A 53939-nucleotide genomic window follows, 5' to 3' on the forward strand; every position below is an offset into this window, starting at 1 on the left:
AGGCTATCCGTACGAGGAGACGCCCTTCCGCGGCACTCGATGTTCGAGGGCGTGAGCCCTCCGGCTTGACGGCATAGCAACGTGAGGTGTCTACGAGTTCAGGATGCGCCCGAACTGAGGAACGGGGGACGGGGCGGGCCCGCCGCGACACGGGTCAGGACACCCGGCACAGGATCTCGCCGTGCGGGACCATGAACCAGGCGTCCTCCTGACCGCCCCACTCCCGCCAGGCCTCCGCGATCGACTCCAGCTCGGCGGCGGTCGCGTGTCCGCCGGCCACGGCCAGGTCGGCGTAGCCGGAGGCGGTCGTACGGTCCGCCCACAGGCCGCTCCACCAGTCCCGTTCCTCGGGGGTGGCGAAACACCAGGTGGCGGCCGTCGTCGTGATCTCGGTGAAGCCGGCCCGCCGGGCCCAGGAGAACAGCCGCCGTCCCGCGTCCGGTTCCCCGCCGTTGGCACGGGCGACCCGGTGGTACAGGTCCAGCCAGCCGTCCAGGGCGGGTCGCTCGGGGAACCAGGTGAAGGCCCCGTAGTCGCTGTCGCGGGCCGCGACGACGCCGCCGGGCCGGCAGACCCGGCGCATCTCGCGCAGCGCCTGGACCGGATCCCCGACGTGCTGCAGCACCTGGTGGGCGTGGACGACGTCGAAGGAGTCGTCGGGGAAGTCCAGGGCGTGGACGTCGGCGACCCTGAACTCGACGTTCGTCAGGCCGCGTTCGGCGGCCACCCCACGGGCCTTCGCCAGTACGTCCTCGGCGGCGTCGACCCCGGTGACCCGGCCCGGCGCGACCAGCGCGGCCAGGTCGGCCGTGATGGTGCCGGGCCCGCAGCCCACGTCCAGGACGTCCAGGCCGGGGCGCAGTTCGGACAGCAGGTAGGCGGCGGAGTTGGCGGCGGTCCGCCAGTTGTGCGAGCGCAGGACCGACTCGTGGTGGCCGTGCGTGTAGACGGCGGTCTCAGAGGCCGCGGGCTGCGCGGAGGCGTGCGTCATCGAAGCGACTCCCTCGGTGTGGGTGCGTGCCTCCACCGTACGCACGACGGCCGCATAGTGAGACCCCTGTCTTGCCATTCGGACGGACGGTCACTCCAACAGGTCCCGCCGGTAACGGAGTTCCTCCAGGACCCGGCCGCCCGTCTCCTCCCGCACCACCGCGCCGTCCGCCCGCCACCCCGCCGCCTCGTAGAACCTCCGCCCCCGCGCGTTGCCCGCGAACACCCACAGCACCGCCGCCCGGAACCCGGCCGCGACGAGCGCCTCGGTGGACGCCGACATGAGCGCCCGCCCGACACCCGTGCCCCAGACCTCCGGCAGGGCGTACAGGGCCGCCAGCTCGGCCGTGCCGTCCGGGCGGGGCCGGAGACAGGAGAACGCGACCACCCGCCCGTCGTCCCCCGTCGCCACCAGCACCGTGGGCCGCTCCGGCGCCACGAGGCGGGCGCGCCAGACGCCGGCGCGCTCCTCCGTGTCGAGAGCGTCGAGATACGGGTCGGGGACCAGGCCGCGGTAGGCGGCCCGCCAGGACCGGACGTGCACGGCGGCGAGCGCCGCGGCGTCTTCGGGAAGCGCTTCACGTATCGACATGCCGCATTCTGGCCCGGGGGTGCCCCGGGCGCCCGCGGATTCCCGAGGGTCCCGACCTTCCCGGCCTTCTCGACCTCCCTGACCTCCCTGATTTTCTTGACCTCCCCGGCCTTCCCGACCTGACGAAGCCTTGTATGACAGCCCCGTGAACAGGCCGTCCGAGCCGTCCCCGCGCCCCTAGGGTGGGCCCGCCGCCGCCCGGTGGCGCGCCTCTCCCACCGCCGAGGAGCCCCGTGCCGTACTCGCCCGCGCCCGCCCGCCGCTCCCTGCTGAAGCTGTTCGCCGCGGGGCCCGCGGCCTCCGCCCTCGGCGGGCTCGCCGCCTCCGCCCCTGCGTACGCTGGTCCCATGGACGTCGTGGCGGATGCCGCGCCCGGCATCGTCAAAGCCCTCCCGCCGGAGCACTTCACGGTCCGCGGGACGAATGCCGAGGCCCGCTACGAGACCTTCGCCGACACCGGCCTCCTCACCCCCGTCGACCGCTTCTTCGTCCGCAACCACACCTCCACCCCCGTCCTCGACGCCGCCGACTGGCGGCTGACCCTCTGGGGCGACGGACTCCACGGCCGGAGCCCGGTCCACTTCACCTACGGGCAGCTGCGGGACCTGCCCTCCGTCACCCGTACGGCCCTGATCGAGTGCGCCGGAAACGGCCGCAGCCTCTACACCACCCAGCAGGGCGAGCCGGTCACCGGCACCCCCTGGACCCTCGGCGCCGTCGGAGCCGCCCGCTGGCGCGGCGTCCGTCTCGCCGACGTGCTCCGGCGCGCCGGGATCGCCCACGACGCCGTCGACCTCCAGCCCCGCGGCCTGGACGACCCGTACGTCTCCGGCGGCGTCGACTTCGGCCGGGTCCGCCGCCCGCTGCCGGTCGCCAAGGCGCTCGACGACGTGATCCTCGCGTACGAGATGAACGGCGAGCCGCTCCCGTACGACCACGGGCACCCGGTCCGCCTCGTCGTGCCCTCCTGGGTCGGCATCGCGTCCATCAAATGGCTCGGCGACATCGAGGTCTCCAGCAAGCCGCTCTCCTCGCCCTGGTCCACCACCTGGTACCGCCTCTTCGGCGACGCCCACCCCGCCGGCGGCAGCGCCCCGATCAGCCGCCAGACCCTCAAGTCCGCCTACCAGCTGCCCTTCGGCGCCACCCTGGAGGCCGACCGTCTCCACCGGCTCACCGGCCGGGCCTGGTCCGCCCTCGCGCCCGTGCGGACCGTGGAGGTCTCCACCGACGGCGGTGCCCACTGGCGGCACGCCCAGCTCCACGACACCCCGCGCCGCGACGGGTGGGTCCGCTGGAGCGTGCCGTGGCGCCCGCACGCCACCGGGCAGGTCACGCTGCTCTCCCGCACCACCGACGCCGCCGGCAACACCCAGCCCGAGCGCGCCGTGCACAACACCCAGGGGTACCTCTTCAACGCGGTCGTGCGCCACCCGGTCACCGTCGTCCGAAGGAGCGGAGACCGCTCCTGAAGGGGCGGGAGCCGTGCCTGGGGGAAGAAAAGCACGCCTGAAGGGGCGAGAGCCGTGCCTGGAGGGCAGAAAACCGCCCCTGAAGGGGCGAGAACGCCCGAATCTTCGTATAAAGGGCACGGGGGTGCCCACCGGCGCCCCCGTGCGCTCAGGAGGTACGGGACATGCGGCAGACGGCACCGGAAGGCCGCGGGCCGGTGCGCTACGGACCTCCCGCACCCGACACCGGCCTCCCCGTCCTGCCCGGACTCGCCGGGCTGCTCGCCGCCGCCGCCGGACGGACCACCCCCGAACCGCCCGGCGGCGGGCCCGTCCTGCGCGAGGCCGCCGCCGGCTACTGGTGGCGGCGCGGCCTGCGCACCCACCCCGAGGACGTGGTGGCCGCACCCGGCGCCCCCGCGCTCCTCCTGGCCCTGATCGCCGCCCACGGCGGCGACCTCCTGCTTCCCCGCCCCTGCCCCGCCTGGTGGACCCCGCAGGCCCGGCTCCTCGGCCGCCCGGCCTACCACGTGCCCACGCCCGCCGAGGCGGGCGGCGTCCCCGATCCGTACGCCCTCCTGGAGACCGTCCGCCGGATCCGCGCCGAGGGCGGCGACCCCCGGCTCGTGCTGCTCTCCGTCGCCGACGACCCCACCGCCACCGTCGCCGCCCCGGAGCTCGTCCGCGAGGCCTGCGAGGCGGCCGTCGCCGAGGGCCTGCACGTCATCAGCGACGAGACCTGGCGCGACACCCTCCACCGGCCGGGCGGCGCCGTGCTGCTCAGCCCCGCCGAGATGTGCCCCGACGACGTCACCGTCCTCACCGACCTCGGCGGCGCCCTCACCCCCGCCGCCTGGCCCTGCGCCGTCGCCCGCTTCCCGCCCACCGACCCGTCCCGCGCCGACCGCTGGACCGACCGCAGGGCCCGCGTCCTCGACGTGCTCACCGCCCTCGGAGCCCTCGTCCCCGGGCCCGTGGCCCCCGCCATGGCCCACGCCCTCGACGAACCCGAGGACGTCACCGTACGGGCCCGGCGCGCCGCCGCCGTCCACGGACGGCTCGCCGGGGCCGCGCACCGCGCCGTCCTCGCCGCCGGCGCCCTGGCCCGGCCGCCGCAGGCCGGCCGCCACCTCTACGCCGACCTCGGACCGCTGCGCGCCGGGCTCGCCGCCCGGGGCGTCACCGACTCCCTGGAGCTGGAGAGTCACCTCACCGCGCGGCTCGGCGCCCCGGCGACCGGCGGCCACCGCTTCGGCGACGAACTCGGCGCGCTGCGCGTCAGATTCGGCACCGGCATGTTCCTGGGCGCCACCGAGGAGGAGTGCGCCGAGGCCCTCGGGGCATCCGACCCCGTGGAACTGCCGCACGTCGCCCGGGCGTTGGAGTCCTTCGGAGGAGCCCTGGAGGAACTCCGATGACCGGGCCCGGGCGTCGGCGCCCCGCGACCACCGCCCCTCCCCGACGCACCGAGCACGAGCGGAACGGAGCCCGCAGATGACCGAACGGACGGCACCCCCCGCCCGGGCCGGACAGGCCCCGGCCCCGCACCACCCCGGCCGGGTCCCGCTCCCCGCCCCCGTCCTGCAGCCCGTCGGCCGGCTGCGGCAGGACTGGCCCCGCACCTTCGCCGACCGGCTCACCGCGCCCCTCCCCGGTGTCCGGGCCCTGGCGCGCTTCGCCCGCGAAGGAGCCGTACGCCCCGGCCCCGAGGGCCTCCGCGACATCCCCCTGCTGCCCTTCGAGCCCGGCCCGCTGCCGCCCGCCGGGCCCGACACCCTCGCCGTCACCTGGGCCGGGCACGCCAGCTGGGTCCTGCGCGTCGGCGGACTGACCGTCCTCACCGACCCGGTCTGGTCCCGCCGCATCTTCGGCACGCCGGCCCGCATCACCCCCGTCGGGGTCCGCTGGGAGGACCTGCCGGCCGTCGACGCCGTCGTCATCAGCCACAACCACTTCGACCACCTCGACGGCCCCACCCTCAAGCGGCTGCCCCGGCACACCCCGGTCTTCGTCCCGGCCGGACTCGGCCGCTGGTTCACCCGCCGCCGGTTCAGCCGCGTGACCGAGCTCGACTGGTGGGAGGCGGCCGAACTCGACGGGGTGCGCTTCGACTTCGTCCCCGCCCACCACTGGTCCAAGCGCACCCTCCTGGACACCTGCCGGTCCCTGTGGGGCGGCTGGATTCTCACCGACCGGGCCGGGCACCGGGTCCACTTCGCCGGGGACACCGGCTACGGCCACTGGTTCGCCGAGATCGGCCGCCGCTACCCCGGCATCGACCTGGCGCTGCTCCCGATCGGCGCGTACGCCCCGCGCTGGTGGCTCAGCGACGTCCACACCGATCCCGAGGAGGCGGTCCGCGCCTACCAGGACCTCGGCGCGCGGCGGATGGCGCCCATGCACTGGGCCACGTTCGTGCTGTCCTCCGAGCCGGTCCTCGAACCCCTCACCCGGGTCAGGGCCGCCTGGGAGAAGGCCGGCCTGCCCCGCGAGGACCTCTGGGACCTGCCGGTCGGAGCCTCACGGGTGCTCGTGCCCTGACGGGCCGGGGCCGGGCCCCATGGGTACGCGTGTCCTGGCGGGCCGGGCCCCATAGGTACGCGTGTCCTGGCGGGCCGGGCCGGTCCTCACGGGTGCCCGTGTCCCGGCGGGGCCTCCGGCCGGGTGCCCCGGAGTCGCCGCCACAGCGCCGGGACCGCGCTGATCAGCACCGTCAGGCCCACCGCCGCGACCACGCCCTGCCAGGGCTCGGGGAAGAGCGAGCCGCCCAGGATCCCGATCAGCTGGTACGTCGCCGCCCACACCAGGCACGCCGCCGCGTCCCCCCGTACGAAGCGGCGCAGCGGCATCTGGGCGAGCAGGCACGCCAGCATCACCGGGATCCGGCCGGCCGGCACCAGCCGGGACAGCACCAGCACCGACACCTGGTGCGTGTCAAGCCGCTCCTGCGCGTGCGCGAGCCGCTCCGGCGTCACCCGGGAGCGCAGCGCGGCGAGCCACCGCGAGCCGTTGCGGGAACGGACCCCGCGCTGCCCGAGCCAGTAGAGCGCCGTGTCGCCGAGGAACGCGGCGGACGCCGCCACCAGGAAGACGAAGAGCAGCGAGAACGGCGAGGACTGGTGGAAGGCGACCACCGCCGCCGAACTGACGATCGCGCCCGTCGGCACGACCGGCACCAGCGCGCCGAGCGCCACGAGCAGGAACAGCGAGGGATAGCCGACCGCCTGCTGCGTCGACTCCGGCGGCAGCTCGCGCACCGCCCCCACGAGCCCACCGATCACCGCGCGACCTCCGGCCGCACCCGGTCGCCGTGGCCGAGGAGGTGGACCGCCACCTTCGGCGCGAGCCGGGCCGCGTGCCGGACGAACTCGTCGCCCGGCGCGTGGAACTCGTGCGGCCGGACCCCGTCGAGCCCGATCGGCCAGTACGTGCCGTAGTGCACCGGCACCGCCGCCGCCGGCGAGAGCGCGGCGAGCGCCTGGGCCGCCCGCCCCGCGTCCAGGTGGCCGTGCCCCAGGTAGGGCCCCCAGCCGCCGACCGGCAGCAGGGCCACGTCCACCGGGCCCACCGCGTCCGCCATGCCGTCGAACAGGCCGGTGTCCCCGGCGAAGTACGTGCGCGCCTCGCCCTCCACGACGTACCCGAGCGCGGGGGAGCGGTGCGGTCCCACGGGCAGCCGCCGCCCGTCGTGGAGCGCCGGGACGGCCCGTACCGTCAGGCCCTCCACCGTCACCGCGTCACCCGGCTCCACCTCGGTCAGCCGCAGCCCGTCCCGGTCGAGCCTGCGCAGCCCGGAGACGGCGGCGGGCGCGCCGCGCGGCACGAGCACCCGCGTCCCCGGCGCGAGCCGGGCGAGCGAGGGGAGGTGGAGGTGGTCGGCGTGCAGGTGCGAGACGAGGACGGCCTCGGCGCGGGCGGCCTCGGGCGGCGGCGGGGCGCCGCGCCGCCGGCGCAGGTGGGCGAGCCGCCGCGCGAACAGCGGATCGGTGAGGAAGCGGACCCCGGAGTCCTCGACCGTGCAGGTGGCGTGCCCCCACCAGGTGACCTCCACCGGCATGCCGCCCCTCCGCTGTCCGTCTCGTCAGGCGTCTGTCGTAACGAGGGTAGATGTCCGGAGCGTCCTCCGGAGGATGTCCGGGCGTCGCCTTCCGGCAGTAGGGTCGGTCCATGGACGACGTTCGGGTGGCGGCGATCGCCAGCCTCACCCCGCTCGAAGAGCTCGACAGCGACCCCTTCCTGGTCGACACGCGGGGCCAGCACGCGGTGTGCGCCCGCTGGGCCGACGACAAGGGCTACGTGCTCGCCCGCCAGCTGTTCTGCTACGGAATCCGCCCGGACCACGCGGCCCTCTGGGCCGATGTGGAGGCCGGGACGGTGGACCTCTTCGTGGCCCCCAACGAGCGGGTCCTCGCCCGCGCGTTGACCTCCGTGCCGGGCTTCCGCGCCGAGTGCGAGCGGCGCGGTGTGCGGGTGGAGACCGTGGGACTTGACGAACCTCCGTACGACAAGGCGGCCAAGGCGGGCGTGCACCGCCGGCTCTCGATGCCCACCGCGGGGTACGACGGCTCCTGAGACCGTCCCCGCGGACCGGCTCCTCGCTGACCCCCTCCCTCGACGCGGGTCCCCGCACGTCCCGTTCTCGGCGCGGATCTCCACCTCCTCCGCCCGATCGCGGCCGTTGTGCCACGCTTGAGGCAGGAAACGGGCGAAAGGCGAAGCGGGCGTGGGTGACGGGCGATGGGGTGGCGCCGACCGCTGGCGGTCCGCGGGCAGGACTCTGGTGCGGGTGCTCGTGGTCTGGGCGGTGTCCACGCTCACGATGCTCCTCCTCGCCGGGCTGCTGCCCGACTTCCAGCTCCAGTCCGCCGACGGCGACAGCTTCACCAGGACCGCCCTCACCGCCGCCACGGCCGCCGGCGCGTTCGGTCTGCTCGGCGCGCTCGTCTGGCCGTTGATCGTGCGGGCCCTGCTGCTCGTCCCGGCCCTCCTCCTCGGCCTGCTCGTCTTCTTCCTCAACGGCTCGCTGCTGCTCGTCACCCTGTGGCTGATCCCCGACGGCCGCGGCGCCGCGGCCCCCGAGACCGCCGTCGTGGTGGCCGCCGTCATGTCCGCCGTCGCCTCCGCCACCTCCACGGCCCTCGCCGTCCGCGACGACGACGCCTACCGGCGCCGGCTCTACCGGCTCACCGGCCGCACCCGCCCCCGCGATCCCGGCGACACGGCGGGGTCCGTGCCCGGCACGGTCTTCCTCCAGCTCGACGGCGTCGGCCACCACGTGCTGCGCGGCGCCGTCGCCGACGGCCTCATGCCGACCGTGGCGGGGTGGCTGGAGGCCGGCCACCGGCTCACCCCGTGGCGCACCGACTGGTCCAGCCAGACCGGCGCCAGCCAGCTCGGCATCCTGCACGGCTCCAACGAGGACGTGCCCGCCTTCCGCTGGTACGAGAAGGACACCGGCCGCCTCATGGTGGCGAACCGCCCGGCGAGCGCCGTCGAGCTCCAGCGCAGGGCCGTGCGCCGCACCGGGGACGGCGGCCTGCTCACCGTCGACGGGGCCTCCCGGGGCAACCTCTTCAGCGGCGGCGCCGACCAGCTCGCCCTCGTCCTGTCGATGGCCGCCCGGCGCGGCCGCCGCAACCGCTCCCGGGCCGGCTACTTCGCGTACTTCTCCGACCCGGCCAACGCCGTCCGCACCGCCGGATCGCTCGTCGCCGAGTGCGTCCGGGAGGTGTACCAGTCGACGCGGGCGCGGCTGCGCCGGGAGACGCCGAGGGTCTCGCGCGGCGGCACGTACCCCTTCGTCCGCGCCTTCGCGACGGTCGTCGAGCGGGACGTGGTGGTCTCCGCGGTGATGGGGGACATGCTGGCCGGGCGGACCGCCGTCTACGCCGACCTCGTCGCGTACGACGAGGTGGCGCACCACTCGGGGCCGCACGGCCGCGACACGGACCAGGTCCTGGCGCGCCTCGACCGGGCGATCGCGCTCATCGCCACCGTCGCCGAGCACGCCCCGCGTCCGTACCGGATCGTGCTCCTCTCCGACCACGGGCAGAGCCCCGGAGAGACCTTCGAGTCGGCGTACGGGCTGACGCTCAAGGACCTCGTGCGGGCCGGGTGCGGGCTGCCGGTGCCGCGTCGCGTGCGGCGGACGCGCAGCGGGAGCGAGGCGCGGGACGCGGCCCGGGACGCGCTGCGCAGCGCGCTGCACCGGCCGGTGGACGAGAGCGGCGAGACGGCCAGGGAGCTGCCCGCCCGGCCCTCCGAGCCGGTGGTCCTGGCCTCGGGCAATCTGGGGCTCGTCTCCTTCCCCGACGTGCCGCACCGGATGACCCGGGAGGAGATCGACCGGCGCCATCCGGCCCTCCTGCGCACCCTCGCGCACCATCCGGGCGTCGGTTTCGTGCTGGTGGCGAGTGCCGAGCACGGCTCGGTGGTGCTCGCCCGCGACGGGGTGGAGGTGCCGGTCGCCGAGCTCGCGGACGACGGACCGCTCGCGGTCTTCGGGCGGGGCGCGGCGCGGGCGGTGCGGCGCACGGACGGCTTCCCGCACGTCGCGGACATCATGGTCAACTCCATGTACGACCCGGCGACGGGGAGCGTGCACGCCTTCGAGGAGCAGATCGGCTCGCACGGCGGTCTCGGCGGGGAGCAGTCGCACGCCTTCCTCCTGTCGCCGCCGGACCTGTCGCCGCCGGTCGGGGCGGGGGAGGAGCTGGTCGGGGCGGAGCAGGTGCACCGGGTGCTGCGGCGCTGGCTGCGCGAGTCCTCGGGCCCTCAGGTGCCGCTCGGTCCGGCGGCGTCGGTGGAGATTTCCCCGTCCGGACGCGAAACGGAATCAATTCTTCCGGCCGAGGGGCCGATCGCGCCGGACAAAAACCACTGATTTGGACGCCTGTTCGCCGCTACCGGACGATGGTCCGGATTTGTACGACGGAAGGCGCACCACCCCATGAGCACGGCCACCACAACTCCACAGCGGGACCCGGCACGGCGAGACCCGGCACGGCGGACCGACGACAAGCACGCCCGCCGCTTCGGCCTCCCCATCGCGACCGCCCTGGTCATGGGCAACATCATCGGCGGCGGAATCTTCCTGCTGCCCGCCTCCGTCGCCCCCTACGGCACCATCAGCCTCGTCGCCTTCGGCGTCCTCACCCTCGGCGCGATCGCCCTCGCCCTCGTCTTCGGCCGGCTCGCCCACCGCCTGCCGCAGACCGGCGGGCCCTACGTCTACGCGCGCGCCGCCTTCGGCGACTTCGCCGGCTTCCTCGCCGCCTGGTCGTACTGGATCACCGCCTGGGTCTCCAACGCCGCCCTCGCCGTCGCCGCCGTCGGCTACCTCGACGTCCTCGTGCCCGTCCACGGGTCCAAGCCCGCCACCATCGCCGCCGCCCTGCTCTTCCAGTGGCTGCCCGCACTCGCCAACCTGGCCGGCACCCGCTACGTCGGCGCCGTACAGATCGTCGCGACCGTGCTCAAGTTCGTCCCGCTGATCCTCGTCGCCGTCGGTGGCCTGTTCTTCTTCGACAGCGCCAACCTCGGCCCGTTCCACCCGAGCGAGGGCGGCGCGCTCGGCGCGGTCTCCGCCTCCGCCGCGATCCTGCTCTTCAGCTACCTCGGCGTCGAGTCCGCCGCCGTCAGCGCCGGCGAGGTCCGCGACCCCCGCCGCAACGTCGGCCGCGCCACCGTCCTCGGCACCCTCGGCGCCGCCGCGGTCTACCTCCTCGGAACCCTCGCCGTCTTCGGCACCGTCGCCCACGACAAGCTGGTCGCGTCCACCGCGCCCTTCTCCGACGCCGTGAACGCCATGTTCGGCGGTTCCTGGGGCGGCGCGGCCGTCGCCTGCATGGCCATGGTCTCCATGCTGGGCGCCCTCAACGGCTGGACCCTGCTGAGCGCCCAGGCCCCCTACGCGGCCGCCCGCGACGGACTCTTCCCGAAGGTGTTCACGGTCAAGCGGCGCGGCGTTCCGACCGTCGGCGTCCTCGTCACCGTCGTCCTCGCCTCGTTCCTGACGGTCTACAACTACACGGCCGGCACGAAGGGCGTCTTCGAGATCCTCGTCCTCGTCACCACCTTCACCGCCACCGTGCCCTACCTGCTGTCCACGGCAGCCCAGGTCTACTTCCTGTTCTCCGGCCGGTCCGATGAGGTCTCCCGGGCCCGGCTCGCCCGCGACGCCGTCCTCGCCCTCGCCGCCTTCGGCTTCTCCCTCTGGCTGGTCGCCGGCTCCGGCTACGCCGCCGTCTACCAGGGCGTCCTGTTCCTCTTCGCCGGCGTGCTCGTGTACGCCTGGATGGCGGCCCGCAGGCAGCGCGCCGCGTCCGGGGCGATGACCGCCGGGGCGGTGAATCCGGGGCCCTGACGTAGGCCGCTCGGGCGGATCACCGGCCGGGGGAGCCGTACCGGCACCGCGGCGGGGCAGTACGGATCTCCGTGAGCCCCGCGCACCAGACGCCCGCCGCGCCCGCCGCCCCGGCGGGACACCGGGCGTGCCCGGCCCGGGGCCGGCACCGCTGGATCGCGCTCCTCCTCGTCCTCGCCGCGCTGTTCGGCGCCGGGGCCGCCGCCGCGCTCCCCGGCGCCGAGACGCGCGCCGCGGCCACCGCCCCGGCCTCCGACCCGGGCGGCGAGACCCACGACCCGGTCGGCGCCGTGACCGGACTCCCCGGCCGGACCCGCACCCCTCGCACGCCCCTCCGCCGCGTCGGACCCGGGCCCCGGCCCCACGGCCCCCGGGGCCGTCGCCGGACTCCGGCCCCCGCCCCCGTACCCGCCCCGCGCGGCGACGCGCTCCGGTGCGTGGTGATGCGCTGCTGAGAGGCCCCGCCTCCCCGCAGTACCCCCCCACATCACCCCCGCACCACGAGGAGTTCCGTCATGCCCGCCGACCCGTACGCCGTCCTCCAGGCCCTGCTGCGCGCCGAGGCCGCGCGCGCCCTGCGCACCGCCCCCGAGCCCGGATCCCCGGCACCCGCCCGAGCCGTCGAGCCGGCCGCCCGGCCCTCCGGGCGCCCCGCCCGCACACCCGAACCGAACGCCGACCGGGAGGACCGCCTGCGCTGAAACCCGGCCCGGCGCGGTCACCGCCGCGCCGGGCACCGGCCGGCCGGGTGTCAGGCCGTCTCCACCGCCCCGAGCGTCCGCGTGGCCCGCCTGGAGTGCAGCCCCACGAGGAGCGCCGCCGCCGCGGCGAGGACCGCGAGCGCCACCAGGGCCGGGACGAGGCCGACCAGCGGACCCGCCGCCAGGCAGCACACCCCGCCCACGGCCAGGGCGGTCGGCCGCCGCCCCGAGGTCCGCAGCACGATCGCGGCGGCGCCCAGCAGATAGACGCCGACGCCCCCGGTCAGGGACCAGGCCACGGCACCGTGCAGCGGTTCGGCGAGCCCGTAGTGCGCGGTGTCGGCGACCTGCTGCAGGACCTTCTTCATCCCGAGCGCGCAGAGCACGACCCCGGCGACCAGCGGCAGGTGCAGGAACGTGTAGACGTCCCGCGCGAACCGGGTGCGGTCGTCGCCGTCCAGCCCGGTGAGACGGTGCTCGGCGGCCTCGCCGAGCTGCCGGAAGTACAGCCGCCACAGCCCGGCCGAGAGCAGCAGCCCGGCGGCCGAGGCGCCGAGCACGGCGTACGAGAGGGGGGAGTCGGAGACGCCGACGCCCATCGCCACGATGGACTCGCCCAGGGCGATGATCACGATCAGACCGTGCCGCTCGGCGAAGTGCCCGGGGGAGTTGACCCGCCAGCCGGAGGAACCGGTGACGTAGATCCCGCCGTAGTCGACGGCCACCGCCCCCAGCCACCACAGGAGCTGGACCCGCCCGTCGTACGCGCAGCCTATGAGCAGCAGCACCAGCGGCGGCAGCACGGACGCCAAGGCCGTACGCCGCAGGGTCGCCCGCAGCGCGGTGTCACCCGGGCTGGAGAGCCAGTACGAGGTCAGGTGCAGGACGCGCACCGCGCCGTAACAGAGCACGAACACCAGGGGCGCCGAGAGCCCGCCGGGCTCGTCGGCGAAGACGTCCGGGACGGCGAGGGACACGATCAGGACGACGGCCATGACCGTGACGAGCACGCCGAACACCGCACCGGAATCGGCCCGTACGACATTGCCCAGCCAGGCGAAGGCGCACCAGCACCACCACAGCAGCGCGAGCACGACCATCGCGCCCACCATCCGCACCGGTGAGGGCGCGGCCGCCATGAGGGCGGTGACCTGGGTGATCGCATACACGAACACCAGGTCGAAGAAGAGCTCCGCGGGCGTCACCTTGTGATCGTCCCCGGTGGCCACCATGGCCCGTTCCCTGTTCCACGCCATCTGCGTCCTCCCCCTTCGGAGCGCCGGTTCCGGCCACCCCGGCGGGAAGACTACTCACACCGGCGGGAGCGGCGACGCGGTTGTCCACAGCCCGGCATGACCCGTCAGGTAATCGACCCCCTCCGCGCCGCCCGGCATGCTCGTGGACACCGGGACCCGGGCGGCGCACTCCGCTCGGGCTCCGGGCCCGCCACCAGCACGAACGTCCCCCTCTGGAGGGTGATCCGCCATGTCCCGGACCCTGCTCGCCGGCCTCGCCCGCACCACCCGCCCCCACTCCGCGGTGCGTCGCTTCCTCGCCCTCGACGCCGTCGTCACCGGAGCCAACGGGATCGCCTACCTCGCCGCCTCCGGCCCCCTCGGCGAACTCCTCGGCGTCGACGCCGGGCTCCTCCTCGAACTCGGCCTCTTCCTCACCGCGTTCGCCGCGGGCGTCGCCTGGCTCGCGAGCCGCCCGCAGCCCCCGGCGCCCGCCGTGAAGCTCGTCGTCGACGCCAACGTGATCTGGGCCGTCCTCAGCGTCGTCGCCCTCGTCGCCTGGCTGGAGCCGACCACCGCCGGCCTGCTCTGGACCCCGGTGCAGGCGGCCACCGTCGCCGGCTTCGCCGGACTCCAGTGGGCGGCCCTCAGGGCGGTCACGCGTTGAGCGAGCGCAGGTACGCGACCGTCTCCGGGTCGGCCGGGAGGAACGTCTCGATGGCCAGCTCGGCGACGGTCACGTCCATCGGCGTGTTGAACGTCGAGATCGACGACACGAACGACAGCACCCGCCCGTCGTGCTCGATCCGCAGCGGCAGCGCGAAGTACGGGTACGGCTCCGCGTCCGGCCGGTCCTCCGGATCGGTCCGCTCGGGCAGCGGATAGGCCGCCACCTCCTCGTACAGCTCCCGCAGCGGCTCCGAGCGGGCCAGCGCGATCTGACGCTCCATCTGGGCCAGGAGGTGGCCCCGCCACTCCCGCAGGTTCCGGATCCGGGGCGCCAGGCCCTCCGGGTGCAGGGTGAGCCGCATCGCGTTCATCGGCGGGGCCAGCAGGTGCTCCGGAACCCCGTCGAGCAGCAGCCCGATCCCCCGGTTGGCCGCCACCACCGTGTACGTGCCGTCCACCACCAGGGCCGGGTACGGCTCGTAGCCGTCGAGCAGCTGCTGGATGCCCCAGCGCAGCGTCTCCAGACGCGGCGCGTCCAGCGGCGACTCCGCGTACCGGGGCGCGTACCCCGCCGCGAGCAGCAGCGCGTTCCGCTCCCGCACCGGCACCTCCAGGTGCTCGGCGAGCTTCAGGACCATCTCCTCGCTCGGCCGGGAGCGGCCCGTCTCCACGAACGAGATGTGCCGTGCCGAGGAGTCCGCGCGCAGCGCCAGCTCCAGCTGACTCAGCCTCCGCTGCTCGCGCCATCCGCGCAGCAGCGGCCCCACCCCCGTGTCGGTCACGACAGTTGTCATGGCCAGACGGTATCTCAGAGGGGGAGCCCGGGTAGTTTCCCCCCGGGGCCCCTGTCCGTCACCCCGCCACCCGCACCACCCGACCGGAGGGAGCACCGCCGTGCCCACACAGCCGCTGTCGCAGAAGGAGATCGAGGACCGCCTCAGGGAGCTTCCCGGCTGGTCCCTCGACGCCGACCGGCTCACCCGGACCTACCGGCTCGGCGACCACTTCGCGGCGACCGCGCTCGTCGTCCACGTGGCCCAGATCCAGCAGGAGCTGAACCACCACTCCGACCTCACCCTCGGCTACGACACGGTGGCCCTCGCCGTGAACACCCACGACGCCGGCGACGCCGTCACCGAGAAGGACTTCGCACTCGCCGAGCGCGTCGAGCGGATCGCCCCCGGCCACGGCGCGAACTGATCCCACGCGCTGACCTCTCTTACTGATCCCACGCACTGACCTCTCGCGCCGATCCCACGCACTGACCTCTCGCACCGAACCCTCCTGCTGAACGGCCGTACTGATCCCTCGTTAGGATCGCGGGCGTGGCGGAGACCGTGCTCGACTACGAGGCAGAGGCAGCGCACTACGACCGGACCCGCGGCGGGGTGCCCCGGGCCGAGGCGGCCGCCGAGGCCGTCCTGCGGCTCGTCCCGCCCGGCGCCCGCACCCTGCTCGACCTCGCCTGCGGCACCGGGCTCGTCACCGAGCGCCTCGTCCGGCCCGGTCTGCGGGTCTACGGGGCCGACGCCGCCCACGCCATGGTGCGGGTCGCCGCGGGCCGGGCGCCCGGCCGCGCCGTACGCGCCGACGCCCGGCGGCTGCCGCTGCCCGACGCCTCCCTGGACGCCGTCGCCGCCGTCTGGCTGCTGCACCTCGTCCCCTTCGCGACCGACATCGTCGCCGAGGCGGCCCGGGTGCTGCGCCCCGGCGGAGTCCTCGTCGTCACCGTCGACAAGGACGCGGCCCACGACGTCGGCAGCGACGTCGACGCGATCCTCCGCCCCCACCGCTCCGCCGGGGCGGCCTCCGACCGCGCCGACCTGATCACCGCCTCCGCGGCCGCCCACGGCCTCCACCCGGGCCCCGGCACCCGCTTCACCGGCCACGGGCAGGGCAGCACCCCGCGCGACACCGTCCGGAAGCTGCGCGCCGGGTACTTCGCCTCCTGGTTCACCGGGGACCCGGCGACCACCGAGACGCTCGCCGCCGCCCTGGCCGCCCTCCCGGACCAGGACCGCCGCCGCCCCGACCCCCGCTACCGGCTCGCGAGCTTCGTCAGGCGCGGCTGAACTCCGTCACCCGGTTCGTCACCCGCGCGTCGGTGTCCACGACCGCGAACGCCTGCTCCCGACGGGCCGTGCGGGCGCTGATCCCCGACCAGCGGAACCGCACCCGCACGGGCCGTCCCGAACTCCTTCCACCCGCTCCCCGGACCGAGGAAGTCCGCGAGGCGGCGGTTGCGGACCCGCCACCGTCCGCCGAGGAAGGCGAAGCCGTCGGCGGTCACGCGCGCCCTCCCGTCGTACCGGACGGCAGCGCGTCCGCGAGGTAGCCGGCGAGGTCCGGCACGTCCGGCGTCAGCATGTGGCGTACCCAGGCGTCCCGTTCGTGCCCGAGCGGCGGAAGCTCCCACACACAGCCGATCCACGAGCGGTCGACCCGGACGAAGTGCGTCGGATCGGTGTCGGGGCAGTCCAGGGCGGGCTGGCCGGCGGCCCCGCCGCCGAAGTGGAGCACGTTGTCCCACACCCAGCTGTACGCGTTGAGGTACGCGCCGCTGTCACCGCCCCGGTGCAGCACCACGAAGCCCGCCGCCGGGGTGCCGTCCGGCTCCGGCAGCAGCTCCGGAAGGAGCGCGTACGCCGCCTTCTCCACCTCCGGTTCGATCCCGGTCGGACCGGAGGCGACGTGGTAGCGCTTGAGGTGCCGTCCGGCGATCTCGACCGGCGGAAGGGCCAGGAGTCTCTTCTCTTCGAAAGCCATGGCTGGACCGTAAGGACCCTTCACTGACACCGTGTGTCAGTGAAGTCCAGCCGGCTCGTCTCGATCCTCCTCCTGCTCCAGACCCGCGGCCCGATGACGGCCGCCCGCCTCGCCGGCGAACTGGAGGTCTCCGTCCGCACCGTCTACCGGGACGTCGAAGCGCTGCAGGCCGCCGGAGTGCCCCTGTACGGGGACGCCGGGCACCGCGGCGGCTACCGGCTGCTCGCCGCGTACCGGCACGGCCTCGCCGAGCTGTACGCCCGCGAGGCGGAGGCGCTCGTCCTCGCCGGCCTGCCCGTCGCCGCCGACGAGCTGGGGCTCGGCCCCCACTTCGCGGACGCCCAGCTGAAACTGCGGGCCGCGCTGCCCGCGCCGCTGCGCGAGCACGTCGACCGGCTCCGGGCCCGCTTCCACATCGACGCACCCGGCTGGTACGCGGAGTCCACCGAGGCCCCGTTCCTGCCCGAGGTCGCCGACGCGGTCCGCGCCGGGCGGGTCCTGGACGTCCGCTACCGGCGCTGGAAGGAGCCCACCGACGTCGACCGGCGACTGGAGCCGTACGGACTCGTCCTCAAGGCCGGCCGCTGGTACCTGGTAGCCGGGCCCGGCCCGCGCACCTACCGCGTCGACCAGATCCTCGCCCTCACCGTCACCGACGAGGAGGCGGACATCCCGGCCGGCTTCGACCTCGCCGCCCACTGGCGGGCCGGTCAGGAGGACTTCCACAGCCGGCTCCACCAGGGCGAGGCACTCGTACGGATCTCCCCGCGCGGCGCCGCCCGGCTCACCGGCGCCGCCGCCCGGGCCCTCGCCGCCACCGGCACCCCCGAGCCCGACGGCTGGACGCGCGCCACCCTGCCCGTCGAATCGCCCGAACACGCCCACGCCGCCTTCCTCGGGCTCGGCGCGGAGGTGGAGGTCCTCGCTCCCGAGGACCTCCGCGACCGCATCGCCGCGACCGTGCGCGCCCTGGCCGCGCGGTACGCCTGAACCGGAACCGGGCCGCTCAGGCCCGCCGCCCGCCCCAGACCCCCGCCGCGAAGTCGGCGAAGGAGCGCGGCTCGCGGCCCAGGATCCGCTTCACCCCGTCCGTCGCCGAGGCGTTGTGGCCGTCGAGGAGCGTCGCGAACAGCCCCGCGAGCCACTCCGCCTCGGGGACCGGGAGCCCGAACCCGGCGAGCAGCCCGGCGTACTCGCCCTCGGACACCGGCCGGTAGACCACCGGGCGGCCCGAGGCGCGGGAGAGCTCCGCCGCCACCTCCGCGAAGCCGACCGGCCGGGGGCCCGTCACCTCGTGCACCCGTCCCGCGTGCCCGTCCGCCGTCAGCGTCTCCACGACGACGTCCGCCAGGTCGTCCGCGTCGACGAACGGCTCGGCCGTGTCACCGGCGGGAAAGACGACCGCGCCCTCGGCGACCCCCTCCGCGAGCAGCCCCTCGGAGAAGTTCTGCGCGAAGAACGAGGCCCGTACGACGGTGAGTCCGGCCCCGGAGGCGGCCGCCCGCAGGGCCTCCTCCGCCAGGACCGCCGCCGGCTCCCCGCGCCCGGAGAGAAGGGTGAGGCGCCGTACGCCGTTCTCCACGGCCAGCCGGCCGAAGGCGTCCATCGCCTCGACCGCGCCGGGGGCGGCCAGGTCCGGGTAGTAGGCCACGTACGCGGCGTCCGCGCCCCGCAGCGCCGGGGCCCAGGTCTCCGGGGCCTCCCAGTCGAAGACCGTCGCCCCGCTCCGGGACCCGGCGCGGACCGTCGCGCCGCGGGCGGTCAGCCGTTCGGCCACGCGCCGCCCGGTCTTGCCGGTGGCGCTGGTCACCAGGATCGTCGTGTTCCGCGTGTCGTCCGTGTGCGTCGTCATGGCTCAAGACTCCCGCCCGGAGCCCCGCCCGCCCATGCTCCGCAGTCTCGTCCGCCTACGTCTCCGTCTCGGGTCCCCGCCCCGCGCCCTACCCTTGCGCCCCATGGACGCACTCGCCGGACTCCTCGACGGGCCCCGCGCCAGGGGTGCCTTCCTGCTGCGCATGATCATGGAGCCGCCGTGGTCCGTGCGCATCGAGGACCGGGCCCCCGTCTGCCTCATGTGCGTCACCGGGGGCGAGGCCTGGATCGTCCCCGACACCGGCGACGCCGTCCTGCTGCGCCCGGGGGACATCGCGATCGCCCGCGGCCCCGAGCCGTACACCGTCGCCCACGCCCCCGACGCCCCGCCCCGCGCCAGGATCGGCCCCGACGGCGGCTGCACCACCCTCTCCGGGGAACCGCTCGCCGAGACCATGCGCCTCGGCGTCCGCACCTGGGGCAACGCCGCGGACGGCGGCACCACCGTCCTCGTCGGCACCTACCTGATGGACGGCGAGGTCGGCCGCCGGCTCCTCGACGCCCTGCCCGGCCTGGCGCACCTGCCCGCCGACGTGTGGAACTGCCCCCTCATGCCCTTCCTCGACGAGGAGATCTCCCGCGACGAACCCGGCCAGAGCGTCGTTCTCGACCGGCTCCTCGACCTGCTGCTCATCGCCGCCGTCCGCGCCTGGTTCTCCCGGCCGGGAGCCGAGGCCCCCGCCTGGTACCGCGCGATGGCCGACCCGGTGGTCGGCCGGGCGCTCCGGCTGCTCCAGAACGACCCCGCCCACCCGTGGACCGTCGCCTCGCTCGCCGCGAAGTCGGGTGCGTCCCGGGCCGCGCTCGCCCGCCGGTTCACCGAACTCGTCGGGGAGCCCCCGATGGCGTACCTCACCGGCTGGCGGCTCGCGCTCGCCGCCGATCTGCTCCGCGAGACGGACGCCACGGTCGAGTCCGTCGCCCGACAGGTCGGCTACAGCGGGGCGTTCGCCCTGAGCGCCGCCTTCAAGCGCGTACGGGGCATCAGCCCGCAGGAGCACCGGGGCCGCGGCTGACGGCACCGTGCGGTGTTGCCGGACCGGCAACATTTCTCGCGCCCGCGGCCGTCCCGGCGCACCCTGGGGCCATGAGCCAGCATCACGCGTCCCACCCCGGCCACCAGCACGGCCACGACCACGGCCACGGTCACCACGGCAGCACCCACCTCGACTGGAGCGAGATGGCGTCGCTCCTGGAGCGGCAGGCCGAGATCGCGAGCCCCGCGTACACGGAGGCCGCCGCCTGGCTGGGCACCCTCGCACCGGTGCAGGGCGTCCGCCGGATCCTCGACGTCGGCAGCGGTCCCGGCGTGGTGACCAGCCTGCTCGCCGAGGCCTTCCCGGCCGCCGAGGCGATCGCCGTCGACGGCGCCCCCGAACTCCTCACCCGGGCCCGGGACCGCGCCGAGGCGCGCGGCCTCGGCGCCCGGGTCTCCACCCGCCACGCCGAACTCCCCGAGGGGATCGCCGCCCTGGGGCAGGCCGACCTCGTCTGGGCGGGCAACTCCCTGCACCACATGGGCGACCAGAGCGCCGCGCTCGCCGAGTTCGCCGGCATCCTGAACCCCGGCGGCCTCGTCGTCCTCGTCGAGGGCGGCCTGCCCCGGCGGCACCTGCCCCAGAACATCGGGATCGGCAGGCCCGGCCTCGAAGCCCGCCTCGACGCCGCCCACACCGCGTGGTTCGGCGAGATGCGCGCCGAGCTCCCCGGCTCCAAGGACGAGCCGGACGACTGGCGGGCGCTGCTCGCCGGCGCCGGCCTCACCCCGGCCGGCACCCGCACGTTCCTCGTCGACGTCCCCGCGCCCGTCTCCCCGGCCGTCCGGGAACTCGTCCTCGCCCACTACGAGCGCCTCCGGGACGGCCTGGCCGCCCGGCTCGACGCCGACGACAAGGAGACGCTCGACCGGCTGCTCGACCCGGCCGACGCGCTGTCCCTGCACCACCGCACGGACCTGTTCCACCTCACCGCCCACACCGTGCACACCGCCCGCAAGGGCTGAGCCCGTACCGGCCCGGGCCAGGGTGGCGACCAGGCCGCCGCCCGCCCCGGCGGGCCGGCTGGCACGATGGGCCGGTGACCGATCCCGATCTCCCCACCCTGCTCGACGACCCCGCCCGGGTCCTGCGCCACGACCGCGCCGAGCTCCGCGCCCGTCTCGCCGCCCTGCCGGAAGAGCGGGGCGGCGTCGGCCGCGAGGTGTTCACCCAGGCCGAGGCGGTCTTCGGGAGCGCCCCGGCGACGCCCGCCGAGTTCGCCTCCTGGCTGCACTTCGCGGCGACCGTCCTCGGCCACCGGGAGTACGCCGAACACGTGGCGGCCGCCGAACCCGGGCTGCCGTGGCGGACGGTGTGGGCCTGGTGGCGGCCGGTCGGCGCCCACGAGGCCGCGCCGAACCTCAGCGGCGACCGCTCCGCCGAGGTGTACGAGGCCGACGGCACCCCGCTCCTGAAGGTCCGGGCCCTGTGGTGCGAGGACACCTGGTTCGACCTGGCCACCGGCGCCCCCCGGCCCGCGCCCGCCGAGGGCACGACCGAACCGTACGAGGAGGCCGAACCGGACGGGCCCTGGCTGTTCGACGGCGACGACGACTCCTGGGCGCTGCGCCACCCGGACGCCTGGGAGGAGCCGATCCCGCTGGACGGCGGCCGCTACGTCTTCCACGACGCGCGCGGAGTGGCCGTCGTGGAGCAGAACGACACCGCCCTCGCCGACTGGCCGACGGGCGGGGCCGATTCCTCCCGCCCGACGCCGGCGGACGGCGGGCCGTGGTTCCGGCCGGGCACGAGGAACGCCGACGGCCCGCTCACCGCCGCCCGGCTCGACGGGATCTTCGGCCCCTCCTGGGTGGTCCGCGTCCCGCCGGCCGATCTCCCCGACGCCCTCACGCACGCCCCGACCCGGACGCTGCTCGCCGAGGCCGGCCTGCCCCGCCACTGGGCGGCCGGCGTCACGTCCTTCGCCCTCGCGGACGAGCTGCTGGCCCCGGGTCCCGAAGGCCTGCTCCGCGTCGGGGAGTTCGACCTCGGGTACTGCGACCCGGGGGAGGTCTTCGTCCACCCCGCGACCGGCGCCGTCGGCCTGCGCCAGCCGGACGGCAGCCACGGGCCCGGCGGCGACGCCGTCTTCCCGCTCGTCCGCGACCTGGACTGCTTCGTCCGCTTCCTGGAGGGCGTCCGCCGCCACATGGGCGTCTGCTGGGACCCGTACCCCGGGGAGGAGGGCGTGAAGGACTTCCTCCGGGCGATGGCGGAGGTGGACGCCGGGGCGCTGGCCGACGGCGCGCCCGGCGCCGAGGTGTGGGAGCACCTCTTCGCCTCGATCACCGAACTCGGCGTGGACGGCTACTGAGGCGATGCGGCACACGCCTACCGGGGCGACGTGCCCCCGGGGCGACGCGGCACACGGCTACCGAGGCGACGCGACACCGGGGCGATGAGGCACACGGCTACCGGGGCGACGCGGTACGCGCTCACTGAGGCGGAGCGCCGCCGGGGCGACGCGGCACACGCCCACGGAGGCGACGCACCGCCGAAGCGGCGCGTCGCCTCCACCCCCTGCGACTCCTTCAGGCGCCGACGTTGAACTCCGCCGGGTTCGGGCCGAGTCGGCGGCTCTCGTCGAGGGCGGCGATCGCGTTCAGGTCCTCGGCGTCCAGCTCGAAGCCGAAGACGTCGATGTTCTCGCGGATGCGGGAGGGGGTGACCGACTTCGGGATCACCACGTTCCCCAGCTGGAGGTGCCAGCGCAGCACCACCTGGGCCGGCGTCCGCCCGTGCTTGTGGCCGATCGCCACGATCGCCGGGACCTCCAGGAGCCCCCTGCCCTGGCCGAGCGGCGACCACGCCTCGGTCGCGATGCCGTGCCGGGCGTGCACCTCGCGCGACTCCCGCTGGGCGAGCTGCGGGTGCAGCTCGATCTGGTTGACGGCGGGCACGACCGAGGTCTCGCCGATCAGCCGCTCCAGGTGCTCCGGCAGGAAGTTCGAGACGCCGATCGCCTTCGCGCGCCCGTCCGCGAGGATCTTCTCGAGCGCCCGGTACGTGTCGACGTACGCGTCCTTCGCCGGCACCGGCCAGTGGATCAGGTAGAGGTCGACGTAGTCGAGCCCCAGCCTGTCGAGCGAGGCGTCGAAGGCGCGCAGAGCCGAGTCGTGGCCCTGCTCGCTGTTCCACAGCTTGGTCGTGATGAACAGCTCCTCGCGGGCGATCCCCGACTCGGCGACGGCACGGCCGGTGCCCCGCTCGTTGTCGTAGATCGCGGCGGTGTCGATGGAGCGGTACCCGGCCTCCAGGGCGGTCGCCACGGCGGCCGTCGCCTCGTCGTCCGGCACCTGCCAGACGCCGAAGCCCAGCTGCGGCATGCGCACGCCGTTGTTCAGGAGGACCGAGGGAACGCTGCTGTCCGTGCTCACGTGGGGTGGATCCTTACGTCGTCGTGGTCGTACTCCCATGGTCAACGGACGAGCGACCGTACGCATTCCGGAGGGGGCCGGTCCGCTCGCCGGGGCGCCGGCGCCGGTGGTGCCGGCGCCCCGGCCGGTCCCGGCGTGCGCCGTTCGCCGTCAGCCGTACAGCGCGGCGACCTCCGCCGCGTACGCGCGCTCGATCGCCTTCCGCTTCAGCTTCAGCGAGGGCGTGAGCAGCCCGTGTTCCTCGCTGAACGGGTGCGCCAGGATCCGGAACGTCCGGATCGACTCCGCCTGGGAGACCAGCGTGTTCGCCGCCACCACCCCGCGCCGGATCTCCGTCTCCAGGGCGGGGTCGCGCACCAACTGGGCCGGGGAGAGCGGCGCCCGCCCCTGCATCGCGAGCCAGTGGTCCACCGCCTCCTGGTCGACCGTCACGAGAGCGGCGATGTACGGCCGGTCGTTGCCGACCACGATGCACTGGGCGATCAGCGGATGCGCCCGCACCCGCTCCTCCAGGGCGGTGGGGGAGACGCTCTTGCCGCCCGAGGTCACCAGGATCTCCTTCTTCCGCCCGGTGATCGTCAGATAGCCGTCCGCGTCGAGGACGCCGATGTCCCCGGTGGCCAGCCAGCCGTCGTTGAGGACGGCGGCCGTCGCCTCCGGGGCGTTCAGGTAGCCGGAGAAGACCTGGCCGCCGTGCAGCCACACCTCGCCGTCCTCCGCGATGTGGACCGTCGTCCCCGGGATCGGCTGGCCCACGGTGCCGTACTTGGTCCGTCCGGGCGGGTTCGCCGTGGCGGCGGCCGAGGACTCGGTGAGGCCGTACCCCTCGAAGATCGTGATGCCCGCGCCCGCGAAGAACAGCCCCTGCCTGCGGTCCATGGCCGAACCGCCCGACATCGCGTGCCGCACCCGCCCGCCCAGGGCAGCGCGCACCTTGACGTACACCGTCTTCTCGAAGAACTGGTGCTGCACGCGCAGCGCCGCCGACGGCCCCGGGCCGGTCCCGAAGGCCTTCTGCTCCAGCGCCTCCGCGTACGCGACCGCCACCTCGACGGCCTTGTCGAACGGGCCGGCCCTCCCCTCGCTCTCCGCCTTGCGGCGGGCCGCGTGGAAGACCTTCTCGAAGACGTACGGCACGGCCAGGACGAAGGTCGGCCGGAACGCGACCAGGTCCGGGAGGAGTTCGGCCGCCGCCATCACCGGCTGGTGCCCCAGCTTCACCCCGCCGCGGACCGCCGCGACCTCCACCATCCGCCCGAAGACGTGCGCGAGCGGCAGGAACAGCAGCGTCGAGGCCTGCTCGTCGGGCCGGGAGCGGAACACCGGCTCCCAGCGGCCCATCACCATGTCCGTCTCGAACATCAGGTTCGCGTGGGTGATCACACAGCCCTTGGGGCGGCCGGTCGTCCCCGAGGTGTAGATGACGGTCGCGATCGTCTCCGGGGTCACCGCCCGCCGGTGCCGGTGCACGACCTCCTCGTCGATGTCCGCGCCCGCCGCCGTCAGCTCGCCCACCGCGTCCGCGTCCAGCTGCCACAGCCGCTGGAGCCGGGGCAGCCGGTCGATCACCGAACCGATCGTCATCGCGTGGTCCTCGTGCTCCACCACGCAGGCCGTGACCTCGGCGTCGTGCAGCATCCAGAAGACCTGCTCGGCGGAGGAGGTCGGATAGACCGGCACGGGCTGCGCGCCCAGCGTCCACAGCGCGAAGTCGAAGAGCGTCCACTCGTACCGGGTCCGGGCCATGATCGCGACCCGGTCGCCGAACCGCACGCCCTCCGCGATCAGCCCCTTCGCGAGGCCCACCACCTCGTCCCGGAACCGCTCGGCCGTCACGTCGTGCCACGACCCGTCCGGGCCCTTCCGGCCGAAGGCGACCCGGTGGGGGTCGGCGAGGGCGTGGTCGAACACGGCGTCCGCCAGACCGCCGACCTGAGGCGCCGCCTCGACGGGCGGCACGGTGAACTCGCGCACTGACCTGCTCCTCGACGGCTCGGTGGCTGGAAAAGCCCGTTGTCGCACTCCGTACGGCGCCGGTGACGGTACCCCACCCGACCGGTCGGCGGGAGGGCCTTCACCAAGCCGGGACATTCCGTGTTCTCACAGGTCAGGGCAGGTGAGGCGGTCAAGTCGAGGACGGCTCGGTGAGGTTACCGACCAGACGGTACGCCCTCCGGCGGGGAATCTCCACGGAATCTGTACCGGCCGCTCACTCCCCCACCCCGAAGCGCCCCCGTGGCGTCTTCTCGCCGCTCACCGGGCACACCGGGCGGCCGGTGCCGCGGCCCCCGCTCAGCGCGGCCGGTGCAGCCGGTCGCCGCCCGCCAGGATCGCCTCCGCGAGGGCGTCCGCCGCCTCCTGGGTCTCCCCGCCCCGGCGCCCCTTGCGCAGCACGAAGCCCACGTCCCCGAGCTCCGGGAGCCCCGCGCGGGCCGGCACCGGGACGAGCCCCGGCGGCACCAGGCCCCGCGTGTGCGCCATCACCCCGAGCCCCGCGCGGGCCGCCGCCACGTTCGCGCTCAGGCTGGAGCTCGTGCACGCGATCCGCCACGCCCGGCCCTGCGCCTCCAGAGCCTCCAGGGCCCGCGCCCGGGTGATCCCCGGCGGCGGGTACAGGATCAGCGGCACCGGGCGGTCCGGATCCAGCCGCAGTCCCGGCGCCCCGATCCAGACGAGCGCGTCCTCCCAGACCAGCCGGCCCTCGCTCTCGGTCCCGCGCCGCTTGGCCAGGATCAGATCGAGCCGGCCGGCCGCGAGCCGGGCCTGGAGCGTCCCGGACAGTTCGACCGTCAGCTCCAGGTCGACCTCGGGGTGCTCGCGCCGGAAGGACTCCAGGATCTCCGGCAGCCGGGTCGTCACGAAGTCCTCCGACGCCCCGAACCGCAACCGCCCGCGCAGCCGCGTCCCGCCGAAGAAGGCCGCCGCCCGCTCGTGCGCCTGGAGGATCGTGCGCGCGAAACCGAGCATCGCCTCGCCGTCCTCCGTCAGCTCCACGCGATGCGTGTCCCGGGCGAACAGCGGGCGCCCCGTCGCCTCCTCCAGGCGCCGCACGTGCTGGCTGACGGTCGACTGGCGCAGCCCGAGCCGGTCCGCGGCCCGGGTGAAGCTCAGCGTCTGGGCCACGGCGAGGAAGGTGCGCAGCTGGGTGGGCTCGTACATCCCTCGACGTTATCGCGAACCGTGATGACAGTCAGAGCGCTGTACGGGATTCCCGATCACCGGGCCGTGGCGCAGGATGGACGGGCGCGACCCGCCCCAGCAGTGCACAGAGCAGTGGAGCCCATGACCCCCCGCACGCCCGCCCGTACCGCACGCCGCCCCCTCCGCCCGCCGTCCTGGCTGCCCGTCGACGGGTACGTCCTCGCGCTGCTCGGCACGGTCCTCCTCGCCGTGCTCCTCCCCGCCTCGGGCACCACCGCGAGCGTCGTGAAGGGGACCTCGACCGGGGCCGTCGCCCTGCTCTTCTTCCTCTACGGGGCCAGGCTCTCCACCCGCGAGGCCCTCGACGGCCTCAAGCACTGGCGGCTCCACCTCACCGTCCTCGGCTCCACCTTCCTGCTCTTCCCGCTCCTCGGCCTCGCCGCGCGCGGTCTCGTCCCCGGCGTCCTCACCCCGCAGCTCTACAGCGGCTTCCTCTTCCTCTGCCTGGTGCCGTCCACCATCCAGTCCTCCATCGCGTTCACCTCGATCGCCCGGGGCAACGTGCCCGCCGCGATCTGCGCCGGCTCCTTCTCCTCGCTCGCCGGCATCGTCCTCACCCCGCTGCTCGCGGCGCTGCTCCTCGGCGACAGCGCGGGCGGGCTCTCCGCCGACGCGCTCCTGAAGATCGTGTTCCAGCTCCTCGTGCCGTTCCTGGCCGGGCAGTTCCTGCGCCGCTGGGTGGGAGCCTTCCTCGTCCGCCACAAGAAGGTCCTCGGCTACGTCGACCGGGGCTCGATCCTCCTCGTCGTCTACACCGCCTTCAGTCAGGGCATGGTCGCCGGCGTCTGGCACCTGGTGACCCCCGCCCGGCTCGGCGCGCTGCTCGCCGTCGAGGCCGTGCTCCTCGCGGTGATGCTGGCCGTGACCTGGTACGGGGCCGGACGCCTCGGCTTCGACCGGGCCGACCGGATCGCGATCCAGTTCGCCGGTTCCAAGAAGAGCCTGGCGGCCGGACTGCCGATGGCGAGCGTCCTCTTCGGCCCGCAGGCCTCCCTCGCCGTGCTGCCGCTGATGCTCTTCCACCAGATGCAGCTGATGGTCTGCGCGGTCGTCGCCAAGCGCCGCTCCCGCGACCCGGAGCCCGCCGACGCACCGGGCCGCCCGGCGGAAGCCGCACGAGCGTCCGGGGTCCCGGCGCCGGGCGCGTGACCCCGGACACGTGAGGAACCGCGCCCCGGGGCCCGCCGGCCGCGCCCGGATCCGTTCGCCTCGTGCCCCGGGTCGGTTCGCCCCATGTCCCGGGGTCCGTCCGCTCCGCGCCCCGGTCCCGTCCGCCCACGCTCCGCGCCCCGGGCTCGCCGGCCCTCACCCGCACGCCCCGAGTTCGCCGATCCTCGCCCGTACGTCCCTCCACCGCCCCCGCCCGTACGCCCCCGCCGTCGGCCGGATCACACCCGCACCCCGCCCGGGATGATCATCCGGGCCGCTACGGTGCTCCCATGCCCGCACTCGATCCCGGCAGCACCGCGCTCGTCCTCGTCGACCTGATGGAACGCATCGTCGCGCTGCCCCTCGCCCCCCGCCCCGGCACCGACGTCCTCGCCGCCTCCGCCCGGCTCGCCGACACCTTCCGGGCCGCCGGCGCGCCCGTCGTCCACATCCGCGTCGAACGGCCGAACGTCGAATTCCAGCCGCCCGGCAGCGAGCTCGTCCCCGACCTCGTCCGGGACGGCGACCCCGTCGTCGTCAAGCGCACCATCGGCGGCTTCCAGGACACCGGCCTCCACGAGCTGCTCGCCGGATTCGGCGCCACCACCCTGGTCCTCGGCGGCATCGCCACCAACCTCGGCGTCGAGTCCACCGCGCGCGCCGCCTGCGACCTGGGCTACGACCTCGTCTTCGCGGAGGACGCCATGGCCGCCCTCACCGCCGACGAGCACCGCGCCTCCGTCGACCTGGACTTCCCCCGCCTCGGCACGGTCGCCCCGGTCTCCGCGATCACCCTGGACGGCCCCGAGTGACCCCGGTCCCGATACGGTACGGGGCCCGCCCCTGCTCCCTGGTCGTCTGCCGCGGCTGCTGCTGCGGCGACGCCCGCAAGAACCCGGGCATGGACCACGCGGGCCAGCTGGCCCGCCTCCGGGCGGCCGCCGAGGCCTCCGGGGGCCGGCTGGCCGTCCGTACCAGCGACTGCCTCGGCCCCTGCGCCCAGGCCAACGTCCTCGTCGTCCAGCCCTCCACCGAGGGACGGCGCCGGGGCGGCCGGGCCGCCTGGATCGGCTGGAGCGCGGACGACGACTGCCTCGACGAGGTCCTCGCCTGGACCGAGGCCGGCGGCCCCGGCGTCAGCCCGCCCCCGGCCGCCCTCGCCCTCCAGATGATCGACCCGCCGAAGAACTGACAGAACCGACAGGACTGACAGAACCGACGGGACCCTCAGAGCGCGATCCGGTGCTCGCCCGCGTACACGTTCATGTCCGGCCCGCGCAGGAAGCCGACCAGGGTCAGGCCCGTCTCGGCGGCCAGGTCCACGGCGAGCGAGGACGGCGCGGACACCGCGGCGAGCACCGGGATCCCCGCCATCACGGCCTTCTGCGCCAGTTCGAACGAGGCCCGCCCCGAGACCAGCAGCACGGCCCGCCCCAGCGGCAGCAGCCCCTCCCGCAGTGCCCGCCCCACCAGCTTGTCCACGGCGTTGTGCCGGCCCACGTCCTCCCGTACGTCGAGCAGCTCGCCGTCCTCCGTGAACAGCGCCGCCGCGTGCAGCCCGCCGGTCGAGTCGAAGACCCGCTGCGCCGCCCGCAGCCGCTCCGGGAGCAGGGAGAGCAGCCCGGGGGCGATCCGGAGCGGGGGAGCGTCGGCGATCGGGAAGCGGGCCGTGGTGCGGACCGCGTCCAGGCTGGCCTTGCCGCACAGCCCGCACGAGGACGTCGTGTAGACGTTCCGCTCCAGCGAGATGTCCGGGACCGCCACGCCGGGGGCGAGCTGCACGTCCACCACGTTGTACGTGTTCCGGCCGTCGTCCGTGGCGCCCGCGCAGTACACGATGTTCCGCACGTCCGACGCCGCCGCCAGGACCCCCTCGCTCACCAGGAAACCGGCCGCGAGCGCGAAGTCGTCGCCCGGCGTGCGCATGGTGATCGCGATCGGGCGCCCGTTCAGCCGGATCTCCAGCGGCTCCTCCGCCACCAGGGTGTCGGGCCGCGTGGTGACCGCACCGCCCCGGATCCGCAGGACACGCCGTCGCTCGGTGACCCGTCCCATCGTGACGCACTCGTTTCTCTCCGCGGGAAGGCCGGGAAGGCCCTGACGGCCCCATTCTCCGTCACACCCCTCCATCGGACGCACGTCCGGAGCCGGGCGGGGGGCCGTACCCGGCCCGGGGCCTTGTCACGGTCGACCAAGCGGTAGGGGGGAATGTTGGTGGTTTACGTCACCTGTTACTGATCAGTCGCTGACAACACTGGGGAATCCTGCCGACGAACGAACCACCTAGGGGGTCCCGAGAATGACGGGCACTCGCATCGCCGCGCTCGGGCACTACCAGCCCGCCAAGGTGCTGACCAACCACGACCTCGCCGAGCTGGTCGACACGAGCGACGAGTGGATCCTCAGCCGGGTCGGCATCCGCACCCGGCACGTCGCCGGACCCGACGAGCCCGTCGACGAGCTCGCCGCCCACGCCGCCGGCAAGGCCCTCGCCGCCGCCGGCCTCACCGCCGGCGACATCGACCTCGTCCTCGTCGCCACCTCCACCGCGATCGACCGCTCGCCCAACACGGCCGCCCGCGTCGCCGCCCGCCTCGGCATGGGCTCGCCCGCCACCATGGACCTCAACGTGGTCTGCGCCGGCTTCACCCACGCCCTCGCCACCGCCGACCACGCGGTCCGGGCCGGGGCGGCCCGCCGCGCCCTCGTCATCGGCGCCGACAAGATGACCGAGATCACCGACTGGACCGACCGCACCACCTGCGTCCTCACCGGCGACGGGGCCGGCGCGGCGATCGTCGAGGCCACCGAGACCGACACCGGCGCCATCGGCCCGGTCCTGTGGGGCTCGGTCCCGGAGATGGGCCACGCCGTCCGCATCGAGGGCACCCCGCCCCGCTTCGCCCAGGAGGGCCAGTCCGTCTACCGCTGGGCCACCCAGCAGCTGCCCGCCCTCGCCCGGCAGACCTGCGAACGCTCCGGCATCGCCCCCGAGGAGCTCGCGGGCGTCGTCCTGCACCAGGCCAACCTGCGGATCGTCGAGCCGCTCGCCGCGAAGATCGGCGCCGTCAACGCCGTCGTCGCCCGTGACGTCGTCGACTCTGGCAACACCTCGGCCGCCTCCATCCCGCTCGCCCTCGCCAAGCTGGTCGAACGCGGCGAACTCCCCTCCGGCGGCAGGGTGCTCCTCTTCGGCTTCGGCGGCAACCTCTCCTACGCCGGACAGGTCGTCCGCGTCCCGTAGGGGCGTCCCGCCACCGTTGCCCCGTTCGGCGGAGTCCGGTGGCGGCGCGCCGGGGGCGGACCTAGCTTCGATCGCGGTGAGGGTCGTCCCCTTCCGGCCGCGGAATCGATCCGTCTCCGGGCCCTCCCATGATCTGGAGGACCGCCATGCGCGTGATACGTGCCGCTTCCGCCGCCCTGCTCGGCGCCGTCGCCCTCGTGACGGTCGCGCCCCTGGCGACGGCCGACGACGGCGACCACGACATCACGTCGTTCGGCTTCTCCGTCACCCCCGCGACGATCGCCCCCGGCGGCACCGTCACCCTCACCTCCGACGGCTGCGAAGTGCCCTCCGTGACCGTCACCTCCACCGTCTTCGAGACCGTGACCCTCAGCGAGGGCCGCCCGGGCACCGCGACCGTGGACCTCGACGCCAAGGCCGGCACCCAGTACGAGATCACCTTCGACTGCAAGGGCGAGCGGGGCACCACCAAGCTCACCATCGCCCAGGACGACACCACCGGCGGGAACACCGGGCACGACACCGGCACCGGCACGCACACCGGAGCCCACAAGGGCGTGAAGGCCGGCTACGGCACCGCAGCCTCCGGCGCGGACGCCGACGGGCTCGGCGCCACCGAACTGGTCACCGGCGTCCTGCTCATCGTCGGAGCGCTCGGCGCCGCCGTCGTGCTGACCCGCCGCCACGCCGGCGGCCGCGCCTGACGGCCCGGACCCGGGGGACCCGAAACGGCCCCTCCGCCCCGGTGTGACGAGGTCCGGGACGGAGGGGCGCCAGCACGCGCGGAAGGCGGAGGAGGGCGGACGTGGGGCGTTCGGACGGTACGGGAGGGCGTGGCGCCTGGGGCGCCGTCGCCGTCGTCCTCCTCGTCGGGGTGCACCTCGTGCGCGGCGGTACGGGGGAGTTCACGGCCCTCGGGCCGCCGCAGCCCCTCGCCGCGGCGGCGCCCGACGGGACACGGGCCGCCCTCGCGCCCGTGGCCGCCCCCGCCCCGCTGCCGGCCTCGCCCCCCGTCCGGGTCCGCGTCCCCGCCGTCCGCGTCGACGCCCCCGTCACTGCCGTCGGGCTCGACGCCGACGGCTGGATCGAGGCGCCGCCGCCCGAGGACGACCGGCTGGCGGGCTGGTTCACCGGGGCGGTCACCCCCGGCGAGCGCGGCACCGCCGTCGTCGTCGGCCACGTCGACACCCCGAACGGCCGGGCCGTCTTCTACGACCTCGGCGCCCTCGGCAAGGGCCACCGCGTGGAGGTCGTCCGGAGCGACGGCAGGACCGCCGTCTTCGCCGTGTACGGAGTGGAGGTCGTCCCCAAGGAGGGCTTCCCCGCCGAGCGGGTCTACGGGGACGCGGGCGTCCCCGAACTGCGGCTGATCACCTGCGGCGGCACCTTCACCGAGGAGGGCGGCTACACGGGGAACGTGGTGGTCTCGGCCCGCCTGGTCGAGGTCCGTTGACCTCTTCCAGGTCAACCGACCTGACGGACTCCCGCCGAAGGATTGGCCCGGACCGCGTCCCGGTCGTCAGTGTGGCCTCCACGGAGCCGGCGTCGGGGGGCGCCGGGCTCCCGCCCGGTACCGGCTGACCACGGGAAACGCTGGTGAAAGGCGCCGCGAACCCCTGGTAGAGTTATCTCTGTCGCCGCGGGGGAAACCCCGGAGCGACGATCACCCGGTCCGGGTGGCGGAATGGCAGACGCGCTAGCTTGAGGTGCTAGTGCCCTTTATCGGGCGTGGGGGTTCAAGTCCCCCCTCGGACACCATGCGGAAGTGCCGGTCGATCTCGTGTCGACCGGCACTTCCCGTTTTCCCGACCGTCCCTCTCCGTTTTCCGTCGCCGGGTCATCGTCCGAGGTCAGGGGCGTGGGTGCCGCTTATCCTGGGGGAGTGAACGAGACCATTCCCCCCTGCCCCCAGTGCGCCGGCGAGTACACGTACGAGATGAACGACCTCGTGGTGTGCCCGGAGTGCGGCCACGAGTGGGTCCCCGCCGAGGACGCCGCCGAGACCGAGGGGGAGCGCGTGATCAAGGACGCCGTCGGCAACGTGCTGAACGACGGCGACACCGTGACCGTCGTGAAGGCGCTCAAGGTCAAGGGGAACCCCTCCGGCATCAAGGCCGGCACCAAGGTCCGCAACATCCGCCTCGTCGACGGCGTCGACGGACACGACATCGACTGCCGCATCGACGGCTTCGGCGCCATGCAGCTCAAGTCCAGCGTGGTCAAGAAGGCCTGACCCGGCGCCCTAAGCCTTCCGCGCCACCACCAGCCTGCAGCGCGGGCTGCCGTCCTCGCGGCGGCCCAGGGAGCCGATCGGGACGAGGGCGACCTCGAAGCCCGACTCCTCCAGCCGGGCGCGGACGTCCGCGAGGCGGAAGGTGCGGTAGTACATGACGAACGGCGGCCGCCAGAAGGCGTTCCTGACGCGCATCGCCGCGTCGAAGCCCCACAGCGTCCAGTAGAGGCGGGATCCGACCGGCGGGGGCGCGGGAAGCGGGAAGGCGAAGGTGCCGCCGGGGCGCAGGGCCGCGTGGACCTGGGCGAAGAGGGTGCGCTGGTCGGCCGGGAGGAAGTGGCCGAAGGCGCCGAAGCTGACCGCCAGGTCGAAGGCCGGGCCGAAGGGGAGGGCCAGGGCGTCGGCGCGGACCAGATCGGCGTCCGGGTGGGCCTCCCGGGCCCGGGCCAGCATGCCCGTACTGAAGTCGACGCCCGTGATCCGGCCCGCGCAGACCGAGCGGAGCACACCGAGACCGGCGCCGGTGCCGCAGCAGACGTCGAGCCCCGAGCCGAAGGGGCCGAGGCCCTCCAGGGTCTCGGCGACCGCGTCGAGGAGCCGGTCGGAGGTGCGGAAGGGGGTCGCGTCGAACTTGCCCGCGAGCAGGTCGTAGCCGTGCTCGACCGAGGAGAGGGCCTGGACGGCCAGCTCGCGGAGGCTGGGGCCCTGCGGGGTGAACATGCGTCGAGCCTAGGCGGTCGTGCCTCCCCCGCGTGTCAGAGCGCGCTGCCCACCGGGGGCGCCGGCCAGGACGGGGTGGTTCCCGTCAGCTGGCAGGCGAGGAGGTAGAGGGGGATCGGCGGGGTGTAGGGGGAGGTGCCGTCGGGGTGGTGGATGAGGCGCGGGCCGCGGTCCGGGATCTCGGCGCCGGGCGCGTAGCAGGCGGGCAGCGGCCAGGTGAGGTCCTGGTCGGAGCCGGCGGGGACCAGCCACCACCACCACTCGGAGTCGGCGTAGACGCAGCCCTTGGCGGGGAGCCGGGAGAGGATCTTGAAGCCGAAGCGGGCGGGGACGCCGACGGCGTCGCAGCCGAGCCCGGTGCGGAGTCCGACGGGCACGGTGAGGCGGGTGGCGCCGAGCTCGTGCGCGCCCCGGATGCGGTCGCGGGCGCCGGGGAGGGGTTCCGGTGAGCGGCGCGGGACCGGTACGGAGGCGGCCTCGGGGGTCCTGAAGGACCGCGGGAGCATGCGGATCGCCATGGACCTCAGCACGGTTCCCCCATGCCGTGGGCGAGTTCCGCCCAGACGACCTGCGCCGTGCCGTGGCCGGTGCGGTCGGCGCCCCAGGCGGTGCAGAGCGCGTCGACGATGAGGAGTCCGCGGCCGCGTTCCTCCTCGCCGCAGTCCCGTATCCGGGGGCCGGCGGGGCCGCCCTCGTCCCGTACGGCTATCCGCAGGGTGTCCTCGCCCTCGCGGAGCTCGCAGACGACGCGGTCGCTCGCGGTGTGCACGACGGCGTTGGTGACGAGCTCGGAGACGACGAGGGCGACCGTGTCGCGTATCTCGGGACCGCAGCCCCAGAGGATGAGCCGCTCCTCCGCGAGCCGGCGGGCCCGGGCGACGGAGCCGGTGAGGGCCGGGAGCTCGAAGGCGAAGCGGCGGACGGGATCGGTGTGGTGCGGGCGCTGGGCCATGACCCGAGGGGCTCGAGGGCTCATGAGACCTGAGGGCTGCGCGTTACCAGAAGCCACGACCGGTTCCTCACAACAGTGGGCAGGACTGCCGTACGGCGCTGGCGCCGGGGCGCGGTGGCGCACGGCGGCAGCGTGTACTGGTTCACCGGAACACTGTCCTCCTGAGTCGGACACTTGGCAAGTGGCACTCTGAAAATTGCAGAGTGCCGTGTTCTCTCTGGCCCGGCTTCGTGGCACACTCGTCGAAACAGCGCGTCGGGGAGGTCTGAGAGTGAGCGAGCCGCGGTCCGCCCCGACGGTGGGACAGGTCGTCCTCGGAAAGCGACTGCAGGACCTGCGCGAGCGGGCCGGCATGAAGCGGGAAGAGGCCGCGAAGATCCTCCGAGTGGCCCCGGCCACCGTCCGGCGGATGGAGACCGCCGAGGTCGCGCTGAAGATTCCGTACGTGCAGCTCCTGTTGAAGGAGTACGGGATCACGGACTCCGAGGCGGAGGGCTTCGTCGCCCTCGCGGAGGAGGCCAACCTCCCCGGCTGGTGGCAACGGTTCCACGACGTGCTGCCCGGCTGGTTCTCCATGTACGTCAGCCTGGAGGGGGCGGCCAGCCTCATCCGGGCCTATGAACCCCAGTTCGTCCCCGGTCTGCTCCAGACCGAGGAGTACGCCCGCGCCATTCTGCGCAGCGGGGCGGTCGGAGGCGGCAGCGACGCCGCCAGGGAAGAGGACACCGAGCGCCATGTAGCCCTTCGCATGGAGCGCCAGTCCCTGCTGACCAGGGACGACGCCCCGAAGCTCTGGGTGATCATGGACGAGACGGTGTTCCGCCGACCGGTCGGTGACGGGCCCGAAGTGATGCGCGACCAGCTCGACCGGCTGCTCGAAGCGTCCGAGCTGCCGAACGTCACCCTGCAGATCGCGGAGTTCGCGTCCGGCCACCACCCCGGCACCTACGGACCGTTCGTCCTCTTCCGCTTCGCCATGCCCGAACTCCCGGACATGGTCTACAGCGAGTACCTGACCGGCGCGGTCTACCTCGACGCGCGTCCCGAGGTGGCATCCCACCTGGAGGTCATGGACCGCATGGCGGCGCAGGCCGCGACTGCACAACGCACGAAGGAGATCCTCCGGGATCTCCGCAAGGAGCTGTGAATGGATCGCATATACAACGGCATGCCCGCCGCGGAGCTCGGTGCCGAGGGTTGGCACAAGCCCTGGAGCGGCGGGAACGGGGGCAACTGCGTGGAGGCCATGAAGCTGGCCGACGGCAGAGTCGCCGTGCGACAGTCCGCAGACCCTGAAGGACCAGCGCTCATCTACACCCACGGGGAGATCGCCGCTTTCATCCAGGGCGCCAAATCCGGTCAGGCTGACTTTCTGCTGACCTGAACCTTCCGCCCCGGCCCTACCATCGCGTAACTCTTGTAGCAGCGCCACCCGTTCAACCCGACCAGGAGAGCCGATGACCCAGGATCCCGCAGCCGTACGGATCGACACCAGCAAGCCGCATCCGGCGCGCATGTACGACTGGTTCCTGGGCGGCAAGGACAACTACCCGGTCGACGAGGCGATGGCGCGCCAGCTGCTCACCGTCGACGCCCGGGGCCGGGACATGGCCCGCGTCAACCGGGCCTTCATGCACCGCGCCATCCGCTGGCTCAGCGCCCACGGCGTCCGCCAGTACCTGGACGTCGGCACGGGCATCCCGACCGAGCCCAACCTGCACCAGATCGCGCAGGAGGCCGCGCCGGAGTCCCGCATCGTCTACTGCGACAACGACCCGATCGTGCTCGCGCACGCGGCCGCCCTGCTGCGCTCGACCCCGGAGGGGGCCACCGAGTACATCCAGGCGGACGCCCGCGAGCCCGAGATCATCCTCGAAAGGGCCGGAAAGGTCCTTGATTTCGACCAGCCCATCGCGCTGTCGATGCTCGCCCTGCTGCACTTCGTGGGGGACGAGGACGGCGCGTACGAACTGGTCTCCAAGCTCGTCGAGAAGCTCGCGCCGGGCAGCTACCTGGTGCTCTCGCACGTCACCGGGGACTTCAACCCCGAGGGCGCGGCGCAGGCCGCCGCCATGTACAAGGCGCGCGGGCTGACCCTGCGGCCCCGCTCGCGCGACGAGCTGGCCGCGTTCTTCGACGGCCTCGAGTTCGTCGAGCCCGGGGTCTCGCTCACCGCCGAGTGGCACCCGGAGCTGGGCGAGCCCGTCCCAGTCCAGGGCGACGAGCCCATCCCCGGGTGGGCCGCGGTGGCCCGCAAGCCCTGACCCGGCCCGAACGCGGAGGAGGGGCCCGCCGGCATCGCCGGCGGGCCCCTCCTCGTTCCGCTACGGCTCCACCAGCGTCACCAGGAAGCTCCGCGCCGGGCCGATGTTGCCGGCCGCGTCGATCGTCCGGTACTCGACGGTGTGCGTGCCGTGGTCCGGGGTCGCGTCGTCCCACGGCACCGCCCGGCTCCGGCCCAGCTTCCCGTACACCAGGCCGTCGATCACCGTGCCGCCCGGCGAGAAGCGGAAGGGCGCGGAGGCGTCCGTCGGCCAGCCGTAGTACGTGTACCAGCCGTCGCCGTCCACCCGGAACTGGCTCACCACGGCGCCCGCCCGGTCGTCCCGCGCGGTCAGCCGCATCGTGAACGCGGCGTCGTAGACGTACTCCACGGGGCGCCCGGGACGCCGTACCGTCCGCAGCGGCTCGGACAGTTCGTACGCGGCGGTGGCCGGGCGGGCGTCCACCGTCCAGCTCAACTCCTCGTCCGTGCCCGCGAGGCGGGCCGTGAGGGTGTGCGTCCCCGGTGCGATCCGCAGCGAACGCAGGTCCAGATCACGGTCGTCGCGGCCGGCCGTCGCGACCGGACGGCCGTCGAGACGCCAGCGCACGGCGGGGGTGCCGTCCACCGCGTGGGTGGTGTCCGCGTGGACGACGCTCCGGGCGCCGACGGGGGACCCGGTCGGGGTGTGGCCGGTGAAGCCGGGCGCCTCCGGGCTCCGTACGGTGGTCAGCGAGGGGTCCACCGTCCAGTCGACGGTCCGGGTGAGCGCCGCCGAGGCGCGGACCGCCGGGTCGCGGACGAAGGGCGTCGGGTCGGTGACCGTCGCCGTCAGGGCGTGCGTGCCGGGGGAGACCCGCAGCCTCCGCAGGTCGACGGTGCGGGCGCCACGGGTGTCGAGGGTCCGGCCGTCCAGCTTCCAGGTCACGGAGAGCGCGCCGCCCACCGGGTGCAGGGTGTCCACCCACACCGTGCGGTCCGCCCCGATCGGCGCCGTGTTCGGGGTGTGGTCCTGGACCAGGTTCACCTTCGCCGAGATCGCCCGGACCATCACCTCGCGCTCCACCTGGTCGAAGGCGTAGCCGAGGGTCTTCATGAGGGAGTGCCGGCTCGGGCGCCAGACGCCCTTCGTGCTGTACATCCCGCCCTCGTGGCGGCCGATGACCCCGCCGGACTCGCTCTCCTCGCCGAGCCAGCGCCACCACTTGGCCCGCCGCTCCCGCATCTGCTCCTCCGTCAGGAGCGTGTGGTGGGCGGAGGACGGTTCGGCTCCCTCGTAGGCTCCGCCCGGGACGCCGCGCGCGTAGTAGTCGTACTCGTCCTGGAGGCCGCCGAGCGAATGCCCTATCTCGTGCGGGGTGATGAGCGAGGAGAGCGCGTTGCCGCCGGAGGCCGTGGCGTAACTCCCGCCCGCACCGCCGTAGGTGTCGCTGTGGGCGAGGGCGACGATCTGCCGGTTGGCGCGGCCGGTGCCGGGGACGAGGTCGGCGAGCGCGCCGGCCTTCCGGCTGTCGACGGTGAGCAGCCGCTGCACGCTGTCCGGATCGCAGCCGCCCCAGAAGCCCATGTCGAGCGCGGTGTCCCGGGCGGGGGCGGCGAGGCCCGGGTCGCAGTCCACGCCGGACTCCGCCGAGGGGACCTCCACCGCCCACACGTTGATGTACGAGCGGTACGAGGCGAAGGGTTCGACGGACCACAGGGTGTTGAGGTGCCGCTCCAGGTCCGCCCGGAAGGCGGGCATCTCCGCCGCGGTGTAGCCGTCGCCCATGAACACCAGGTTGAACCGCCGGTCGGCGGGCCCGGTGGTCTGCACGGGGACGACGGTCGGCCCCTCGCCCGGAGTGGGCGTCCCGGCGGCCGCCGGCGCGGTTCCCGCCAGGCCGGCGGCCAGCAGACAGACCGCGGCGAGGCGGGCCGCCGCACGTCGAACTCCCTTGCGCTGTGAGGTCATGGGGCGCGAGCCTAGGCCGCGCCCCCCGCCCCGTAAAGGTGTTCGTCAGCCGTCCGTACGCGCCCGGCCGTCTCGGCTTCGCAGCCAGGCAAGCCCCGGGTGCTCCGCCGTGTAGCCCTCCACGAGACGGCGGGCCACCGCCACCGAGTCCACCAGCGGATGCAGCGCGAAGGCCTTGACGGCCGTCGCCCGCGAGCCGCTCTCCACGGCGGCGAGGACCTCGCGCTCCACCGCCTTCACGGCGGTCACCAGGCCGACGGCGTGGTACGGCAGCGGGGCCACCGACACCGGATGGGGGCCGTTCGCGTCCACGAGGCACGGCACCTCGATCACCGCGTCCGCGTCGAGCACCGAGAGCGTCGAGCCGTTGCGCACGTTGAGGATCAGCGTGGTCCGCTCGTCCCGGGCGATCGCCCGCATGAGCGCGAGCGCGACCTTCTCGTAGCCGCCCGACTCCAGGTCCTCCTCGTCGCGGTCCCCCATCCCGGCGGCCTCCCGGTTGGCCGCCATGTAGGTGGCCTCGCGGTCGGCGAGCGTACGGTGCCAGGCGGCGAGGGCCGGGGTGTCGGGCTTGGCCATCTCCTCGTAGAAGCCGCCCTGTTGGTCCCGCAGGTACGCTCCGCGCGTCCGTTCGGCCGTCCGGTAGGCGTGCACCGCCTCCCGGTTGAAGTAGTAGTAGTGCAGGTACTCGTTGGGGATCGCGCCGAGCGAGCGCAGCCACTCCGGGCCGAAGAGCCGGCCCTCCTCGAAGGAGCCGAGCGCCTCCTCGTCGGCGAGCAGCCGCGGCAGCAGGTCCCGGCCGCCGACCCGCAGCCCCCGCAGCCAGCCCAGGTGGTTGAGGCCCACGTAGTCGATCCAGGCCTCGTCCGGGTTCGCGCCCAGGACGCGGGCGACCCGGCGGCCGAGGCCCACGGGGGAGTCGCAGATGCCGATGACCCGGTCGCCGAGCACCCGGGACATCGCCTCCGTGACCAGACCGGCCGGGTTGGTGAAGTTGATGACCCAGGCGTCGGGGGCGAGTTCGGCGATCCTCCGGGCGATGCGGTCCGCCACGGGCACGGTCCGCAGCCCGTACGCGATGCCGCCCGCCCCCACCGTCTCCTGGCCGAGCACGCCCTCGGCGAGCGCGATCCGCTCGTCGGCCGCCCGCCCCTCCAGACCGCCGACCCGGATCGCCGAGAACACGAAGTCCGCACCGCGCAGCGCCTCGTCCAGATCGGTCGTCGCCGTCACCGCCGGCGCGTCCGGCACCCCCTCCGCCTGGTCCGCGAGGACCCGCGCGATGGCCGAGAGCCGCCCCTCGTCGAGGTCGTGCAGGGTGACGTGGGTGACCCGCCCCTCGGCGTGGTCGCCGAGCAGGGCGCCGTACACCAGCGGCACCCGGAATCCGCCGCCTCCGAGAATCGTCAGTTTCATGGTCGTACGCTACTCGGACGAGCCTTCTGGGCAGCGGGATTCCGGGCCGCCGTCCACGGTCCCGTCCACATGCCGGGCGCCTCCGCGATCCTCCGGTGGGGGACAATGACGCCATGTCCCGACGCAAGACCCGCCCCCGCACCTCCCCGGCCTCCCGTACGGCTGCGGCCGCCGCCGCGCCCGCCGTGACCGCGACCTCGCCCTGCCCCTGCGGCCTCGACGCCGCGTACGGCGCGTGCTGCGGCCGGTTCCACTCGGGCACCGGCGGCACGGCGCCCACCGCCGAGCTCCTCATGCGCTCCCGTTACAGCGCCTTCGTCGTCCGCGACGAGGCCTATCTGCTGCGCACCTGGGCACCGGAGACCCGGCCGGGCGAGGTCGACTTCGACCCGGGAACGCGCTGGGCCGGCCTGGAGATCGAGGGGACCACCGAGGGCACCGCCTTCCACCAGCACGGCACCGTCACCTTCACGGCCCGCTACGTCCACGACGGCGAGACCGGCTCCCTCCACGAGCGGAGCCGTTTCGCCCGCCACGGGGGCGCGTGGGTGTACGTGGACGGGGACTTCCTCGACTGAGCCGGGCCCCTTGCCCGGCCGGCTCCCGTGCTCAGCGCGCGCCCGCGCCCGCCGTCACCCGTTCCCTCGGGAGTCCGCTCGCGAGGTCCTCGGCGACGATCTTCTTGGCGATGGCGTCCGTCGCCACCCGCAGCTCGGGCCCGCTGGGCCGGCCGCGCTCCTGCGCGACGACGTCGGAGAGCCACTCGCCCCAGGCACGGGTGATGACCTCCGCCTCGCGCTTGCCCGCCGGCGTGTGGGAGAGGAGATTGCCGTCGCGGGTGAGGAAGCCCTCGTCGACCATGCGGTCGAAGACCGGCAGCAGCACCTCGGGCGGCACCCGCCGGCCGGCCGAGATCAGGCCGAGGCTCGCGTGCCCGACCGTCCGCGTGAAGAGTTCGACCTGCATCACCGCCCAGGCCCCGGCGATGTCGAGCCGGGTGTCGGAAGCGGCGACGATCCTCCGGGCCGTCTCGTAGTCGGTGCGCCGCAGGATCCGGCCGACGACCAGTTCGAGGAGCTTCTCCGAGTCGCCGGACATGGTGGGGGAGCCGAAGCCCTCGCCCATGTCGGGGGCGGCGGAGCGGGCCGAGTCGCGCAGCTCGACCTGCTTGAGGAAGAGGGCGACGACGAAGCCGACGGCCGCGACCGGAACCGTCCAGAGGAAGACGGTCTGCAGGGTGTCCGCGTACGCCTGGACGATCGGCTCGGCGATCCGCGGGGGCAGGCCGTGGAGCCCCGCCGGGCTCTGCGCGGCCTGCGCGATCCCGGCCGGGTCCACACCGAGGCGCCGGGCGACGGCGGCGGCCTCGACGACCCCGCTCGTGAGGTTGGGCCGGAGGGAGTTGGCGTAGATCGTGCCGAAGACGGCCGTGCCGAAGGAGCTGCCGAGGGTGCGGAAGAAGGTGACGCCGGAGGTGGCGGTGCCGAGGTCGGCGTAGTCGACGGTGTTCTGCACGGCGATGGTCAGGACCTGCATGCACAGGCCGATGCCGGTGCCGAGGACGAACATGTACAGCGATTCCAGCCAGGTGCCGGTGTCCGGTCCCATGAGGGAGAGCAGGAAGAGGCCGACGCCCATCACCAGGCACCCGACGATGGGGAAGATCCGGTAGCGGCCGGACCTGCTGACGACGTTGCCGCTGAAGATCGAGGCGATGAGCAGGCCGATGACCATGGGCAGGGTGCGGATGCCGGACATGGTCGCCGACTCCCCGTCGACGTACTGCAGATAGGTCGGCAGGAAGGTCATCGCGCCGAGCATGGCGAAGCCGACCACGAAGCTGAGCACGGAGCAGACGGTGAAGACCGGGTTCCGGAAGAGCCGCATGGGCAGCATGGGCTGGACCGCCCGGGTCTCGACCCAGCAGAACAGGGCCAGGGCGACGAGACCGCCCGCGAAGAGCCCGATGATGACGCCGGAGCCCCAGGCGTACTCGTTGCCGCCCCAACTGGTCGCCAGGATAAGGGCGCTGGAGCCGACGGCGACGAACGCGATGCCGGCGTAGTCGATGACCGGCCGGCTCGCGGAGCGCACCGAGGGGATCGAGCGGGCGGCGGCGATGACGACGAGGATCGCGATGGGGACGTTCACGTAGAAGGCCCAGCGCCAGCTGAGGTGGTCGGTGAACAGACCGCCGAGGAGCGGGCCGACGACGGTCGAGACGCCGAACACGGCCCCGATCGCGCCCTGGTACTTGCCCCGGTCGCGCAGGGGGATCACATCGGCGATGAGCGCCATCGAGGTGACCATCAGACCGCCGGCGCCGATGCCCTGGAGACCGCGCCAGACGATCAGCAGCGTCATGTTGGTGGCGAGTCCGCAGAGGAACGAGCCGGTGATGAAGACGACCGCGGAGATCTGGAAGATCACCTTGCGGCCGAAGAGGTCGCCGAACTTGCCGACGAGGACGGTCGCGACCGTCTCCGCCAGCAGGTACGAGGTGACCACCCACGACATGTGGGCGGCGCCGCCGAGGTCCGAGACGATCGTGGGCAGGGCGGTGCCGACGATCGTCTGGTCGAGGGCGGCGAGGAGGACACCCAGCATGATCGTGCCGAAGACGATGTTGCGGCGGCGGCTGTCGAGCACGGGCGGCTCGGTGGCGGCCGGGGGCGCGGGCGCTGCGTCGCTGGTCGTGGTCACTCTCGCAGCGTCACACCGCCACCGCCCTCACGCATGCGGGGGACGGCCGGAGGGGGTACCCCCTCAGACGGCCGGAGAGGGTACCCCTCAGGGGGTGACGGGCAGTCGGGGGTGGTGCTTGGCGAGGATCTTGTTGGCCCGCGCCAGGGCGGCGAGCGCGTGCTCGCGGTCCGCCCGGTCCTCCGCGCAGAGCGGTCCCCGGAAGCGGTACACCTCGCGCGCCGCGCAGTCCGCGTCGACCTCGGCCTGGAGGACGTGCAGCGGCAGGCAGGCGCCGATCATCGCGGCCACGCTGTCGGGGATCGGGACGGGAACGAGGCGCGAGGGCGAGGTGATCACGGGTCAGTCCTAGTCGGTCCGGGGAGGGTACGGAAGAGTCTCCTCTCCATACGTACCGGATGACCGTCCGGGTTCCGGCACGGCGGTGTCGCGGCCGGGTGACGGCGGGGCGGGCCACCGGGGGAGCGGACGGGCCGGACCGGGCGGAACCGGCGGCCGGAGGCCGGGGCGTTCCCGCAGGTACGGGGCCGGGCGGCGGCCGCCGTATCGGGCACCGTCCCCGCGCCCCGCCCGGAAGCCCGATACGGGCGCGGGCGGTTCGGGCATGCCGAATGTGTGGCATCTCACGTTGCGCCCCGGCCGACTCTCCGGGCCGGGGCGCCTACGCGAAGATCTCCGCCAGGTCGTACGAGACGGGCTCCCTCAGCTGCTCGTAGCCGCAGGACTCCGGCGTCCGGTCCGGGCGCCACCGCTTGAACTGGGCGGTGTGGCGGAAGCGGTCCCCCTCCATGTGGTCGTATCCGACCTCGCAGACCCGCTCCGGCCGCAGCGCCACCCACGACAGGTCCTTCTTGCCCGACCAGCGGCTGGGAGCGCCCGGCAGCCGGGCGCTCTCGTGCGCGGCCTCGTCCGTCCACGCCGCCCAGGGATGCCCGTCCGAGGGGTCCGTCCGGAGCGGCTCCAGCTCCTCGACGAGCTCGGCGCGGCGGGCGGCGGTGAAGGCCGCGCACACACCGACGTGCTGGAGGGCGCCCTGCTCGTCGTACAGCCCGAGCAGCAGCGAGCCGACCACGGGACCGCTCTTGTGGAAGCGGTATCCGGCCACGACGACGTCGGCCGTCCGCTCGTGCTTGATCTTGTACATGAGGCGGGCGTCCGGCCCGTACGCCAGGTCGAGCGGTTTGGCGATCACCCCGTCGAGGCCGGCGCCCTCGTACTGCTCGAACCAGCGTGCCGCGAGCTCGGGGTCCCGGGTCGCGGGGGCCAGGTGGACGGGCGCGTCGACTCCGGCGAGGGCCGGCTCCAGGGCCGCCCGGCGCTCGCTCAGCGGGGCGTCGAGCAGCGAGGCGTCCCCGAGGGCGAGCAGGTCGAAGGCGATGAACCGGGCCGGGGTGGTCTCGGCGAGCAGGCGGATCCGGGAGGCGGCCGGATGGATCCGCTCGGCGAGCCGGTCGAAGTCGAGGCGGCCGTCGTGCTCGACGACGATCTCCCCGTCGACGACGCAGCGCTCCGGCAGCCGGGCCGTCAGCGCCTCGACGAGCTCGGGGAAGTAGCGGGTGAGCGGCTTGCCCGTCCGGCTGCCGATGACGAGCTCCGGCCCGTCCCGGTGCACGATCGCGCGGAAGCCGTCCCACTTCGCCTCGTACTGCATCCCGGGCGGGATCCGCTTCACCGGCTTGGCCAGCATCGGTTTCACGGGCGGCATCACCGGAAGATCCATGGGGAGATTGTCCGGCATGCGGCAGTTGTCGGCACCCCCTAGGCTGACCGGCATGGCAGGCGAGGCGGCAGCGGTGGAGCTCCAGGCCGGCGACCGGACCGTGCGGGTCTCCAGCCCCGACAAGGTGTACTTCCCGGAGCCCGGCTACACCAAGCTGGACCTGGTCCGGTACTACCTGGCCGTGGGTGACGGCATCACCCGCGCCCTGCGGAACCGCCCCACCACCCTGGAGCGCTACCCCGACGGGGTGGCCGGCGAGTCCTTCTTCCAGAAGCGCGCCCCGAAGCACCTCCCGGACTGGATCCCGACGGCCCGCATCACCTTTCCCAGCGGCCGGACGGCCGACGAGATGTGCCCCACCGAGCCGGCGGCCGTGCTCTGGGCGGCCAACCTCGGCGCCGTCACCTTCCACCCCTGGCCGGTGCGCCGGGACGACACCGACCACCCGGACGAGCTCCGCATCGACCTCGACCCCCAGCCGGGCACGGACTACGCCGACGCCGTCCGCGCCGCCCACGAGCTGCGCGCGGTCCTCGACGGGCACGGACTGCGCGGCTGGCCGAAGACCTCCGGCGGCCGGGGTCTCCACGTCTTCGTACCCCTCCTTCCCGAGTGGACGTTCACCCAGGTCAGGCGGGCGGCGATCGCCTGCGGCCGGGAGCTGGAGCGGCGGATGCCGGACCGGGTCACGACGCGGTGGTGGAAGGAGGAGCGCGGCGAGCGGATCTTCGTCGACTACAACCAGATGGCCCGGGACCGCACGATGGCCTCCGCCTACTCCGTCCGCCCCCGGCCGAACGCCCCCGTCTCGGCGCCGCTGAGGTGGGAGGAGATCGGCGAGGTCGTGCCGCAGGACTTCGACATCAGGACGATGCCGGCCCGGTACGCGGAGGCCGGCGACGTCCATGCCGACATGGACGACGAGCGGTTCGGCCTGGAGTCGCTGCTCGAACAGGCCCGGCGGGACGAGGCGGACCGCGGTCTCGGCGACCTGCCGTATCCGCCGGAGTACCCGAAGATGCCGGGCGAGCCGAAGCGGGTGCAGCCGAGCCGGGCGAGGAAGGGGCAGGAGTAGGGGAGGAGGGCCGGGACGCTTCCGGGTGGGCGTCACCGGCCCTCGCGGATCACTCTAAAACAATACGAACGGTCGTGCTAGCATTTTTTCCATCCAGGACGACCGAGGAGATCCGGCATGTACCCGATGGCTCCACTCATCCGCACCGCCCTGAACGCCACCGCGCGCCTCGCCCCCGGCCCGGCCGGCCGCTGGGCCTTCCACCTCTTCGTCCGGCCGCTCGGCAGGGCCCGGCTCCGGCCCGGCGAGGCCGCGCTCCTCGCGGGCGCGCGCACCGACCGCCTCCGCGTCCGCGGCAAGGAGGTCGTCACGTACGCCTGGGGCGACGGCCGGCGGCCCGTCCTGCTCGTCCACGGCTGGTCCTCCCGCGCCTCGCGGCTCGGCGCCTTCGTCGAGGAGCTCCTCGCGCGGGGACACAGCCCGGTCGCCTTCGACGCGCCCGGCCACGGCGACTCCTCCGGCAGGGCGAGCAACATCGTCGAATACCGCGAGATCATCCGGGAGTTGCACGCCCGGCACGGCGACTTCGAGGCCGTCGTCGCCCACTCCTTCGGCGTCGTCGCCGCCCTCTTCGCCCTCCGTGACGGCGTCCGCACCTCCCGCTTCGTGGGCCTCGGCGGCGTCGGCTCCTTCGACATGGTCCTGGAGGGCTTCCGGGCGGGACTCGGCCTGGACGACCGGGTGATGCGGGCCATGCGCGCCCACGTCGAGCGGCGGCTCGTCCCCGACGAGCCCGGCGTCTGGGAGCGCTTCGGCGCCGACCACGCGCCGGACGAACTCGGCGCGCCCGTCCTGCTGTTCCACGACGAGGGCGACGACATGGTGCCCCTGGTCCAGGCGCGGTTCCTCGCCCGGGCCCACGGAGAGCGGGCCCGGCTCGTCGTCACCCGGGGCCTCGGTCACCGCCGCATCCTCACGGACCCCGACGTCGTGGCCGCGGCGGTGGAGTTCGCGACCGCCGGCTCCGGCACGGAACCGGCGGTCGGCGCGCGCGAGGGCGTCGGCTCGACGGCGTCGTGACCGTCGCCGCGCCGCCGCCGGACCGGGCGGGACCCGGCGGCCGCCGTCCTGCCCGGGGCCCGGCCGGACCGGTGGGCATCGCCCGGCCCGGAGCCCGGCCGGGTCGGTAGCGCCGCCCGGCCCGGAGCCCGGCCGGTGGTCAGGCCGGGTCGGTGAGCGCCGCCCGGCCCCTGTCCGTGGCCGAGGCGAGCAGGCGGGCCGTGATGCCCCGTTCGGCGCGGGCGTACGAGCCGGGGTCGCCGAACAGCACGGACCGGGCGTTGGCCGCCTCCATGAGGGCGATCACCTCGAAGGCCAGCTGCTCCACGTCCAGGTCCTCGGCGAACTCCCCGACGGCACGCGCCTCCGTCAGGGCCCCCTCCACGTACGCGGTCCAGTCACGGCGGGCCCCGGCGACGGCGTCGTGCACCGGGCCCGTACGGGCGTCGAACTCGGCCGAGACCGCGTAGAAGAAGCAGCCGCCCGCGAAGACCCGCTCCGCGGAGTACGCGAGCCAGTTCCGGCACAGTTCGCGCACCCGCCGCGCGCCCGGCGGCAGGTCCTCCAGCGGGGCGACGACGCGCCCGGCGAAGACGGCGACGGCGGCCCTGACGGTGGCGAGCTGGAGCTCCTCCTTGGAGCCGAAGAGGGCGAAGACACCGCTCTTGCTCAGCTCCAGCTCGGTCGCGATCCGCCCCAGGGACAGGCCCTCCAGGCCCTCGACCGAGGCGATGTCCATCGTCCGGCCGAGGACGAGGCGCCGTGTCTGGTTGCCCCGCTCGACGCGTCCGTCGGTCTTGGTCCCGGTGCCGCTCCCGGCGCTGCCGCTCATGACCCCATCGTACTGAACGCACGACCGTGCGGACATCTCGGCGCGGCCCCGGGGGCTACCCCGCCCGCTCCGGGTCCCGCCGCTCCGAGGGGGCGAGCAGCAGCACCTCCAGGGCCCGCGCGCAGGCCCGCGCCTGCCCCAGGTACCAGTCGAGCCGCGCGTCGGTGATCAGGTCCGGGGTCGCGCGAACCGCGAGCGCGAACCGCGCGTACCCCGTGCGCTCCAGGACCGGTACGGCCACGGTCCGCACCCCGAGGGCCGACTCGCCGTCGTTCAGCGCGTACCCAGCCTCCCGTACGCGCGCCAACTCGGCTGTCAGGGCGGGTGGTTCGACGATGGTCCGCTCCGTGAACGCGTACAGCGGGGGCAGGGAGCGCGGACCCGCCTCACCCGCCCGGGGCCATGCGAGCAGCACCTTCCCGAGCGCCGTCGAGTGCAGCGGCCGACGCAGGCCCACCTTCGGGGTCACCGACCCGCCCGCCACGATCACCGCGTGCGGACCGCTGCGCAGCGCCAGGTCGGCCGTCGCGCCGGTCCGTTCGGCCAGGTCGGACAGCTCGGGAGCCGCCAGGTGCAGCCCCCGCTGGTGGTACGAGAGCCGGCCCAGCTCCGTCATCGCCGGACCGAGCCGGTAGCGCGCGGTCCGGGCGTCCTGCTCCAGGAAGCCCGCGCCGAGCAGGGTGCGGGCCAGCCGGTGCGCCGTCGAGGTGGAGAGCCCGAGCCTGCGCGCGAGGTCGGAGGCGCTCAGGTCGGGCCCGTTGTCGTGGAAACAGTGCAGCACGTCCAGTGCGCGGCGGACCGCCTGGGCGCCCGCCGGGGGTCGGACGATGCCGGCCTCGGTCGTCATAGGGTTCGCTCCCCGTGGGTGATCGGGCTCCCACGCTCCCACATGGCGGGAGCCGAATCAGACCCCGGGCGGGGTCGGAAACACGCCGTTCATACGCAATCCCACATGGTGGGAGCCGAGTTGTGGACGGCGGAGCGGCCGTGGCAAGGTTCCGGCCAGGACAGCCCAGCGGCAGCGACCCGGAAGGAGCCGGCAGGCGATGAACGCGCGACACGTACCGCTCGCCCTCACCCGGCGCCGCCACATCGACCTGGCGCGCGTCACCGGCACCGGCTGTCGCTGACCCCGGGCCTCCGCCGACGCGCCGTGCCCTGACTTTCGCGCCACGCCGTCGACGCCCCACGCACCCCATGCGCCGAGAGCGCCGCACGCCCACGCCCGCCGGTCCTCCACCGGTCCGCAGGCCTGCTCTCTTCCTCTCCCTCCCCGCCTTCCGCCCCCTTCTGCCTCCGGCCGCGCCCCGCCGCCGTCTCCCGACCCACCACACCCCGGGATGCCCTCCATGACGTACGCCCGCGTTCCCGACACGCTCTGGTTCACCCGCTGCCCCGTCCCCACCGCCACCGGCGTCGCCGCCGACCGGGGCTGGCTGGCCGAGGAGTTCGCCCCGGACGGCATCGCCGTCCGCTCGCTCCAGGACGCCGACCCCGGCGCCGACCGCGCCACCCACTTCACCCACGCCCTGCCCGGGCTCTTCCGCGAGGGCGGCAACGTGCCCGCGCTGTGGGCCCGTTCGCGCGGCGAGCGGACCCGGCTCGTCGGGCTCACCTGGATCGAGGAGCGCCAGGCGGTGCTCGTCGCCCCCGGCTCCCCGGTGCGCGGGGCCGCCGCCCTGCGCGGACTCCGGCTCGCCGTGCCCCGCCACTCCGTGCCCATCGACTTCTGGCGGGCGATGGCCCTGCGCGGCTTCGAGGGCGCCCTCGCCTCGGCGGGGTACGGCCTCGGCGACGCCGTCCTCGTCGACGTGCCGGCCGATGGGCATCAGGGGCAGTGGGCCGCCGGGCTCGACGCCCTGCGCCGGGGCGAGGTCGACGCCGTCTACGTGAAGGGGGCCCTCGCCGTCGAGGCGGCGCGGCGCGCCGGTGCCGAGGTGGCCGTCGAGTTGGACGTCCTGCCCGACCCCGCGCACCGCGTCAACAACGGCACCCCGCGCCCCCTCACCGTCCACCAGGACCTCCTGGACGCACACCCCGAGCTCGTCGCGCGCTTCCTGTCCGTCCTGCTCCGCGCCGCCGACTGGGCCGCCGGCGAGCCCGCCGAGGTCGCCCGGATCCTCGGCGTCGAGACCGGGGCGGGCGCCGAGGGCGTCGCCGGCGCCTACCGGCCCGGCACCCACCGCACCCTCCACCCGGACCTGTCCGGTACCCGCCTCGACCTGCTCGCCCGGCAGGAGGAGGCCCTGCGTGCCCACGGCTTCCTGCCCGAGGCCGTGGACGTACGGGCCTGGGCCGACCCGGAGCCCCTGCGCCGAGCCCGCCTGATCGCGGCCGCCGCACCGACGGCGCCCGCGCCGGAACCGTCCGCGCAGGAACCCTTCGTGCCGCGACCGTCCGCGCAGCCCGTCCCGTAACACCACCCGCCCCGCACGCCCCTCGATCCCCGGAGGACGACCGCCATGCGCCCACTGACCACCCCGCTCGCCGCTCTGGCGGCACTCGCCGCCCTCACCACCCTCACCGCCTGCGGTGGCACGGCCGGCGACGGCGAAGCGAAGGGGAAGAAGAGCGGGGAGGGAACGGTCACCGTTCGCATCCCCGACCCCGGCAACGCGGGCGTCCTCGCCCGGGGCAAGAAGGACGGCAGCCTCGACAAGGCACTCGCCGCCGTCGGTGCCGAGGTCGCCTGGACCGGCAGCGCCGGGCCCTTCGCCCCGGCAGCCCAGGCGATGAACGCCGATCAGCTCGACATCGCGACCGGCTCCATCACCTCCGGCATCACCTCCCTCTCCCAGAGCCCCGGCTTCGCCTTCTTCACCGCCACCGACCCCGACCCCGTCGGCGAGGGCATCCTCGTCCGCGAGGGTTCGGACATCACCTCCGTGCAGGACCTCGTCGGCCGCAAGGTCGCCGTGAACAAGGGCGGCACCGGCGAGTACCTGCTCCTCAAGGCACTCGCCAAGGCCGGGATCCCCGCCGACAAGGTCGAGCGCGTCTATCTGCGCCCCGACCAGACCGCCGCCGTCTTCAACGCCGGACAGGTCGACGCCTGGGCCGTCTGGTCCACGTACGCCGTCGCCGAGATCGGCGCCGGCAAGGCCCGGTTCGTCGCCGACGGCACCGCCATCGGCTCCGACAACTACAGCCTCAACGCCGTCCGTACGGGCTTCGCCAAGGAGCACCCCGAGATCGTCAAGGCGCTCTACGCCTACCTCCACGAGCACAGCGCCGAGGAGAAGAAGGACCCGGCCGCCTACCTCAACGTCTTCACCGACGCCGGCCCCACCGCCCTCAACGGCAAGGCCAAGGACGTCCAGATCGCCTTCACCGCCAAGGGCGGGACGGTCGACCCCATCGGCCCCGAGGACATCGAGCGCTTCGAGACCGTGGCCCGGTTCTACGCCGACCAGAAGGTCACCCCGGGCAAGGTCGACATCGCCGCCCACCTCCTCGACGTCGAGAAGCTGTCATGACGGCCGTCACCGACGAAGGGGAGCGCACGGACGGGCTGGTCGCCCCGCGCCCACCCGTCCGCCGCGCCCGCCCCCGCACCTACGTCGTCACCGTCCGCGCCCTCGGCCCCGTCGCCCTGCTCGCCCTCTGGTGGGCCTCCTCCGCCACCGGCCTCCTGACCCCCGACGTCCTCGCCTCGCCCCCGCAGGTCCTCGACGCCGTAGGGGAGTTGTGGGGCAACGGGCAGCTGCCCGACGCGCTCGCCACCTCCCTCACCCGCTCCGGCCTCGGCCTCGTCATCGGTCTCGCCGCCGGACTGGTCCTCGGCATCACCACCGGCTTCACCCGCCTCGGCGACGAACTCCTCGACTCCTCCCTCCAGACCCTCCGCACCATCCCCTTCCTCTCCCTCGTCCCCCTCTTCATGGTCTGGTTCGGGATCAACGAGACGGCGAAGATCCTGCTCATCGCCGTCGCCACCACCTTCCCCATGTACGTCTCCACCACCGGCGGCGTCCGCGACACCGACCGCAAGCTCGTCGAGGCCATGCGCAGCTTCGGCCTCGGCCGGCTCGCGATCGTCCGCCAGGTCGTCCTGCCCGGCGCGCTGCCCTCGCTCCTCGCCGGACTGCGGCTGTCCATGACGCTCAGCGTCATCGCGCTGATCGCCGCCGAGGAGATCAACGCCACCGAGGGCATCGGCTATCTGATGTCCCAGGCCCAGAGCTACGCCCGCACCGACGTCCTCGCCGTCTGCATCCTCGTCTACGGACTCCTCGGCCTCACCGCCGACGTGTTCGTCCGCGGCCTGGAGCGGATCCTCATGCCCTGGCGCACCGCCGGACCGGGAGGGACCACATGACCGCCGTACGCGTACGGGGACTGCGCCGGGTCTTCGGCGACCGCGCCGTCCTCGACGGCCTCGACCTCACCATCGGGCGCGGCGAGTTCGTCGCCCTCCTCGGTGCCAGCGGCAGCGGCAAGACCACCCTGCTGCGCATCCTCGGCGCCCTCGACGGAGCCGACGGGGGAGAGGCCCTGGTCCCCGCCGTCCGCACCGTCGTCTTCCAGGAGCCCCGGCTCATCCCCTCCAAGAAGGTCCTCGCCAACGTCACCGTCGGACTGCCGCGCGGCGCGGAGACCCGGGAGACCGGTCTGCGGGCGCTCGCCGAGGTCGGCCTGGAGCGGCACGCCGAGGCCTGGCCGGCGACCCTCTCCGGCGGCGAGGCCCAGCGCGTGGCCCTGGCGAGGGCCCTGGTCCGCGAGCCCGAACTCCTGCTGCTCGACGAGCCGTTCGCCGCGCTCGACGCGCTGACCCGGCTCCGCATGCAGGACCTGGTCGGCGAACTGCGCCGGATCCACCGGCCGGCCGTCCTGCTCGTCACCCACGACGTCGACGAGGCCGTGCGCCTCGCCGACCGGGTGGCCGTCCTGCGCGACGGGCGACTCGTCACCGACGAAGCCGTGACCGTGCCCCGCCCCCGCGACCCCGGCGACCCGGCCTTCACGGCCCTGCGCCGCCGCCTCCTCGCCGACCTCGGCGTCCACGCCCCCGAGGAACCGTCCACCACCGCCCCGTCCCTCGAAGGAGTCTCCGCATGACCGTCGTCATCGGCGTCCACCGCAGCAACCCCTCCCTCTACCACCTCTCCCGCCTCGGCTACGCGGAGGAGGAGCTCGCCGCCCTCGGCGAGACCGTGACCTGGCACCCGTACACGGACGGGGTCCGCACCGGCGCCCACCTCGCCGAGGGCACCATCGACTTCGGCGGCACCGGCTCCACCCCGCCGGTCACCGCGCAGGCCGCGGGCCACGACATCGTCTACACGGCCGTCTCCGCGCCCCGCCCCGACCACGGCGCCCTCCTCGTCCCCGAGGACAGCCCGGTCCGCACCGTCGCCGACCTCAAGGGCGGCACCGTCCACCTCGCCGTCGGCTCCTGGCAGACCCACCTCGTCGCCAAGGCCCTGGACGACGCCGGCCTCTCGTATGCCACCGACATCACCCCCGTGCGCGGCGACTCCGGCAGCGAGGCGAAGCTCCGCGCCGGCGAGATCACCGCCTGGGTCGCGCAGGGCGCCGAACTCGTCGCCGCCCGCCGCGCCGGCGGCCTGCGCGTCCTGATCCCCACCGGCGAGGTCATCAGCGACCGGTCCGTCTTCTTCACCCGCCGCGACCTGGCCGAGCAGCGGCCCGAGCTCGTCGAGGCGCTCACCCGGGCGCTGCGGAGGGCCGACGCGTGGGCCGCCGCCCACCCGCGCGAGGCCGCCGAGCTCGCCGCCGCCGACCAGGGCGGCACGGTCGAGGACTGGGAGACCGCGCTGAAGGCCCTGCCCTGGACCATCGAGGAGGTCACGGAGGAGTTCATCGCCGAGCAGCAGCAGGCCGCCGACATCTTCCACCGCACCGGATTCGTCGACCGCGCGATCACCGTCGCCGACGCCCTGCCCCGGAAGGCCTGACCCGATGACGCACCCCGCACCCGAAGTCCTCTGGTACGTCATCCCGCGCGAAGGCGCCTATCCGTGGGAGCCGGAGGGCCGCCGCCCCGTCGACCTCGGCTATCTCACCCAGCTCGCCGGCACGGTCGAACGCCTCGGCTTCACCGGCGCGCTGCTCGCCACCGACCTGTACGACGTCTGGCCGCTCGGCTCCGCGCTCGCCGCCTCCACCAGCACCCGCTTCAAGCCGCTGCTCGCCGTCCACCCGGGCCTGATCTCCCCGACCCTGCTGGCCAAGATGGCGCTGAGCTTCGACAACCTCTTCGGCGGCAGGATCCGGTTCAACGTCGTCAACGGATCGACGAACTCCCTGCGGGAGTACGGCCTGCACGTCGAGCACGACGAGCGGTACGAACTGAGCGCCGAGTACTGGTCGATCGTCAAGCGCCTCACGGCCGGCGAGGTCTTCGACCACAAGGGCCGCTTCTACGACCTCAGGAACGCCGGCGCGTCCTTCCGCGACCTGCGC

57 protein-coding genes and 1 tRNA gene (1 of these 58 running past the window's edge) are annotated in these 53939 nt (G+C 74.4%); 35 read left to right on the top strand and 23 right to left on the bottom strand.

The features are described from left to right. Positions 1-154 precede the first annotated feature (154 nt). Together ACIGW4_RS12180 and ACIGW4_RS12185 are read right to left on the bottom strand one after the other, a co-directional pair. Positions 155-991, bottom strand: coding sequence for a methyltransferase domain-containing protein (locus tag ACIGW4_RS12180; RefSeq protein ID WP_123456228.1), 837 nt, complete (start codon positions 989-991; stop codon positions 155-157). 90 nt (positions 992-1081) lie between these two features. Continuing rightward, the gene (locus ACIGW4_RS12185; RefSeq protein ID WP_123456229.1) at positions 1082-1582 is read right to left on the bottom strand and encodes a GNAT family N-acetyltransferase; all 501 of its coding nucleotides are present in this window, start codon (positions 1580-1582) and stop codon (positions 1082-1084) included. A 233-nt stretch (positions 1583-1815) separates the two neighbouring features. On the opposite strand from ACIGW4_RS12185, the gene ACIGW4_RS12190 reads away from it, so the two are divergent. From ACIGW4_RS12190 to ACIGW4_RS12200, 3 genes are all read left to right on the top strand, one after another. After that, positions 1816-3054, top strand: a complete 1239-nt coding sequence (locus ACIGW4_RS12190) for a sulfite oxidase (RefSeq protein WP_123456230.1) — start codon at positions 1816-1818, stop codon at positions 3052-3054. Between the two features lie 164 nt (positions 3055-3218). Beyond that, the gene (locus ACIGW4_RS12195) at positions 3219-4451 is read left to right on the top strand and encodes an aminotransferase class I/II-fold pyridoxal phosphate-dependent enzyme (RefSeq protein WP_123456231.1); all 1233 of its coding nucleotides are present in this window, start codon (positions 3219-3221) and stop codon (positions 4449-4451) included. A gap of 76 nt (positions 4452-4527) precedes the next feature. After that, positions 4528-5574: an MBL fold metallo-hydrolase gene (locus tag ACIGW4_RS12200; RefSeq protein ID WP_399580026.1), complete on the top strand. Its 1047-nt coding sequence runs from the start codon at positions 4528-4530 to the stop codon at positions 5572-5574. Between the two features lie 86 nt (positions 5575-5660). Here ACIGW4_RS12200 and ACIGW4_RS12205 read toward each other — a convergent pair whose 3' ends face one another. Both ACIGW4_RS12205 and ACIGW4_RS12210 read right to left on the bottom strand, forming a co-directional pair. Beyond that, positions 5661-6314 (bottom strand): DedA family protein, encoded by a 654-nt coding sequence (locus ACIGW4_RS12205; protein WP_399580028.1) that lies wholly within the window; start codon positions 6312-6314, stop codon positions 5661-5663. Then, a complete protein-coding gene (locus tag ACIGW4_RS12210) occupies positions 6311-7090 on the bottom strand; it encodes an MBL fold metallo-hydrolase (protein WP_399580030.1) in 780 nt (259 codons plus the stop codon). The genes ACIGW4_RS12205 and ACIGW4_RS12210 overlap by 4 nt, the downstream gene beginning before the upstream one ends. A gap of 110 nt (positions 7091-7200) precedes the next feature. On the opposite strand from ACIGW4_RS12210, the gene ACIGW4_RS12215 reads away from it, so the two are divergent. From ACIGW4_RS12215 to ACIGW4_RS12235, 5 genes are all read left to right on the top strand, one after another. Next, positions 7201-7605, top strand: coding sequence for a hypothetical protein (locus ACIGW4_RS12215; RefSeq protein WP_093873244.1), 405 nt, complete (start codon positions 7201-7203; stop codon positions 7603-7605). A gap of 151 nt (positions 7606-7756) precedes the next feature. Beyond that, on the top strand, positions 7757-9916 hold the full coding sequence (locus ACIGW4_RS12220) for a phage holin family protein (protein ID WP_123456234.1): 2160 nt from the start codon (positions 7757-7759) through the stop codon (positions 9914-9916). 66 nt (positions 9917-9982) lie between these two features. Then, positions 9983-11398 carry an amino acid permease gene (locus ACIGW4_RS12225; protein ID WP_399580034.1) on the top strand — a complete coding sequence of 472 codons (1416 nt, stop codon included), beginning with the start codon at positions 9983-9985 and terminating at the stop codon, positions 11396-11398. A 71-nt stretch (positions 11399-11469) separates the two neighbouring features. After that, on the top strand, positions 11470-11853 hold the full coding sequence (locus ACIGW4_RS12230) for a hypothetical protein (RefSeq protein WP_399580036.1): 384 nt from the start codon (positions 11470-11472) through the stop codon (positions 11851-11853). A 60-nt stretch (positions 11854-11913) separates the two neighbouring features. Continuing rightward, positions 11914-12099, top strand: a complete 186-nt coding sequence (locus ACIGW4_RS12235) for a hypothetical protein (protein ID WP_123456237.1) — start codon at positions 11914-11916, stop codon at positions 12097-12099. A 50-nt stretch (positions 12100-12149) separates the two neighbouring features. On the opposite strand, the gene ACIGW4_RS12240 is transcribed toward ACIGW4_RS12235, so the two are convergent. Then, a complete protein-coding gene (locus ACIGW4_RS12240) occupies positions 12150-13355 on the bottom strand; it encodes a low temperature requirement protein A (RefSeq protein WP_123456238.1) in 1206 nt (401 codons plus the stop codon). A gap of 229 nt (positions 13356-13584) precedes the next feature. Here ACIGW4_RS12240 and ACIGW4_RS12245 point away from each other — a divergent pair, with 229 nt between their 5' ends. Continuing rightward, entirely contained in the window at positions 13585-14001 is a 417-nt protein-coding gene (locus tag ACIGW4_RS12245) for a hypothetical protein (RefSeq protein WP_123456239.1), read from the top strand. Here the strand turns inward: ACIGW4_RS12245 and ACIGW4_RS12250 are convergent. Beyond that, complete coding sequence (locus ACIGW4_RS12250) at positions 13991-14797, bottom strand: helix-turn-helix domain-containing protein (RefSeq protein ID WP_123456240.1); 807 nt, start codon at positions 14795-14797, stop codon at positions 13991-13993. The two genes, ACIGW4_RS12245 and ACIGW4_RS12250, sit on opposite strands and share 11 nt — an antisense overlap. Before the next feature lie 100 nt (positions 14798-14897). Here ACIGW4_RS12250 and ACIGW4_RS12255 point away from each other — a divergent pair, with 100 nt between their 5' ends. Both ACIGW4_RS12255 and ACIGW4_RS12260 read left to right on the top strand, forming a co-directional pair. Continuing rightward, complete coding sequence (locus ACIGW4_RS12255) at positions 14898-15203, top strand: 4a-hydroxytetrahydrobiopterin dehydratase (RefSeq protein WP_123456241.1); 306 nt, start codon at positions 14898-14900, stop codon at positions 15201-15203. 137 nt (positions 15204-15340) lie between these two features. Next, positions 15341-16075 carry a class I SAM-dependent methyltransferase gene (locus tag ACIGW4_RS12260; protein ID WP_123457579.1) on the top strand — a complete coding sequence of 245 codons (735 nt, stop codon included), beginning with the start codon at positions 15341-15343 and terminating at the stop codon, positions 16073-16075. On the opposite strand, the gene ACIGW4_RS12265 is transcribed toward ACIGW4_RS12260, so the two are convergent. Continuing rightward, complete coding sequence (locus tag ACIGW4_RS12265) at positions 16062-16184, bottom strand: hypothetical protein (protein ID WP_260174552.1); 123 nt, start codon at positions 16182-16184, stop codon at positions 16062-16064. The two genes, ACIGW4_RS12260 and ACIGW4_RS12265, sit on opposite strands and share 14 nt — an antisense overlap. Positions 16185-16289: 105 nt before the next feature. Then, positions 16290-16769, bottom strand: coding sequence for a hypothetical protein (locus ACIGW4_RS12270; RefSeq protein WP_123456242.1), 480 nt, complete (start codon positions 16767-16769; stop codon positions 16290-16292). Positions 16770-16808: 39 nt separating this feature from the next. Between ACIGW4_RS12270 and ACIGW4_RS12275 the strand changes: the two genes are divergently transcribed. Continuing rightward, positions 16809-17759 (top strand): helix-turn-helix transcriptional regulator, encoded by a 951-nt coding sequence (locus ACIGW4_RS12275; RefSeq protein WP_399580041.1) that lies wholly within the window; start codon positions 16809-16811, stop codon positions 17757-17759. 16 nt (positions 17760-17775) lie between these two features. Here ACIGW4_RS12275 and ACIGW4_RS12280 read toward each other — a convergent pair whose 3' ends face one another. Continuing rightward, positions 17776-18621, bottom strand: coding sequence for an NmrA family transcriptional regulator (locus tag ACIGW4_RS12280; RefSeq protein WP_399580043.1), 846 nt, complete (start codon positions 18619-18621; stop codon positions 17776-17778). 103 nt (positions 18622-18724) lie between these two features. Here ACIGW4_RS12280 and ACIGW4_RS12285 point away from each other — a divergent pair, with 103 nt between their 5' ends. The 3 genes from ACIGW4_RS12285 to ACIGW4_RS12295 all read left to right on the top strand — a co-directional run bounded on the left by ACIGW4_RS12285 (position 18725) and on the right by ACIGW4_RS12295 (position 21992). Further along, the gene (locus ACIGW4_RS12285; RefSeq protein WP_399580044.1) at positions 18725-19657 is read left to right on the top strand and encodes an AraC family transcriptional regulator; all 933 of its coding nucleotides are present in this window, start codon (positions 18725-18727) and stop codon (positions 19655-19657) included. 71 nt (positions 19658-19728) lie between these two features. Further along, positions 19729-20643, top strand: coding sequence for a class I SAM-dependent methyltransferase (locus ACIGW4_RS12290; RefSeq protein WP_399580046.1), 915 nt, complete (start codon positions 19729-19731; stop codon positions 20641-20643). Between the two features lie 74 nt (positions 20644-20717). Continuing rightward, entirely contained in the window at positions 20718-21992 is a 1275-nt protein-coding gene (locus tag ACIGW4_RS12295) for an SUKH-4 family immunity protein (RefSeq protein WP_399580047.1), read from the top strand. A 217-nt stretch (positions 21993-22209) separates the two neighbouring features. Here the strand turns inward: ACIGW4_RS12295 and ACIGW4_RS12300 are convergent, their stop codons facing one another. From ACIGW4_RS12300 to ACIGW4_RS12310, 3 genes are all read right to left on the bottom strand, one after another. Then, the gene (locus ACIGW4_RS12300; RefSeq protein WP_185094797.1) at positions 22210-23004 is read right to left on the bottom strand and encodes an aldo/keto reductase; all 795 of its coding nucleotides are present in this window, start codon (positions 23002-23004) and stop codon (positions 22210-22212) included. A 201-nt stretch (positions 23005-23205) separates the two neighbouring features. Beyond that, complete coding sequence (locus tag ACIGW4_RS12305; protein ID WP_123456249.1) at positions 23206-25029, bottom strand: long-chain fatty acid--CoA ligase; 1824 nt, start codon at positions 25027-25029, stop codon at positions 23206-23208. 318 nt (positions 25030-25347) lie between these two features. After that, complete coding sequence (locus ACIGW4_RS12310; RefSeq protein ID WP_359591404.1) at positions 25348-26214, bottom strand: LysR substrate-binding domain-containing protein; 867 nt, start codon at positions 26212-26214, stop codon at positions 25348-25350. Between the two features lie 123 nt (positions 26215-26337). Here ACIGW4_RS12310 and ACIGW4_RS12315 point away from each other — a divergent pair, with 123 nt between their 5' ends. The 3 genes from ACIGW4_RS12315 to ACIGW4_RS12325 all read left to right on the top strand — a co-directional run bounded on the left by ACIGW4_RS12315 (position 26338) and on the right by ACIGW4_RS12325 (position 28597). Then, positions 26338-27405: a bile acid:sodium symporter family protein gene (locus tag ACIGW4_RS12315; RefSeq protein WP_398711680.1), complete on the top strand. Its 1068-nt coding sequence runs from the start codon at positions 26338-26340 to the stop codon at positions 27403-27405. Between the two features lie 290 nt (positions 27406-27695). Continuing rightward, a complete protein-coding gene (locus ACIGW4_RS12320; RefSeq protein WP_123456252.1) occupies positions 27696-28217 on the top strand; it encodes an isochorismatase family protein in 522 nt (173 codons plus the stop codon). After that, entirely contained in the window at positions 28214-28597 is a 384-nt protein-coding gene (locus ACIGW4_RS12325) for a (2Fe-2S) ferredoxin domain-containing protein (protein ID WP_399580050.1), read from the top strand. Before ACIGW4_RS12320 ends, ACIGW4_RS12325 begins: the two co-directional genes overlap by 4 nt. 35 nt (positions 28598-28632) lie before the next feature. Here ACIGW4_RS12325 and fdhD read toward each other — a convergent pair whose 3' ends face one another. After that, positions 28633-29460 carry a formate dehydrogenase accessory sulfurtransferase FdhD gene (fdhD, locus tag ACIGW4_RS12330; RefSeq protein WP_359591412.1) on the bottom strand — a complete coding sequence of 276 codons (828 nt, stop codon included), beginning with the start codon at positions 29458-29460 and terminating at the stop codon, positions 28633-28635. A gap of 244 nt (positions 29461-29704) precedes the next feature. On the opposite strand from fdhD, the gene ACIGW4_RS12335 reads away from it, so the two are divergent. From ACIGW4_RS12335 to ACIGW4_RS12355, 5 genes are all read left to right on the top strand, one after another. Further along, the gene (locus tag ACIGW4_RS12335) at positions 29705-30649 is read left to right on the top strand and encodes a beta-ketoacyl-ACP synthase III (RefSeq protein WP_399580053.1); all 945 of its coding nucleotides are present in this window, start codon (positions 29705-29707) and stop codon (positions 30647-30649) included. 146 nt (positions 30650-30795) lie between these two features. After that, positions 30796-31353, top strand: a complete 558-nt coding sequence (locus ACIGW4_RS12340) for a hypothetical protein (protein ID WP_399580055.1) — start codon at positions 30796-30798, stop codon at positions 31351-31353. Positions 31354-31454: 101 nt separating this feature from the next. Beyond that, on the top strand, positions 31455-32102 hold the full coding sequence (locus ACIGW4_RS12345; RefSeq protein WP_398711675.1) for a class F sortase: 648 nt from the start codon (positions 31455-31457) through the stop codon (positions 32100-32102). A 217-nt stretch (positions 32103-32319) separates the two neighbouring features. After that, a tRNA-Leu gene (locus tag ACIGW4_RS12350) sits at positions 32320-32407 on the top strand. 124 nt (positions 32408-32531) lie between these two features. Further along, positions 32532-32882 (top strand): zinc ribbon domain-containing protein YjdM, encoded by a 351-nt coding sequence (locus ACIGW4_RS12355; RefSeq protein ID WP_398711673.1) that lies wholly within the window; start codon positions 32532-32534, stop codon positions 32880-32882. Between the two features lie 9 nt (positions 32883-32891). On the opposite strand, the gene ACIGW4_RS12360 is transcribed toward ACIGW4_RS12355, so the two are convergent. Genes ACIGW4_RS12360 through ACIGW4_RS12370 form a run of 3 tightly spaced genes read right to left on the bottom strand, consistent with a single transcriptional unit; the run spans position 32892 to position 34554 of the window. After that, complete coding sequence (locus ACIGW4_RS12360) at positions 32892-33602, bottom strand: class I SAM-dependent methyltransferase (protein WP_123456259.1); 711 nt, start codon at positions 33600-33602, stop codon at positions 32892-32894. Positions 33603-33637: 35 nt separating this feature from the next. Then, on the bottom strand, positions 33638-34120 hold the full coding sequence (locus ACIGW4_RS12365; protein ID WP_185094681.1) for a hypothetical protein: 483 nt from the start codon (positions 34118-34120) through the stop codon (positions 33638-33640). Between the two features lie 5 nt (positions 34121-34125). Next, positions 34126-34554, bottom strand: coding sequence for an ATP-binding protein (locus ACIGW4_RS12370; protein ID WP_123456260.1), 429 nt, complete (start codon positions 34552-34554; stop codon positions 34126-34128). A gap of 271 nt (positions 34555-34825) precedes the next feature. On the opposite strand from ACIGW4_RS12370, the gene ACIGW4_RS12375 reads away from it, so the two are divergent. The 3 genes from ACIGW4_RS12375 (at position 34826) to ACIGW4_RS12385 (ending at position 36818) form a co-directional block, all read left to right on the top strand. Then, on the top strand, positions 34826-35701 hold the full coding sequence (locus tag ACIGW4_RS12375; RefSeq protein ID WP_123456261.1) for a helix-turn-helix transcriptional regulator: 876 nt from the start codon (positions 34826-34828) through the stop codon (positions 35699-35701). Continuing rightward, complete coding sequence (locus ACIGW4_RS12380; RefSeq protein WP_015037566.1) at positions 35702-35938, top strand: DUF397 domain-containing protein; 237 nt, start codon at positions 35702-35704, stop codon at positions 35936-35938. A gap of 73 nt (positions 35939-36011) precedes the next feature. Continuing rightward, positions 36012-36818 carry an SAM-dependent methyltransferase gene (locus tag ACIGW4_RS12385; RefSeq protein WP_123456262.1) on the top strand — a complete coding sequence of 269 codons (807 nt, stop codon included), beginning with the start codon at positions 36012-36014 and terminating at the stop codon, positions 36816-36818. 60 nt (positions 36819-36878) lie between these two features. Here ACIGW4_RS12385 and ACIGW4_RS12390 read toward each other — a convergent pair whose 3' ends face one another. Together ACIGW4_RS12390 and ACIGW4_RS12395 are read right to left on the bottom strand one after the other, a co-directional pair. After that, the gene (locus tag ACIGW4_RS12390) at positions 36879-38768 is read right to left on the bottom strand and encodes a M64 family metallopeptidase (RefSeq protein WP_399580060.1); all 1890 of its coding nucleotides are present in this window, start codon (positions 38766-38768) and stop codon (positions 36879-36881) included. Positions 38769-38813: 45 nt separating this feature from the next. Then, positions 38814-40184: a 6-phospho-beta-glucosidase gene (locus ACIGW4_RS12395; protein WP_399580062.1), complete on the bottom strand. Its 1371-nt coding sequence runs from the start codon at positions 40182-40184 to the stop codon at positions 38814-38816. Between the two features lie 113 nt (positions 40185-40297). Here ACIGW4_RS12395 and ACIGW4_RS12400 point away from each other — a divergent pair, with 113 nt between their 5' ends. Further along, positions 40298-40762 (top strand): YchJ family protein, encoded by a 465-nt coding sequence (locus ACIGW4_RS12400; protein ID WP_398711665.1) that lies wholly within the window; start codon positions 40298-40300, stop codon positions 40760-40762. A gap of 31 nt (positions 40763-40793) precedes the next feature. Here ACIGW4_RS12400 and ACIGW4_RS12405 read toward each other — a convergent pair whose 3' ends face one another. From ACIGW4_RS12405 to ACIGW4_RS12415, 3 genes are all read right to left on the bottom strand, one after another. Beyond that, on the bottom strand, positions 40794-42791 hold the full coding sequence (locus tag ACIGW4_RS12405; protein ID WP_398711821.1) for an MDR family MFS transporter: 1998 nt from the start codon (positions 42789-42791) through the stop codon (positions 40794-40796). A 183-nt stretch (positions 42792-42974) separates the two neighbouring features. After that, positions 42975-43169, bottom strand: coding sequence for a hypothetical protein (locus tag ACIGW4_RS12410; protein ID WP_221518607.1), 195 nt, complete (start codon positions 43167-43169; stop codon positions 42975-42977). 379 nt (positions 43170-43548) lie between these two features. Next, the gene (locus ACIGW4_RS12415) at positions 43549-44607 is read right to left on the bottom strand and encodes an ATP-dependent DNA ligase (RefSeq protein ID WP_399580065.1); all 1059 of its coding nucleotides are present in this window, start codon (positions 44605-44607) and stop codon (positions 43549-43551) included. A 52-nt stretch (positions 44608-44659) separates the two neighbouring features. On the opposite strand from ACIGW4_RS12415, the gene ligD reads away from it, so the two are divergent. Beyond that, the gene (ligD, locus tag ACIGW4_RS12420) at positions 44660-45682 is read left to right on the top strand and encodes a non-homologous end-joining DNA ligase (RefSeq protein ID WP_399580067.1); all 1023 of its coding nucleotides are present in this window, start codon (positions 44660-44662) and stop codon (positions 45680-45682) included. 126 nt (positions 45683-45808) lie between these two features. Next, the gene (locus ACIGW4_RS12425) at positions 45809-46702 is read left to right on the top strand and encodes an alpha/beta fold hydrolase (protein ID WP_399580068.1); all 894 of its coding nucleotides are present in this window, start codon (positions 45809-45811) and stop codon (positions 46700-46702) included. Between the two features lie 139 nt (positions 46703-46841). On the opposite strand, the gene ACIGW4_RS12430 is transcribed toward ACIGW4_RS12425, so the two are convergent. Both ACIGW4_RS12430 and ACIGW4_RS12435 read right to left on the bottom strand, forming a co-directional pair. Then, positions 46842-47513: a TetR/AcrR family transcriptional regulator gene (locus ACIGW4_RS12430; protein WP_123456270.1), complete on the bottom strand. Its 672-nt coding sequence runs from the start codon at positions 47511-47513 to the stop codon at positions 46842-46844. A 55-nt stretch (positions 47514-47568) separates the two neighbouring features. Further along, a complete protein-coding gene (locus ACIGW4_RS12435; RefSeq protein WP_398711658.1) occupies positions 47569-48360 on the bottom strand; it encodes an IclR family transcriptional regulator in 792 nt (263 codons plus the stop codon). 493 nt (positions 48361-48853) lie between these two features. Between ACIGW4_RS12435 and ACIGW4_RS12440 the strand changes: the two genes are divergently transcribed. The 6 genes in view from ACIGW4_RS12440 to ACIGW4_RS12465 are tightly spaced (at most 45 nt apart) and all read left to right on the top strand, a layout consistent with a single transcriptional unit that may run on beyond the window. After that, positions 48854-49930, top strand: coding sequence for an ABC transporter substrate-binding protein (locus tag ACIGW4_RS12440; RefSeq protein ID WP_399580072.1), 1077 nt, complete (start codon positions 48854-48856; stop codon positions 49928-49930). A gap of 45 nt (positions 49931-49975) precedes the next feature. Next, positions 49976-50989 (top strand): ABC transporter substrate-binding protein, encoded by a 1014-nt coding sequence (locus ACIGW4_RS12445; protein WP_123456273.1) that lies wholly within the window; start codon positions 49976-49978, stop codon positions 50987-50989. Continuing rightward, positions 50986-51831 (top strand): ABC transporter permease, encoded by an 846-nt coding sequence (locus tag ACIGW4_RS12450; protein ID WP_123456274.1) that lies wholly within the window; start codon positions 50986-50988, stop codon positions 51829-51831. The genes ACIGW4_RS12445 and ACIGW4_RS12450 overlap by 4 nt, the downstream gene beginning before the upstream one ends. Beyond that, complete coding sequence (locus ACIGW4_RS12455) at positions 51828-52571, top strand: ABC transporter ATP-binding protein (RefSeq protein WP_123456275.1); 744 nt, start codon at positions 51828-51830, stop codon at positions 52569-52571. Before ACIGW4_RS12450 ends, ACIGW4_RS12455 begins: the two co-directional genes overlap by 4 nt. Beyond that, entirely contained in the window at positions 52568-53431 is an 864-nt protein-coding gene (locus ACIGW4_RS12460; RefSeq protein ID WP_359591423.1) for an ABC transporter substrate-binding protein, read from the top strand. The genes ACIGW4_RS12455 and ACIGW4_RS12460 overlap by 4 nt, the downstream gene beginning before the upstream one ends. Positions 53432-53435: 4 nt before the next feature. Continuing rightward, on the top strand, positions 53436-53939 hold the 5' portion of the coding sequence (locus ACIGW4_RS12465) for an LLM class flavin-dependent oxidoreductase (protein WP_399580075.1). It continues 579 nt past the right edge of the window; the window shows 504 of its 1083 coding nt (coding positions 1-504); the start codon lies at positions 53436-53438; the stop codon falls past the right edge of the window.

The organism is Streptomyces sp. NPDC053513 (assembly GCF_044544765.1).
GTDB classification, from domain to species: Bacteria; Actinomycetota; Actinomycetes; order Streptomycetales; family Streptomycetaceae; genus Streptomyces; species Streptomyces litmocidini.

What these genes read in the sequence shown, in the direction of transcription:
- ACIGW4_RS12180 (WP_123456228.1), bottom strand. Translation starts at nt 991, where the DNA reads ATGACGCACGCCTCCGCGCAGCCCGCGGCCTCTGAGACCGCCGTCTAC.
- ACIGW4_RS12185 (WP_123456229.1), bottom strand. Translation starts at nt 1,582, where the DNA reads ATGTCGATACGTGAAGCGCTTCCCGAAGACGCCGCGGCGCTCGCCGCC.
- ACIGW4_RS12195 (WP_123456231.1), top strand. Translation starts at nt 3,219, where the DNA reads ATGCGGCAGACGGCACCGGAAGGCCGCGGGCCGGTGCGCTACGGACCT.
- ACIGW4_RS12200 (WP_399580026.1), top strand. Translation starts at nt 4,528, where the DNA reads ATGACCGAACGGACGGCACCCCCCGCCCGGGCCGGACAGGCCCCGGCC.
- ACIGW4_RS12210 (WP_399580030.1), bottom strand. Translation starts at nt 7,090, where the DNA reads ATGCCGGTGGAGGTCACCTGGTGGGGGCACGCCACCTGCACGGTCGAG.
- ACIGW4_RS12215 (WP_093873244.1), top strand. Translation starts at nt 7,201, where the DNA reads ATGGACGACGTTCGGGTGGCGGCGATCGCCAGCCTCACCCCGCTCGAA.
- ACIGW4_RS12225 (WP_399580034.1), top strand. Translation starts at nt 9,983, where the DNA reads ATGAGCACGGCCACCACAACTCCACAGCGGGACCCGGCACGGCGAGAC.
- ACIGW4_RS12235 (WP_123456237.1), top strand. Translation starts at nt 11,914, where the DNA reads ATGCCCGCCGACCCGTACGCCGTCCTCCAGGCCCTGCTGCGCGCCGAG.
- ACIGW4_RS12240 (WP_123456238.1), bottom strand. Translation starts at nt 13,355, where the DNA reads ATGGCGTGGAACAGGGAACGGGCCATGGTGGCCACCGGGGACGATCAC.
- ACIGW4_RS12245 (WP_123456239.1), top strand. Translation starts at nt 13,585, where the DNA reads ATGTCCCGGACCCTGCTCGCCGGCCTCGCCCGCACCACCCGCCCCCAC.
- ACIGW4_RS12250 (WP_123456240.1), bottom strand. Translation starts at nt 14,797, where the DNA reads ATGACAACTGTCGTGACCGACACGGGGGTGGGGCCGCTGCTGCGCGGA.
- ACIGW4_RS12270 (WP_123456242.1), bottom strand. Translation starts at nt 16,769, where the DNA reads ATGGCTTTCGAAGAGAAGAGACTCCTGGCCCTTCCGCCGGTCGAGATC.
- ACIGW4_RS12280 (WP_399580043.1), bottom strand. Translation starts at nt 18,621, where the DNA reads ATGACGACGCACACGGACGACACGCGGAACACGACGATCCTGGTGACC.
- ACIGW4_RS12285 (WP_399580044.1), top strand. Translation starts at nt 18,725, where the DNA reads ATGGACGCACTCGCCGGACTCCTCGACGGGCCCCGCGCCAGGGGTGCC.
- ACIGW4_RS12290 (WP_399580046.1), top strand. Translation starts at nt 19,729, where the DNA reads ATGAGCCAGCATCACGCGTCCCACCCCGGCCACCAGCACGGCCACGAC.
- ACIGW4_RS12300 (WP_185094797.1), bottom strand. Translation starts at nt 23,004, where the DNA reads ATGCCGCAGCTGGGCTTCGGCGTCTGGCAGGTGCCGGACGACGAGGCG.
- ACIGW4_RS12310 (WP_359591404.1), bottom strand. Translation starts at nt 26,214, where the DNA reads ATGTACGAGCCCACCCAGCTGCGCACCTTCCTCGCCGTGGCCCAGACG.
- ACIGW4_RS12315 (WP_398711680.1), top strand. Translation starts at nt 26,338, where the DNA reads ATGACCCCCCGCACGCCCGCCCGTACCGCACGCCGCCCCCTCCGCCCG.
- ACIGW4_RS12320 (WP_123456252.1), top strand. Translation starts at nt 27,696, where the DNA reads ATGCCCGCACTCGATCCCGGCAGCACCGCGCTCGTCCTCGTCGACCTG.
- fdhD (WP_359591412.1), bottom strand. Translation starts at nt 29,460, where the DNA reads ATGGGACGGGTCACCGAGCGACGGCGTGTCCTGCGGATCCGGGGCGGT.
- ACIGW4_RS12335 (WP_399580053.1), top strand. Translation starts at nt 29,705, where the DNA reads ATGACGGGCACTCGCATCGCCGCGCTCGGGCACTACCAGCCCGCCAAG.
- ACIGW4_RS12340 (WP_399580055.1), top strand. Translation starts at nt 30,796, where the DNA reads ATGCGCGTGATACGTGCCGCTTCCGCCGCCCTGCTCGGCGCCGTCGCC.
- ACIGW4_RS12360 (WP_123456259.1), bottom strand. Translation starts at nt 33,602, where the DNA reads ATGTTCACCCCGCAGGGCCCCAGCCTCCGCGAGCTGGCCGTCCAGGCC.
- ACIGW4_RS12365 (WP_185094681.1), bottom strand. Translation starts at nt 34,120, where the DNA reads ATGGCGATCCGCATGCTCCCGCGGTCCTTCAGGACCCCCGAGGCCGCC.
- ACIGW4_RS12370 (WP_123456260.1), bottom strand. Translation starts at nt 34,554, where the DNA reads ATGGCCCAGCGCCCGCACCACACCGATCCCGTCCGCCGCTTCGCCTTC.
- ACIGW4_RS12380 (WP_015037566.1), top strand. Translation starts at nt 35,702, where the DNA reads ATGGATCGCATATACAACGGCATGCCCGCCGCGGAGCTCGGTGCCGAG.
- ACIGW4_RS12385 (WP_123456262.1), top strand. Translation starts at nt 36,012, where the DNA reads ATGACCCAGGATCCCGCAGCCGTACGGATCGACACCAGCAAGCCGCAT.
- ACIGW4_RS12390 (WP_399580060.1), bottom strand. Translation starts at nt 38,768, where the DNA reads ATGACCTCACAGCGCAAGGGAGTTCGACGTGCGGCGGCCCGCCTCGCC.
- ACIGW4_RS12395 (WP_399580062.1), bottom strand. Translation starts at nt 40,184, where the DNA reads ATGAAACTGACGATTCTCGGAGGCGGCGGATTCCGGGTGCCGCTGGTG.
- ACIGW4_RS12400 (WP_398711665.1), top strand. Translation starts at nt 40,298, where the DNA reads ATGTCCCGACGCAAGACCCGCCCCCGCACCTCCCCGGCCTCCCGTACG.
- ACIGW4_RS12405 (WP_398711821.1), bottom strand. Translation starts at nt 42,791, where the DNA reads ATGCTGGGTGTCCTCCTCGCCGCCCTCGACCAGACGATCGTCGGCACC.
- ACIGW4_RS12410 (WP_221518607.1), bottom strand. Translation starts at nt 43,169, where the DNA reads ATGATCGGCGCCTGCCTGCCGCTGCACGTCCTCCAGGCCGAGGTCGAC.
- ACIGW4_RS12415 (WP_399580065.1), bottom strand. Translation starts at nt 44,607, where the DNA reads ATGGATCTTCCGGTGATGCCGCCCGTGAAACCGATGCTGGCCAAGCCG.
- ligD (WP_399580067.1), top strand. Translation starts at nt 44,660, where the DNA reads ATGGCAGGCGAGGCGGCAGCGGTGGAGCTCCAGGCCGGCGACCGGACC.
- ACIGW4_RS12425 (WP_399580068.1), top strand. Translation starts at nt 45,809, where the DNA reads ATGGCTCCACTCATCCGCACCGCCCTGAACGCCACCGCGCGCCTCGCC.
- ACIGW4_RS12430 (WP_123456270.1), bottom strand. Translation starts at nt 47,513, where the DNA reads ATGAGCGGCAGCGCCGGGAGCGGCACCGGGACCAAGACCGACGGACGC.
- ACIGW4_RS12435 (WP_398711658.1), bottom strand. Translation starts at nt 48,360, where the DNA reads ATGACGACCGAGGCCGGCATCGTCCGACCCCCGGCGGGCGCCCAGGCG.
- ACIGW4_RS12440 (WP_399580072.1), top strand. Translation starts at nt 48,854, where the DNA reads ATGCCCTCCATGACGTACGCCCGCGTTCCCGACACGCTCTGGTTCACC.
- ACIGW4_RS12445 (WP_123456273.1), top strand. Translation starts at nt 49,976, where the DNA reads ATGCGCCCACTGACCACCCCGCTCGCCGCTCTGGCGGCACTCGCCGCC.
- ACIGW4_RS12450 (WP_123456274.1), top strand. Translation starts at nt 50,986, where the DNA reads ATGACGGCCGTCACCGACGAAGGGGAGCGCACGGACGGGCTGGTCGCC.
- ACIGW4_RS12455 (WP_123456275.1), top strand. Translation starts at nt 51,828, where the DNA reads ATGACCGCCGTACGCGTACGGGGACTGCGCCGGGTCTTCGGCGACCGC.
- ACIGW4_RS12460 (WP_359591423.1), top strand. Translation starts at nt 52,568, where the DNA reads ATGACCGTCGTCATCGGCGTCCACCGCAGCAACCCCTCCCTCTACCAC.